General features: G+C 59.2%; 59 protein-coding genes and 2 pseudogenes (2 of these 61 only partly in view). 23 read left to right on the top strand and 38 right to left on the bottom strand.

All coding sequences use genetic code 11. The annotated features are described in order from the left end of the window. The 3 genes in view from K5Q35_RS18610 to K5Q35_RS18600 are tightly spaced (each overlapping or abutting the next) and all read right to left on the bottom strand, a layout consistent with a single transcriptional unit that may run on beyond the window. Nucleotides 1–435, bottom strand: partial view of a DUF3732 domain-containing protein gene (locus tag K5Q35_RS18610; protein WP_220800899.1) — the start only. Its footprint begins 1,512 nt before the window's first position; the window shows 435 of its 1,947 coding nt (coding positions 1–435); the start codon lies at nt 433–435; its stop codon lies off the left edge, out of view. Next, nucleotides 432–920 carry a three component ABC system middle component gene (locus K5Q35_RS18605; RefSeq protein ID WP_220800898.1) on the bottom strand — a complete coding sequence of 163 codons (489 nt, stop codon included), beginning with the start codon at nt 918–920 and terminating at the stop codon, nt 432–434. Before K5Q35_RS18605 ends, K5Q35_RS18610 begins: the two co-directional genes overlap by 4 nt. After that, nucleotides 917–2,125: an ABC-three component system protein gene (locus K5Q35_RS18600; RefSeq protein ID WP_220800897.1), complete on the bottom strand. Its 1,209-nt coding sequence runs from the start codon at nt 2,123–2,125 to the stop codon at nt 917–919. The genes K5Q35_RS18605 and K5Q35_RS18600 overlap by 4 nt, the downstream gene beginning before the upstream one ends. Nucleotides 2,126–2,790: 665 nt before the next feature. On the opposite strand from K5Q35_RS18600, the gene K5Q35_RS18595 reads away from it, so the two are divergent. The 8 genes and pseudogenes from K5Q35_RS18595 to K5Q35_RS18560 all read left to right on the top strand — a co-directional run. Then, complete coding sequence (locus K5Q35_RS18595; protein ID WP_220800896.1) at nt 2,791–3,720, top strand: DUF2493 domain-containing protein; 930 nt, start codon at nt 2,791–2,793, stop codon at nt 3,718–3,720. Nucleotides 3,721–4,254: 534 nt separating this feature from the next. Beyond that, entirely contained in the window at nt 4,255–4,461 is a 207-nt protein-coding gene (locus K5Q35_RS18590) for a hypothetical protein (RefSeq protein ID WP_103911512.1), read from the top strand. A 584-nt stretch (nt 4,462–5,045) separates the two neighbouring features. After that, complete coding sequence (locus K5Q35_RS18585) at nt 5,046–5,624, top strand: transposase (RefSeq protein WP_220800895.1); 579 nt, start codon at nt 5,046–5,048, stop codon at nt 5,622–5,624. Beyond that, nucleotides 5,611–8,715 (top strand): relaxase/mobilization nuclease domain-containing protein, encoded by a 3,105-nt coding sequence (locus K5Q35_RS18580; protein ID WP_220800894.1) that lies wholly within the window; start codon nt 5,611–5,613, stop codon nt 8,713–8,715. Before K5Q35_RS18585 ends, K5Q35_RS18580 begins: the two co-directional genes overlap by 14 nt. Nucleotides 8,716–8,723: 8 nt before the next feature. Further along, a complete protein-coding gene (locus tag K5Q35_RS18575) occupies nt 8,724–10,709 on the top strand; it encodes a type IV secretory system conjugative DNA transfer family protein (protein WP_220800914.1) in 1,986 nt (661 codons plus the stop codon). Between the two features lie 198 nt (nt 10,710–10,907). Beyond that, entirely contained in the window at nt 10,908–12,173 is a 1,266-nt protein-coding gene (locus tag K5Q35_RS18570) for a serine hydrolase (RefSeq protein ID WP_220800893.1), read from the top strand. Nucleotides 12,174–12,530: 357 nt separating this feature from the next. After that, nucleotides 12,531–12,662 (top strand): annotated as a pseudogene (locus tag K5Q35_RS18565) (ATP-binding protein); the annotation flags it as partial. A 71-nt stretch (nt 12,663–12,733) separates the two neighbouring features. Next, nucleotides 12,734–12,997: pseudogene (locus K5Q35_RS18560) on the top strand (integrase core domain-containing protein); the annotation flags it as partial. Nucleotides 12,998–13,011: 14 nt separating this feature from the next. Here K5Q35_RS18560 and K5Q35_RS18555 read toward each other — a convergent pair. From K5Q35_RS18555 to K5Q35_RS18485, 15 genes are read right to left on the bottom strand one after another with little or no spacing between them, the layout of a single operon-like run. Beyond that, entirely contained in the window at nt 13,012–14,097 is a 1,086-nt protein-coding gene (locus K5Q35_RS18555; RefSeq protein WP_220800892.1) for a type IV secretion system protein, read from the bottom strand. A 14-nt stretch (nt 14,098–14,111) separates the two neighbouring features. After that, nucleotides 14,112–14,513 (bottom strand): hypothetical protein, encoded by a 402-nt coding sequence (locus tag K5Q35_RS18550; RefSeq protein WP_220800891.1) that lies wholly within the window; start codon nt 14,511–14,513, stop codon nt 14,112–14,114. Beyond that, entirely contained in the window at nt 14,510–14,722 is a 213-nt protein-coding gene (locus K5Q35_RS18545) for a hypothetical protein (protein ID WP_220800890.1), read from the bottom strand. The genes K5Q35_RS18550 and K5Q35_RS18545 overlap by 4 nt, the downstream gene beginning before the upstream one ends. Beyond that, complete coding sequence (locus K5Q35_RS18540; protein ID WP_220800889.1) at nt 14,719–15,708, bottom strand: ATPase, T2SS/T4P/T4SS family; 990 nt, start codon at nt 15,706–15,708, stop codon at nt 14,719–14,721. Before K5Q35_RS18540 ends, K5Q35_RS18545 begins: the two co-directional genes overlap by 4 nt. Before the next feature lie 2 nt (nt 15,709–15,710). Next, entirely contained in the window at nt 15,711–17,105 is a 1,395-nt protein-coding gene (locus tag K5Q35_RS18535) for a TrbI/VirB10 family protein (protein ID WP_220800888.1), read from the bottom strand. After that, nucleotides 17,105–17,797: a TrbG/VirB9 family P-type conjugative transfer protein gene (locus tag K5Q35_RS18530; RefSeq protein WP_220800887.1), complete on the bottom strand. Its 693-nt coding sequence runs from the start codon at nt 17,795–17,797 to the stop codon at nt 17,105–17,107. The genes K5Q35_RS18535 and K5Q35_RS18530 overlap by 1 nt, the downstream gene beginning before the upstream one ends. 1 nt (nt 17,798) lies before the next feature. Next, nucleotides 17,799–18,452, bottom strand: a complete 654-nt coding sequence (locus K5Q35_RS18525; protein ID WP_220800886.1) for a virB8 family protein — start codon at nt 18,450–18,452, stop codon at nt 17,799–17,801. A gap of 18 nt (nt 18,453–18,470) precedes the next feature. Beyond that, a complete protein-coding gene (locus tag K5Q35_RS18520; RefSeq protein ID WP_259650588.1) occupies nt 18,471–19,304 on the bottom strand; it encodes a type IV secretion system protein in 834 nt (277 codons plus the stop codon). After that, nucleotides 19,304–20,392, bottom strand: coding sequence for a lytic transglycosylase domain-containing protein (locus K5Q35_RS18515; RefSeq protein WP_308443353.1), 1,089 nt, complete (start codon nt 20,390–20,392; stop codon nt 19,304–19,306). Before K5Q35_RS18515 ends, K5Q35_RS18520 begins: the two co-directional genes overlap by 1 nt. Nucleotides 20,393–20,450: 58 nt before the next feature. Continuing rightward, nucleotides 20,451–20,618, bottom strand: a complete 168-nt coding sequence (locus K5Q35_RS18510; RefSeq protein WP_220800884.1) for a hypothetical protein — start codon at nt 20,616–20,618, stop codon at nt 20,451–20,453. Continuing rightward, on the bottom strand, nt 20,615–22,945 hold the full coding sequence (locus K5Q35_RS18505) for a type IV secretion system protein B4 (protein WP_374758663.1): 2,331 nt from the start codon (nt 22,943–22,945) through the stop codon (nt 20,615–20,617). Before K5Q35_RS18505 ends, K5Q35_RS18510 begins: the two co-directional genes overlap by 4 nt. A 40-nt stretch (nt 22,946–22,985) precedes the next feature. Further along, complete coding sequence (locus K5Q35_RS18500) at nt 22,986–23,264, bottom strand: type IV secretion system protein VirB3 (RefSeq protein WP_220800882.1); 279 nt, start codon at nt 23,262–23,264, stop codon at nt 22,986–22,988. 11 nt (nt 23,265–23,275) lie between these two features. Then, nucleotides 23,276–23,560 (bottom strand): TrbC/VirB2 family protein, encoded by a 285-nt coding sequence (locus K5Q35_RS18495; protein ID WP_220800881.1) that lies wholly within the window; start codon nt 23,558–23,560, stop codon nt 23,276–23,278. Then, nucleotides 23,557–24,186, bottom strand: a complete 630-nt coding sequence (locus tag K5Q35_RS18490; protein WP_220800880.1) for a lytic transglycosylase domain-containing protein — start codon at nt 24,184–24,186, stop codon at nt 23,557–23,559. The genes K5Q35_RS18495 and K5Q35_RS18490 overlap by 4 nt, the downstream gene beginning before the upstream one ends. A gap of 43 nt (nt 24,187–24,229) precedes the next feature. Continuing rightward, complete coding sequence (locus K5Q35_RS18485) at nt 24,230–24,592, bottom strand: hypothetical protein (protein ID WP_259650587.1); 363 nt, start codon at nt 24,590–24,592, stop codon at nt 24,230–24,232. 238 nt (nt 24,593–24,830) lie between these two features. On the opposite strand from K5Q35_RS18485, the gene K5Q35_RS18480 reads away from it, so the two are divergent. Beyond that, the gene (locus K5Q35_RS18480; RefSeq protein WP_220800911.1) at nt 24,831–25,049 is read left to right on the top strand and encodes a hypothetical protein; all 219 of its coding nucleotides are present in this window, start codon (nt 24,831–24,833) and stop codon (nt 25,047–25,049) included. Nucleotides 25,050–25,197: 148 nt separating this feature from the next. Here K5Q35_RS18480 and K5Q35_RS18475 read toward each other — a convergent pair whose 3' ends face one another. From K5Q35_RS18475 to K5Q35_RS18420, 12 genes are all read right to left on the bottom strand, one after another. Next, nucleotides 25,198–26,022 (bottom strand): hypothetical protein, encoded by an 825-nt coding sequence (locus K5Q35_RS18475; RefSeq protein ID WP_259650586.1) that lies wholly within the window; start codon nt 26,020–26,022, stop codon nt 25,198–25,200. Between the two features lie 220 nt (nt 26,023–26,242). Next, nucleotides 26,243–26,557: a hypothetical protein gene (locus tag K5Q35_RS18470; RefSeq protein WP_220800879.1), complete on the bottom strand. Its 315-nt coding sequence runs from the start codon at nt 26,555–26,557 to the stop codon at nt 26,243–26,245. A 139-nt stretch (nt 26,558–26,696) separates the two neighbouring features. Beyond that, complete coding sequence (locus K5Q35_RS18465; RefSeq protein WP_220800878.1) at nt 26,697–27,041, bottom strand: hypothetical protein; 345 nt, start codon at nt 27,039–27,041, stop codon at nt 26,697–26,699. A 189-nt stretch (nt 27,042–27,230) separates the two neighbouring features. Then, nucleotides 27,231–27,464 carry a hypothetical protein gene (locus K5Q35_RS18460; protein WP_220800877.1) on the bottom strand — a complete coding sequence of 78 codons (234 nt, stop codon included), beginning with the start codon at nt 27,462–27,464 and terminating at the stop codon, nt 27,231–27,233. Between the two features lie 250 nt (nt 27,465–27,714). After that, a complete protein-coding gene (locus tag K5Q35_RS22945) occupies nt 27,715–27,852 on the bottom strand; it encodes a helix-turn-helix domain-containing protein (RefSeq protein ID WP_220800876.1) in 138 nt (45 codons plus the stop codon). Between the two features lie 112 nt (nt 27,853–27,964). Then, nucleotides 27,965–28,957 carry an IS30 family transposase gene (locus K5Q35_RS18450; RefSeq protein ID WP_220800875.1) on the bottom strand — a complete coding sequence of 331 codons (993 nt, stop codon included), beginning with the start codon at nt 28,955–28,957 and terminating at the stop codon, nt 27,965–27,967. Between the two features lie 135 nt (nt 28,958–29,092). Continuing rightward, a complete protein-coding gene (locus K5Q35_RS18445) occupies nt 29,093–29,617 on the bottom strand; it encodes a L,D-transpeptidase (RefSeq protein WP_374758662.1) in 525 nt (174 codons plus the stop codon). Between the two features lie 140 nt (nt 29,618–29,757). Beyond that, the gene (locus tag K5Q35_RS18440; protein ID WP_220800873.1) at nt 29,758–30,315 is read right to left on the bottom strand and encodes an isoprenylcysteine carboxylmethyltransferase family protein; all 558 of its coding nucleotides are present in this window, start codon (nt 30,313–30,315) and stop codon (nt 29,758–29,760) included. Next, complete coding sequence (locus K5Q35_RS18435) at nt 30,312–31,229, bottom strand: cation diffusion facilitator family transporter (RefSeq protein WP_220800872.1); 918 nt, start codon at nt 31,227–31,229, stop codon at nt 30,312–30,314. The genes K5Q35_RS18440 and K5Q35_RS18435 overlap by 4 nt, the downstream gene beginning before the upstream one ends. Continuing rightward, on the bottom strand, nt 31,219–31,974 hold the full coding sequence (locus K5Q35_RS18430) for a transglutaminase family protein (RefSeq protein ID WP_220800871.1): 756 nt from the start codon (nt 31,972–31,974) through the stop codon (nt 31,219–31,221). The genes K5Q35_RS18435 and K5Q35_RS18430 overlap by 11 nt, the downstream gene beginning before the upstream one ends. A 95-nt stretch (nt 31,975–32,069) precedes the next feature. After that, nucleotides 32,070–32,648 (bottom strand): cation transporter, encoded by a 579-nt coding sequence (locus tag K5Q35_RS18425; RefSeq protein WP_220800909.1) that lies wholly within the window; start codon nt 32,646–32,648, stop codon nt 32,070–32,072. 103 nt (nt 32,649–32,751) lie between these two features. After that, nucleotides 32,752–33,180 (bottom strand): helix-turn-helix domain-containing protein, encoded by a 429-nt coding sequence (locus tag K5Q35_RS18420; protein WP_013959865.1) that lies wholly within the window; start codon nt 33,178–33,180, stop codon nt 32,752–32,754. A 171-nt stretch (nt 33,181–33,351) separates the two neighbouring features. On the opposite strand from K5Q35_RS18420, the gene K5Q35_RS18415 reads away from it, so the two are divergent. The 10 genes from K5Q35_RS18415 to lnt are packed head-to-tail and all read left to right on the top strand — an operon-like array spanning nt 33,352 to nt 40,840. Beyond that, a complete protein-coding gene (locus K5Q35_RS18415) occupies nt 33,352–33,954 on the top strand; it encodes an SCO family protein (protein ID WP_259650585.1) in 603 nt (200 codons plus the stop codon). Nucleotides 33,955–33,959: 5 nt separating this feature from the next. After that, complete coding sequence (locus K5Q35_RS18410; RefSeq protein ID WP_220800870.1) at nt 33,960–34,382, top strand: disulfide bond formation protein B; 423 nt, start codon at nt 33,960–33,962, stop codon at nt 34,380–34,382. Further along, entirely contained in the window at nt 34,379–35,038 is a 660-nt protein-coding gene (locus K5Q35_RS18405) for a thioredoxin domain-containing protein (RefSeq protein ID WP_013959868.1), read from the top strand. Before K5Q35_RS18410 ends, K5Q35_RS18405 begins: the two co-directional genes overlap by 4 nt. A 23-nt stretch (nt 35,039–35,061) precedes the next feature. Further along, the gene (locus K5Q35_RS18400) at nt 35,062–35,529 is read left to right on the top strand and encodes a copper chaperone PCu(A)C (protein ID WP_013959869.1); all 468 of its coding nucleotides are present in this window, start codon (nt 35,062–35,064) and stop codon (nt 35,527–35,529) included. After that, a complete protein-coding gene (locus K5Q35_RS18395) occupies nt 35,529–36,155 on the top strand; it encodes an SCO family protein (protein ID WP_013959870.1) in 627 nt (208 codons plus the stop codon). Before K5Q35_RS18400 ends, K5Q35_RS18395 begins: the two co-directional genes overlap by 1 nt. Beyond that, nucleotides 36,152–37,525, top strand: coding sequence for a M23 family metallopeptidase (locus K5Q35_RS18390; RefSeq protein ID WP_013959871.1), 1,374 nt, complete (start codon nt 36,152–36,154; stop codon nt 37,523–37,525). Before K5Q35_RS18395 ends, K5Q35_RS18390 begins: the two co-directional genes overlap by 4 nt. 3 nt (nt 37,526–37,528) lie before the next feature. Next, nucleotides 37,529–37,984: a DUF411 domain-containing protein gene (locus K5Q35_RS18385; protein ID WP_013959872.1), complete on the top strand. Its 456-nt coding sequence runs from the start codon at nt 37,529–37,531 to the stop codon at nt 37,982–37,984. 12 nt (nt 37,985–37,996) lie between these two features. Further along, nucleotides 37,997–38,779, top strand: a complete 783-nt coding sequence (locus tag K5Q35_RS18380; RefSeq protein ID WP_220800869.1) for a ZIP family metal transporter — start codon at nt 37,997–37,999, stop codon at nt 38,777–38,779. Continuing rightward, the gene (gene lspA / locus K5Q35_RS18375; RefSeq protein WP_220800868.1) at nt 38,763–39,266 is read left to right on the top strand and encodes a signal peptidase II; all 504 of its coding nucleotides are present in this window, start codon (nt 38,763–38,765) and stop codon (nt 39,264–39,266) included. Before K5Q35_RS18380 ends, lspA begins: the two co-directional genes overlap by 17 nt. After that, complete coding sequence (lnt, locus tag K5Q35_RS18370) at nt 39,233–40,840, top strand: apolipoprotein N-acyltransferase (protein ID WP_220800867.1); 1,608 nt, start codon at nt 39,233–39,235, stop codon at nt 40,838–40,840. The genes lspA and lnt overlap by 34 nt, the downstream gene beginning before the upstream one ends. Here lnt and K5Q35_RS18365 read toward each other — a convergent pair. Further along, complete coding sequence (locus tag K5Q35_RS18365; protein ID WP_220800866.1) at nt 40,821–41,333, bottom strand: murein L,D-transpeptidase family protein; 513 nt, start codon at nt 41,331–41,333, stop codon at nt 40,821–40,823. The genes lnt and K5Q35_RS18365 overlap by 20 nt on opposite strands. 63 nt (nt 41,334–41,396) lie before the next feature. After that, a complete protein-coding gene (locus K5Q35_RS18360) occupies nt 41,397–43,763 on the bottom strand; it encodes a cation-translocating P-type ATPase (protein ID WP_259650583.1) in 2,367 nt (788 codons plus the stop codon). Between the two features lie 219 nt (nt 43,764–43,982). Here K5Q35_RS18360 and K5Q35_RS22730 point away from each other — a divergent pair, with 219 nt between their 5' ends. Further along, nucleotides 43,983–44,213, top strand: a complete 231-nt coding sequence (locus K5Q35_RS22730) for a hypothetical protein (protein WP_245538201.1) — start codon at nt 43,983–43,985, stop codon at nt 44,211–44,213. A 19-nt stretch (nt 44,214–44,232) separates the two neighbouring features. Here K5Q35_RS22730 and K5Q35_RS18355 read toward each other — a convergent pair whose 3' ends face one another. The 5 genes from K5Q35_RS18355 to K5Q35_RS18335 all read right to left on the bottom strand — a co-directional run bounded on the left by K5Q35_RS18355 (nt 44,233) and on the right by K5Q35_RS18335 (nt 51,676). Then, complete coding sequence (locus tag K5Q35_RS18355) at nt 44,233–44,874, bottom strand: L,D-transpeptidase (RefSeq protein ID WP_013959879.1); 642 nt, start codon at nt 44,872–44,874, stop codon at nt 44,233–44,235. Nucleotides 44,875–45,081: 207 nt separating this feature from the next. Then, on the bottom strand, nt 45,082–45,597 hold the full coding sequence (locus tag K5Q35_RS18350) for a disulfide bond formation protein B (RefSeq protein ID WP_013959880.1): 516 nt from the start codon (nt 45,595–45,597) through the stop codon (nt 45,082–45,084). A gap of 101 nt (nt 45,598–45,698) precedes the next feature. Then, nucleotides 45,699–46,040 carry a copper-binding protein gene (locus tag K5Q35_RS18345; RefSeq protein WP_013959881.1) on the bottom strand — a complete coding sequence of 114 codons (342 nt, stop codon included), beginning with the start codon at nt 46,038–46,040 and terminating at the stop codon, nt 45,699–45,701. Nucleotides 46,041–46,073: 33 nt separating this feature from the next. Further along, a complete protein-coding gene (locus K5Q35_RS18340; RefSeq protein ID WP_013959882.1) occupies nt 46,074–49,256 on the bottom strand; it encodes an efflux RND transporter permease subunit in 3,183 nt (1,060 codons plus the stop codon). Then, nucleotides 49,253–51,676, bottom strand: a complete 2,424-nt coding sequence (locus K5Q35_RS18335; RefSeq protein ID WP_220800865.1) for an efflux RND transporter periplasmic adaptor subunit — start codon at nt 51,674–51,676, stop codon at nt 49,253–49,255. Before K5Q35_RS18335 ends, K5Q35_RS18340 begins: the two co-directional genes overlap by 4 nt. Before the next feature lie 604 nt (nt 51,677–52,280). On the opposite strand from K5Q35_RS18335, the gene K5Q35_RS18330 reads away from it, so the two are divergent. The 3 genes from K5Q35_RS18330 to K5Q35_RS18320 are packed head-to-tail and all read left to right on the top strand — an operon-like array spanning nt 52,281 to nt 55,709. Beyond that, the gene (locus K5Q35_RS18330; protein ID WP_013959885.1) at nt 52,281–53,063 is read left to right on the top strand and encodes a DsbA family protein; all 783 of its coding nucleotides are present in this window, start codon (nt 52,281–52,283) and stop codon (nt 53,061–53,063) included. Nucleotides 53,064–53,122: 59 nt separating this feature from the next. Beyond that, a complete protein-coding gene (locus tag K5Q35_RS18325; RefSeq protein ID WP_013959886.1) occupies nt 53,123–53,578 on the top strand; it encodes a rhodanese-like domain-containing protein in 456 nt (151 codons plus the stop codon). Between the two features lie 16 nt (nt 53,579–53,594). Continuing rightward, on the top strand, nt 53,595–55,709 hold the full coding sequence (locus K5Q35_RS18320) for a protein-disulfide reductase DsbD (protein ID WP_220800864.1): 2,115 nt from the start codon (nt 53,595–53,597) through the stop codon (nt 55,707–55,709). A gap of 110 nt (nt 55,710–55,819) precedes the next feature. On the opposite strand, the gene K5Q35_RS18315 is transcribed toward K5Q35_RS18320, so the two are convergent. Further along, a protein-coding gene (locus K5Q35_RS18315; RefSeq protein WP_220800863.1) for an APC family permease crosses the window boundary here: on the bottom strand, nt 55,820–56,524 show its 3' portion. The gene runs 621 nt beyond the window's last position; only the last 705 of its 1,326 coding nucleotides appear in the window; its start codon lies off the right edge, out of view; its stop codon occupies nt 55,820–55,822.

Below are 56,524 nucleotides of genomic sequence, written 5' to 3'. Positions count from 1 at the left end.
AACCGTCGACTTCTCGTCTGCGTCCGCATCGTCTATGTCGGAGATCCGGAATGCTCGTTCGATTAGTTTTCTGGCAGTCGCGCGAGGGGCGGGCCCTTCAATTTGTTCGAACGAAGTAGGCAACTGTAAATTGCGCCCCGTCTTAACGAACATTTTTTCTGTTCCCACGCCACTGTCGGGAACGACGCGTCCAACTATCAAGTCGGTTTGATCGTTTTTCCAGTGAACTGCGACACCGATAGTACGTCGCCGCACATAATCAGGGAGCTCACAGCTTCTGGAGCCAAGGCAATAATCAATTCCTGAGATGATGGCCGATTTGCCTGTTCCGGAGCGGCCAGTAAGTATTGCTACTTCATTTGGGCGCAACTGGATTGTTCTTCTCCGGCCTTCCAGACCAAAGAACGCGATCTCAGAGGTATTCCAACGTGTCATGGTCGCACCTCTAAGGCAGAAAAGATAGTAGCCGGGCCGCCGATACCAGACATCCATGTCCCAAGTCGCTCAGCCCTCGAGACAGCCTGCTTTGGCATATTAGACAGCTTGCTTTTGGTGTTTTCTGGGGGCTTCTTCGCGCCGCCCAACTGCATGGTTCCATTGTTCCCTAACTCTAACAATTGGCTGAAGAGGGCGGCACGAATTCCCTGATCAGTAGTATTTCTTGCTACCTCAATGTCTTGTTGAAGTCCGATACGGACTTCGGGAAAACGGTTGAGCCAAGAAAGAAAACCTGTTGCAGAATTTGTTGAAGAAAAACTGGCTTCTAAGCGTTGTGACACGGCCAAGGGCACAACAAGATACGCTAGACTTATGTGTGGGGCCTCATCACTATCGCCTGAATAGCTTTTTACAAATCGATAGAGGAGAAATGACACGAAGGCCGGGTTTGTTTCAGCAAAAAGGTCATAAGTCGTTCTCATTCTGAAAACCCCAGACGTTTGCGATAGTCAGGGTGCCATCCGACCCGACCCTCAATTGACAAAACCTGATAACTTCCTCGCACGTAGAAGGGCGATGTCACTGTGCTTTCAATAGTTCCTACCTCTTGAGCAGCTTCTTCCAAGACCCATCGCAGTACTGATTGCCCGTTAGTGACCAATTCAGTTTCATTTCCGGCCTCGGTGTTTTCGCATGCACTTTCGTGCCTGTAGGTCCACTCGGAGACAAGTCTTTCGTCGTATTCCACGATTTTGCTATGTTTGGATGGGGCTTCAATTGACCAAGCCGCTCTTTGATTTCTAGCTTGCCATTCTGAAATACGAGCCAGCTTCACCATTGCTGGCTTGGCTTCCACTAGCTCACATTGTTTCGCCAACATCTCATGAGTATCAAAAACAGGAGGCGGTTGTTTGCTGCTAAAGCTATCCAATAGAGCTTCTGATGTAAGCATTGCGCTAATCTCGGAGAGTTGCTCGAGCAGTTCATACCTTTTAATGAAGCGATCTCGCTTACCGTCAAAAGACAACAACATCTGCCGATCCCACCACTCACCGAGTTTCGCCGCGAGCGTCGCCCGTTGAGTTTTCGGGTAGGTGTCAAGACGCTGAGCAAGTTTGCCTTCCAAGCTACTGATCGTCCCTACTTCTGACTGTATCGAAACCCTTTGAAGCAAGCTTGCCCTCTGACTTTCAGACAATGCAAGAAATGCCGCAGCCCCAGAAGCCTTCTTCTTATGAGGCTTTGTTCTGCCTTCAGGTTCTGCTGTTTCGACGTCTTCAATGACGCGCTTCGCCTCTGCTTGTAACTCAGACGACAAAGAAGCGCGGTCTGAGCCTTCCGTTTCTAAGCAACGAAGAGTGGAATTAGAGGCAATCGGAGCAACTGCAATCAACGCAAACTTGGTACATTCTAGATCTAGGTTTGGAAGTAGCTCACACCAGATCCTGAAGGTTGTCCAAAGGTTCACCGATTTAGTTGTCAGTGGCTTGGGGTTTGGAACAAGCGAATGCTTTAGTTGCTCAAGAATATCTACGCCGTTGGCCTTAAGCTGAACGTCATCAAGAGCCTCAACTGCTACTGCGGCCTCATCATCGTTTGTCTCGAGTAGCTGGAGAAGGGCAAAGCGTTCCTGGTAGCGGAACCCTAGTGCCGAAGCTGTTGCGTCGTGTTGCGATTGTGAAGTCATTCTTCTGCTTAAATACCGGTGCACACCTTTTGCGAGAGTAGCCGTAAATCAATGAAACACAAAGGCTTATCGAGGCAAACCTATTCCTCCTCAGTGATGGTATCTTGCGCGTTGGTAGTTTACTGGCTTCTGCCCCCCAGCTCGGCTTCGCGTGTCGCAGGGGAGAACGGCCCTTCGGTCCGTCGCGCATTCGGCCATGCGGCCTCACCGCGGCGTCGCGCCTGGCATCCCGGTTTGCCCGCCTCGCGAGCACGTCTCTCCCTGGCCGCTCCGCCGGATTGCGCTCTGGTCTGTTTTGGCCCGAGGCCAAAACGATCCCGCCACTTCATCCGTCTCCCGCGTCCGGTCGGTCCGTTTGCCTGCTCGGGTCGGGCAAACCTACCCTCAAAACACACACACATGAGTGCGGAAGCATATCCTCCGGATGGCCCCCAAATCAGCCCGCGTCAAGGATCGCAAAACTTTTCGGCGAGGACGGGGCCTGTGGCTTGGGGCGGTCCCGTGCGTGAGGGCGCGCATGTGTCAGTTGCTGCACGCGGAAAACTTTCGCGCCCGGCAAGCCGGCGGCTGCGCCGTCCCTGACCCGGGCAGATTCGGAAACCAGACATTCGGCCATGCCCCCGCACTCACGTGGTGGCTCCTCAACCGAATACTGGAGACCAGACATGGCTTACGACACTGCGAACACCTACGAGACCATCGAGCTTTTTGGGCTGACCGAGAAGGACGCACAGCTGCCGATCCCCGAGGATCACGTCTTGACCGACCGCATCATCCGCGAATGCTTCGATGCATTGCTCGGGCCGCTGCGCGGGACCGGGCTTGAAGCGGAAATCGAACCGCTGGCCCATGGGCTCGCCACGATCCTGCAGCGGCGCAAGGTGGCACTTGGCAAGGAGATCGACCGCACCGCCGACAAAATCGGCGCGCTGGCAAAATCCCACGACGGATCGGAGATCGCCGAGACCGCGCTCGAAGAGGCGCAGGCGCGCTTCCTGCAGCTGCGCGAGATTGTCGGCGCCATCGAGGTGATGAGCGAGGCGGCGGCGGAATGCTATGAGATCGAGACCGGCCACGCCTTCATCCCGGCCGCTGGGTCGCGCGCAAGCGTCCGGGCGCAAGAGACCGGGGCGGTCTTCGAGGCGCGGCAGCTGCTGGAGCAGCATGACCGCGAAACCGCCGAGAAGTCGAAAGTCGAGGGGGTGCCCCTGATCGTCTCGGGCGCCACCGACTGGACCGATGTCGATGTGATCTTCAACACGCTCGACAAGGTTCGCGAACGGATCAAGCAGAACCGCAATCAGGAGATCTTCCTCTGTCACAAGGGTGGCAAGCACGGGGCGGAGATGATTGCGGCGCGGTGGGCCCGGGCACGCGGAGTGGCGCAGGCGCGCTTCGATCCGCGCTGGTCCGCACACGGGCGGGCAGCACCGTTCAAGTGCAACGACGAGATACTGGACGACAAATTCGCGGCGACAGGGGTTGTGCTCTTCGGCGGCAACGGAGTCGCGCTGAACCTAGGGCAGAAGGCGGAAGCGAAAGGCCTGACGGTCATGCGGGTTGCGGACCCGGCGAAGAAGACTGCACAAGATTGAAGAGAGGGGGTCGCGCTTGGCGCGGCCCTTTCGTCATGTCTCATGGCGCGTGCGGTCGGTGTATCAAGATCGACAGGCTGCGCCGTCCAGCACCGTCATCCCTCTACCCGGTCCGTCAGCGTTCGGTCCATCCGCATCGGGGTCTGGCTGGAGGCTATGCGCGCCTCATGGGTATCCTCGACAGTTCAAGACGCGAGGGGTCGAGACGTCGCACTTTAGGCGGAAGACTTGCGCGTTCCTCGGGTTGCGTTGCGGAACATCGCACCCACGCGGGCGCGCTTCGTCAGCACCCCGGCCAGGTTCGGTGGGACGCGGATGGTGGCGTCGGCGTGATGGCAGGGGTCATCCGGGTCTCTCCTTTTTGCTCATAGATGTGGATCGCACGGGGTCGGCCCGTTCGTGCCCTCAGCTCACGCTTCGGCAAGCACAAATACGGCTTCCACGGCGGAGCCGCGGACCCTCCGCATTTGCGCTTGCGACCGGGCCTCTTGCCCCCGTGCTGGCAGATCCCCATCGCAACAAGGAGTAACCCAAATGACCAACCACTACGTCGCCACCGTCCCCGTCAAGTTCACCGACACCGATGGCCAGGAGCGCACCCGTTTTCAGCGCGTGGGTGCGATGTTCCGCAACACCCGCAACGGGGACGGCTCGGAGTTCTTCAGCCTCAAGCTCGACTTCCCGGTCGCGGTCTCGGAGCTGGTGATGTTCCCGCCGAGCGCAAAGGAGCCGCAGGACTGAATCCTCCGACGAGGATGGGTCGCCCCCCGGGCGGCCCTGGCCTGTTGCCGGGACCGCTGCGCGAGGGAAGGAGAGCCGGGCCGGTGGCCCGGCTCAAGTCATGGTTGGCGGGACCGCAAGCGGTCCCGGTGGAAGAATAGAGATGGTTCGTGATGGGGCGGTCCAACGGCCTCAAGGGTGCCATCCGGAATAACCCGTCGGCTACGCCTACCGGGTTTTTCCGGCAGAGATTTGGGGGCCAAATCTGGCCACCCTTGACGCCGTTGGACCGCCCCATCCGAGGGGATTTGCGCCGCCCCCTCGCTTCCGTCCGAACACATGCGTGTTCGGTCAAAAGCTCTGGCGCGGGCATAAGTGAAGCCGGGCGGAAGTCTTGACGTGAGGTTAGCCGCGAGGCGCACATCAGGCGGCATGAAACTTGGCGTTTCGATGGCCGCCCCTCCCCACGGGTGCTCGGCAAAAAGCGGCCCAGAAACAGAAATCCTGTCGGGTTGCAATAATGCAGTATTGACACAAACCGTTTGCTTTGTGATTGTGGAGAGGTCGCTGCTGAAGGTGGCAGGAAATAGGGGGGCTTTCTTCGCGTGTCCCAGATGAAACGACTGACCGCACCCCAGAAGATGGAGATCGTGCGTGAGGCCGCAGAAGGCGTCTCGACGGCGGTTCTCTCCGACCGGTTTGGGGTATCCCAGAGAGCCATTCAGTACACGCTCAAAGCCGATGCGGAGCGGCAGAAGGACACCGCCGTGGCGACGGCAGCGGTGACCGTGAAGCTGACACCCGATGAGCTCGAGGCGCTGGATGCGGTATTTTTTGCGGCGGGAATCGAGACCCGCACAGAGGGGCTGAGACGGCTCATCCAGGCCGCCGGCGGAACCTTCGTTCCGGATGTGGCGCTGGCAGCCGAGATGGCGCGCTACCGGACTTCCTTGCACGAGGTCGGCAATAGCGTTGTGCAGCTCTCCAAATGTATGGCGGAGGCCAACCGGACAGGGCAGGGGGCGGCCGCGTTCTCCGATCTGCGGCTCGCCCAGATGCGGGGGCTGGCGCGTTTCATTCTCGATGCCGCCGACGAAATCGACCTGTTGGTTCGGCGGCGTCGCGACGCGATGCAACTGGAGGCCACAGCCGCCTTGAGGGAGTTCGCCCATGCCGCTGAATGATGCCATACGGGCCGCCGCTGCGGTCCATGACGTGACCGGCGAGGTCTTCCGGGAGGGCTGGAGCCGGATCCGCGGGTCTATGCAGGGGCTCCATGTCAAGAAGCAGAGGCAGCTCATTCGGGCCGCGGCAGGGCATCGTGCGGCGGTCTTCAAGGCCATCCGGGGCGGGGGTACCCATTCCAAATCCGAGCTCTCGAACCAGCTTGGTTATCTCACCACAAAGTCCACCCATATTGTCGACAGTTCCGGATTCCTTGATGGCAAGGCAAAGCTCAACAACAAGGAGATCAAGGAGCTGACAGAACGCTTCGCGAAGCGTTGGAGCGCGGGCTTCAAACCAAAGCTCGGACAGACGACCCATATGCTTCTGTCCTACCCGATCGGCACACGGGGCGAGGACGTCCGCGACATCACGGCGAATGTCGCCGAGCGCTTCTTCCAGACCGATGAGGCGCATTTCGATTACATCATCGCGGTGCATGAGGACCGCGCGCACCCGCACGCGCACATTGTCCTGAACCGCCGGTCCCAGGAAGGAGAGTTCTTCTTCCTCGGCCGCGACCACCGATTCAACTACGACGACTTCCGCCTCGCCATGGTGGAGGAGGCCGAGAGGTTCGGGGTGCGTCTGGAAGCGACCCGACGCTTGGACCGGGGGGTGGTGCATTACCCCGCCAGAACGCGCGAGGTCTATGCGGCGAAAGAGGAGAGCCGGGTGGCGGCGCCGCGGCCGCGCGTGGGCGCCGATCTGGAGCGTGCGCTGGCTGAGATCGCCAATACCCGGACCGTCTATCATGCGCTCGCGGTGGAGGCCTCGCGCGACGCCCGTGAAGATATCTCCGCCGCGCTCTTCCGGGCCGGTGAGCTTCTCGCGAGGGGTGGCAGACTTAATTTGGAGGGAGGGGTCTACATGGCTGAGGAGCAGAGCTTTGACGATCTGAGGATCCGCTACGCCGATCAGGTCGCGCGCGTCCAGGGCATGATCGCCGCGAAGCAAGAGACGGAGCGCCCGCAGCTGGAACGGAAGCTCAACGAGATCCAGGCGCGGCTCGCCCATATGCAACCGCTGGGGCTTCGGTCGGGGACGCTGACCGAAAGTCCGTCGGATGGTGGGATCTATTCCGAGGCAAAGATCGACAGGGACCAATTGGTGCGGTTGCAGGAATCCGACGTCCGGGCGCAGATCGACACCGCGCTCAGAGGCACGGGGATCCGGTCCTCTGTCGTCATCGCGCGGGTGGAGACGGGGGCGCAGAACGCCGCGCTCGAGCGGCAATGGATCGCCGATGATCTGGCGCGGGTGGCAGAGACGGGCGGTCTCAACCTCGAGCGGCGCGCCGATCTTGAGACCGCGCGCGAGGCGCTGAACCGCGCGCATGTCCAGGTTGGTATCACGCTTGAGAGGGCAGCTGTCCTGAGGGAGGACCGTGTAATGGAAGGGGAAACCATCTTGGAGCGGATCCATTACCATCGCGAGGCCGCTGAGGCGATGGAACAGACGATCCGGCGAGCGATGCGCGCGGAGGGCCTGACCGAGCAGCAGATCGAAGACCGTGAAGGGCGGATTGCCTTCCGGGCCCAACGGCAGATCGAGACGGAGCAGCGCGCCTATATCGACGCGCACCCGCAGCTGCTCGCACGGCCCGGCGATGTGATCGACAGATCCGAACCCTTCCGGGAACACATTACCGACGAGGATCGCGCGGAGGAGATTGCGCGCGATGTTGATAGAATTATGGCAGAGCGTGACTTCAGGACGCCTGTTGCCGAAGCCGTCACGGATGAGTTCCGGGCGCGCTATCCGGACATGCCAGTTCATCTCGCGCGCGGTCTTGGCGCGACCTATGCGGCTGTTGTTGAGGCGCACAATACCGCGGCCATCAATCAGTTTCGGCGGGAGACCGAGATGCGCGAAAGACTGCGGGACGGCGTAAGCGATACGGCGCAGGGCGCGCGCCTCGCGCGGTCCACGAGACCGGAGGTCGTCAGCCAGCCTGTCGACGACGCTGAATTGCGGCGGGTCATCGAGCACGAACGGTCCGGCGAGATGACCGCGCCCTTTACAGATACACAACAGCGGCTGGCCTATCGGGAGACCGTCGAGCGGGAACTCGATGCGGAGCAGATCGAACGGCTGCAAGACGGCGACAGGGACGTCCTGAGGGAGCAGATCTCGGATCGTCTCGACCGGCTCTACGCCGCCAAGGTCTACCTTCAGTCTGATGAGGCAACGGCCAACAGTGAGGCGGCGCGGGCCGTGGTGGAGCGAGATGAGGTGCAAATGGCAGAATTTTCAAATTCTGACGCCCAAATAATCCGAGATGTCGAACGCGGCGTCGAGAAGCAGATTGATAGAACAGCTGATGAGTATTCGTATTTCGAAAAGGTCGTTTTCGAACGTGGTCGCTTGACCAATGACCGGCCGCATGACGGAAGCGGCGTCGAGCTCAGCGCAGCTGTTCTTGATCTCAACATGGATCGGACGCAAGGACATTTGGACGCTAGGTCGGCGCATCGCGCGGAAGTTCTGATTCGGGATACCCTGCAACAGTTTGGGGAACGGATGGAGCGGGATGTCGAACAAGACTACAACCTCAGGCTGAGCCTCTACGAAGATGCCCTGCAAATGGGGAGCGATGGCGACAGAATCGTCACTGAACAAGAGTTTCAAGACATCAAGTCGGATCGGGATGGCTTGCGGGACCTCTTCCGGCAGCATGGATTTGTCGGTCCAATACGTCTCTCAGAGAGAAAGGAAATCCAGCGAGTCATTGATCATGAGCGCGCGGGCAGTCTCTCATCGCTCTTCGAGGATTCGTGGCATCGTTCCGACTATCGCGTGGCGGTGGAACGGGATCTCAATGCGGATCAAATCAATCGGCTCAGCGACGGCGACGTAGACGTCCTGAAAGAACAAATCTCGGATCGTCTCGACCGGCTCTACGCTGCAAAGGTCTACCTTCAGTCCGATGAGGCAACGGCCAACAGTGAGGCGGCGCGGGCCGTTGTCGAGGAAATAGCTGACCGGGAATACGAACTTCAGCGCGCCGATCTCATCGACGGCGAGAAAGAACGCGGGGAGACTCACTGATGGACGGCATGGGGAGAGGAAGGCTCGCTGTCGGCGTGGTGCTGGTGACCCTCGTCGCCATGGCGATGGGCTACGCGATCGCCTCCGCCGTTCTGACTTTCCGCGATCTGGGGTTTCAGGCTGATATTGACTTCTTTTACATCGCTGAGAATTACCTTGCGTTCCGACATACCCGGCCGGATGACTTCCGACTGGTCAACCTGATCATGGGTGGGGCAGGGATGCTGGGCTTGCTCATGAGCCTCGCGATGTCCGGCTCGGCCCTCACCCGCTTCGGCACCACCCATTGGCAGACCCGCCGGGAAATGAAACAGAACGGGTTTTTCGGTGACCCCGGGACGGGCTTTGTGATTGGCAAGCTTGGCAAGCCCGCCTCCCGCGCGCCATTTCTCTGCTCTAAGACCTTCCCGCACGCGCTCATCGTGGCGCCCACCGGGCGCGGCAAAACAACTGGCTTCGTCATTCCGAACCTGCTTGTCTGGCAGGGTTCGGCTGTTGTCCTCGACGTGAAGGGCGAATGCTATGAGGCCTCAGCCCGTCACCGCGCCGCGGTGGGCGACGAGGTCTACCGCTTCGCGCCGACGGATTGGGAGACCAAGCGCACCCATCGCTACAACCCGCTTCTGCGCATCTATCAATTGAAAGACCCGGCACGCCAGCAGATGGAACTATTGCTCCTCGCGACGCTCTTTTTGCAGAACGACAACGACCGTGTGCAGGGGCTTCTCAAGGGCGGGATCGATCTCTTTGTTGCTGCGGGGCTCTTGGCCTTTCAGCGGCAACGACCAACGCTGGGCGAGATTTACCGCATTGCCGCTTCCGGCGGGCACAAGCAGAAGGAATATCTCGCGCGCGCTCACGAGGTCCGAAACCCGGCCGCGCGACTGATCTTCACCCGGCTCGCGTCGACCAATAACGACACGCTGACCTCCTATGTCTCGCTCCTGATGACGTCCGGGCTCGATCAATGGCAGAACCCGGCGATCGATGAGGCCACGTCGGTCTCAGACTTCGACTTCCGGACGATCCGCAAGCAGCCGTTCAGTGTCTATCTCGTGGTCCAGCCGCTCATGGTAAAATCCCTGGCGCCGCTGATCCGGCTGTTCTTCTCCGATCTGCTCTCGGCACTCCAGGACAAGGAACCGGGCCCGGATGAGCCCTGGCCCGTGATGATCCTGCTCGACGAGTTCAATCGCCTCGGCAAGATGCCCATCGTGGCCGAGAGCATCGAGATCCTGCGCCAGTACCGCGGGCATCTCGCGATCGTCACCCAGACCATCCCCGCCATTGACGAGATCTACGGCGAGAACACGCGGCGCGCGCTGCAGGGCAATGCTGGAATAAAGCTCTATCTCACGCCTTCGGATGAAAAGACCGTCGAGGAGCTGAGCAAGGCCGTGGGCAAGACCACGAAGACCGTAGTCACGCGATCTCGCGCCATCGGCAAGAATCCCTTCGAAGGTCGGAGCCAGTCCGAACGGACCGAGGAGGTCTCGCTCCTGCCCGAGGACGAGGCGCGCCGGTTGCCGCTGGATGAGATCATTATGGTCGTCGATGCGCAGATGCCGGTCCGGGCCAAGCGCGTGGTGTATTACGAGGACCCATTCTTCAGGAAGATCCATGCCGCGCAAGAGGGGGATCTGCCGTTTCCGGAAGGACCCGTAGCGCCGATGGGAGAGTTACCCTTGAGCGTAAGGGCGACGCCCACGGCCCCGCGGGGATCAGGCCTGTCGGAACGAGATCTCGAGGCCAGGATGGGGTTTGGCGAACCCGGTGGAAATTCGCGTGTCAACCTTGGCTCTGCTCCGGATGCGCGGCGGGCGCGCGCCGCAGTCATCGCGGATGATCAGGGCCAGTTCGAGATGGATTTCGAGGCGCGAACGGAACTTGATGTCGAGGCTGCTAACGAAGATGACGTGGCCACTGTCCAGGAGGCGCTGAATGAATTAGAGCAACTAGAGAGTGAGCTTTCGGGTCTCGCGCATCGGTCTTAAGCGACTGTTGCGCTCAGAACGGACATTGGAATCAGGTGTGATGAAGGGCAGCTCCGAGCCCCAAGCGGACATGTGCGGTGTCGAGAGTCGTCATGCCTACAACGCAATGCTAACCTGTTAGTCAGACCCGCGCGAGCCTAGCCGTTCACCTCTGGTGTGGGAGCTAAGAAAGACAGTTTTGGAAAGGCGACTACTGCCATGGCGATCCCCGAACCCTTCGATACCGCAACTCATCTGGAGCTTGGCCTTATGCAGGGGTTTCCGCCGCCTGCGGATAAGCGGGTGGATCGCTTCAATGGTATGTGGGAGCCGCCATTCAATCGGTGGGCTTACCAAAATATGCGGCGGATCTGGCCGACAGCACGTGTGCGGCCCAGCGATGACGGTAAAGCGATGAGGCGCGAGATCGACGCTGACATCGGCAGCCTGTCGGTTCGACGCAAGGATGGCACTCTCGCTGATTTCGATTGCTTCCTGCGGCAGACATTCACCGACAGCCTGATCGTAGTTCACAAGGACAGGGTCGTCTACGAGCGTTACCTCAATGGCATGACGCCCCACACGCCGCACATCATGTTCAGCTGCACCAAGTCCTTCATCGGCCTCTTCGCATTGACCGCGATCGAAGAGGGGCTGGTCACGCGGGACACCCCGATCGTGGATATCATACCGGAACTCGACAACGGATCGGGGTTTTCCGACGCCACCTTCGGTCAGGTCCTCGACATGACGGCATCGCTGAAATTCAGTGAGGACTATGAAGACCCCGACGCAGAGTTCCACGATTACGTTGCGGTTCTTGGGGCCGGCAGCAAGGCGGTCGATTGGGACGGACCAAAGAGCCTCTATGACTATGCCACCACACTGACCAAGCTCGAGGGACGCGCGCATGGTTCGGTGTTCGAGTACCAGACGCCGCAGACCGATGTCCTGAACTGGGCGGTCAGTCGACTGTTCGGTCAGAATTTTGTGACCCTGCTGGAAACCCGCCTTTGGTCAAGACTCGGCATGACCGGTGAGGCATATGTCCTTCTGGATGCCACGGGCAATCTCGTCGCCGGGGGTGGGCTGAACGCCACGGCAGAGGACATGGCGCGCTTTGCCGCGGCAATGCTCCGCAATGGCCGTGTGGACGGTGACCAGATCATCCCCGGAGCGGTGATCGACACCCTTTCGCAAGGGGGGTCCACCGAAGCCTTCCTGAGGGGCCCGAGTGCGGAAGAAGACATGGCAAATGGCCATTGGAGCTATTGCGCACAATGGTGGATCAGAAACACGCCCGGGTCGGAAGCGATTATGGCGCTCGGAGTGAACGGCCAATGGATCTACATTGACCGAAACAGGGAGGTTGCGGTCATCAAGCAATCAAGCCAGCCGGAAGCGGACAGTTGGTACTTCCATGACTATACGTGCAACGCGATGGACGCTCTGGTCCGGCATGTAGCAGGCGAAAACGTGACATAGCGAGCAGGAAGACGTTGTATGCGAGCGTCCGCTCCGTCCGCTTGTGAGACATATGTCGCCCGCGCGGCGAACGACCACTTTGGGAAATACCGTTACATTGCCGTTCCGCAAAGCCACTGTTCATGTTGCGCAGAACAGCGGTCAGTTTTTGGGTTCGCACCCTCTACGCACCTTACGTTTCTTGAAGTTTCTGGAATTCTGGCACCGACGTTTAAGAGGGCCTAGGCTACTCAGCGGTGGCCTAGGTGTTTGATCCCACGGTTTGATGGTGCGATCCTTCTCAGGAATGGAAAGAAGCCCTATGGGACAAGTTTGTCACGGGAGCGCCACGACAACGCACGCCGTCAGAGCAGCAATACAGCACTGCTCGATCGTCTCACCCATCGCTGCCACATCCTCGAGACCGGCAATGACAGCTACCGCTTCAAGGCCAGCTCCGAAATAGCAAAGAAAAAGCGAAAGGAGGCAACAGCATTGACGCCATCATAATCAGCAGATCATAACGACTGGGTGGGTCAGATCTCGATGAAAATGCCGGGTCAGTTCTCAGTGACAATCAACAGCCTAACCATTCTTGGACCAACGGCTAGGTCGAGCGGATGAACCGCACGATCAAGGACGCGACCGTCAAGCGCTTCCACTATGACAGCCCCGACCAGCTCCGCACCCATCTTGCGGACTTCATGGCAGCTTACAACTTCGCCCGCAGACACAAGACACTAAACGGGCTCAAGCCCTACGAATACATCTGCAAAATCCGGACATCAAAGCCGGACCGATTCAGCCTAGACCCAATCCACCAGATGCCGGGACTGAACACCTAGGCAGGTTAGTTCAGCTACCGACCTATGCGCAGATTGCGGTCTATTTGCGCTTGATAGTCTGGTGCTGTGCCGGCATTTGGGTTGCGTGTACCTGCTTGGGAGTTTGATGGTGGTCTTGTTCCGTAGCTGCGCTCGGGCATGCCTGACACTCCAAGAGCGGCGCGCAAGCGCAAGGCTGCCACTTCCGACCCGCTTGCGTTGCCCACTAGATAACGGTTGATTGCTTGCTGCGATCCCAGGGCAGCCCGGCTAAACGCATAGCTACCTCCAAGCCCACCTGAAATCGCCGGCATCATGATGTTACCTGATACAGCCCGAACGATGAACGGCGTTGCGATAATGAATCCCTTTGCCATCAAGACCATCATGAAGAACGGGACAAGCGCGCCAATGTTGGGAGCAGCTGTTGGATCACCCAGTTCCCCCAATAGCGACGCGGAGACGCCAGTTATGGTGGAGAACACTCCGGCAATGATGATGGGATACATCGCAAACGAAACCACGGCTGAGAGCCATCGCGCGAAGTAGTCCTTTGTCACATCGAAGAGCGTGAGGAAGATCATGATCGGCGCCAAACCGAGAAGTAGCGCAATCATCAAGCGCGACGCGACCATTAAAAACGCGGCAAGTGCCCCGAGTAATGAAAGAAGTAAGACTCCGAGGTTGGATAGGATCGCACCGGCCATCCAGTTCAGTTCTTCACCTGCGGCGTTAAGATAGTTGCCGAAGTCAGCAATCATCTCGTCAAACTGCTCTGCATAGGTACCAGACGGACCGGGTGTGCCTCCGCCAACAGCGGCGATGAGTGATCCGGCTATGCTGTCGATGCCGTTCAAAATAGCTGAAGTGAGCGCATTAAACTGGGTCCAGTTCTGTGCAAATATCCCTATCAAAATTATTTTGACACCAAGCCAAAATGCCGTCCGTCCATCCATGGCGCGATATTGGAATACCATGTTAATGCAAACGAGGATGACGACGAGACTGACGGCCACAGTCGTTATCGTTCCAACTGTTGCGGCCACCGCTCCAAATTGTGTCTCTGCTGAGTCATCCAAGAAGCCTTGGGCGGTATCAACAAGGTATGAAACGACGCTCATGACTTTCTCCTAAATTACCAGTTGCCTTCTGCTTCACAGAGTTTCTGGACGGAGCGACGCACGGCGGAGCCTTGATCTTGAAAAGCACGGCGGGTTTGCATCGCCTCGAACTGTTCGAGATGGAGGAAGTTGTCGTTGTATTGCTGGACAGCACTGGACCATGGCGGAAACAAGGTGTCGCACCTGCAATCACCAAAAGCAGCGACACGCTGGTACCCTTCAAGACGGTAGATCGACTGGATAAGAAGCCGTTTGTAGCTCTCTCGCACGTGCAGATTTTGTACCCACTCAGGCTCGGGCGGGCGCTTCTGACAGAACTCATACTCGCTGTCCATTGCGGGCACCAAGCCCTGCGCAAAGGCGGTCGCCGAGGAAAGACTAATCGCCGCGAATAGGAGTAGGTTGCAGATCTTCATGCCCGCTTCTCCACTTTTGGCTGCATTTCCTCTTCGGAGAATTCATACTGCAAGAGAACTGTATACATCGGCTGATGGCTCTGAAATTGCGTCATTGAAACAATTTTCCAACCGTTCAGCGTGTATTTCGCGATCTCGTCTTCCATCTGCTGGTAGCTGAATTTTTTACCACCGGTGAACGTCAGGATCTTTGGCGTGTAGCTTTTCATGTATAGGCCTCCTTTTCCAATTCGATTCCGGGCAAATAGAACTCCGTGATCCCCCGTTTTCCGTCTTCACGTCCGGCTTGAATAATCACATCGATGGATCTTTCGATGTAGTCTATCATGTCGCGATAAGGGATCGGGACCTCGGTCTTGAGGGCTGCGATCGCTAGGCGTTGAACCGCCAATTGGGGGGTTTCGGCGTGGAGCGTTGTCATTGAGCCGCCATGGCCTGTGTTGATGGCTTCCAGAAAGGTCATCGCCTCTTTCCCGCGGACCTCGCCCAGAATGATGCGGTCAGGGCGCATGCGGAGGGTGGCGGTGAGCAACACGTCAGCCGTCTGGTTCATGGCGTCCCTGTTCGAGATCAATGTCACGGCATTCGGTTGTTTCGGCAGAAGCTCGGCGGCTTCTTCGATCGTCACGATCCGCTCGTCATCATCAACATAAGACAGGATCTTCCGCGCAGCGACGGTTTTGCCGGTGGATGTGCCGCCCGAGACGATCATGTTGAGCTTGTTCTCGACGCAATGCCGGATCGCCGCATCGATATTACCGCTGACGACCACCTCGCGGAGTTGGCGGTTCTTCTCCTGACGCAGCTCCTCCAACTTCCGCTCTTTGCCGTAAAGGAACCCCAGTTCGATGGTCTCAAGCGGCAGACTCGAGAAAAATCGCAAGCTGATCGACATGCCGCGGCTGACCGCTGGCGGTGTGATAACCTGGGCGCGGATCGGGCGGTCGCGATAGCTGATCGAGACTGAGACGATAGGCCGGTCCTTGGAGAGGGGCGTGGCAGCATCCGACGCGATCTGGTTTCCGAGGTCTTTCACCGCATCCTCGTCCAGCGTCTGTTTCAGGCAATGCATGAAATGATCGCCCTGGAACTCGCCCCAGCAGGACCCATCCGGGTTGATGCAGATCTCGATGACATCCTCGCGTTTGGCATCTTCCAGCTTGTCGATGGAGGCCTGGAGATAGCTGAGTGACATCGTCAGAAGATCTCCAGATCCCGGTCCACCATGACGGTGATCCGCGCGCCCTGATCGACATAGATGACAGGGCCGATCGAGAGGTATTCACCGATCACGCTGTCGGTGGCGTCGGCGAGATCGTCGCCAATGTCTTCGAGCACGTCTTCGGCGAGTTCATCTTCCGTTTCGTTTGCCGCCACGGTGGGTGCGGCAGTTATCAGCGAAATCAGCGCGGCCGAGCCGAAGCGTTCGGCGAAGCGGGTGTCAACAAAGCCTGTGGTACCCGAGCGACCGAGCTCGTCTGCCCCGAAGGCGCTGATCCGAATGGTTTGATCGCTCGGCAGGATGATCCGGTCCCAGGCGATTGTGAGCCGCCTTTGGGCGATATCGGCCCCCGAGCGATACCGCCCGATCAGCCGGGATCCGGCGGGGATCAGAAGGCGGGTTCCGTCATAGCTGTAGACATGCTCGGAGGTGATGGCGCGGACCTGCCCGGCCAATTCACTTGTGATCGCGGTTTCCAGAGCGGCCTGGATCACCGTTCCCTGGATGACGGTGTTGGCGGGGTTCGCGATGATTTCAGATTGGGTGACAGGGCTCGGGAAGGCCCCGTTCAGGACGAAGTCGGTGGCTTCGCCGAAGGTACGTTCTGCCAGTTCGGTATTATCTGTGCCGCCGGTCGCGCCGCCAAAGGCGATGACGGGCGACAGGATCCGGCGCTCCTGGAAAGCGCGCTCTTTCTCGGATCGGCGTTGGAGCTCGGCAAGACGGCGCGCTTCTTCCTCTTGCCGCAACCGCTGCTCTTCGCGAAGCCTGAGTTCTTCCTCCGTGGGACCAGACGGGGCAGGGGTCGGCTGTTGCGCTTCAAGGCGGGCGAGATCGAGGTCCATGCGCAGTTGTTGCAACTCGCGGTCGCGGGCTTGCAGTTCTTCGGCAAATTGCTGTTGCGCGGCTTCGGAGGCCGCTTGCAACTCGGTGAGCTGGGCGGTCAACGCGTTAATAGCCTCCGCCGCCGCCGTGTCTTCTTCGACCACCGGGTCCGGGGCGTTCTGAATGGCTTCGATTTGCGCTTGGAGCGCCGCGATCTGGGAGAGCAGTTCGGCATTCGGTTCCGGTGCCGGGGCGGGGACCTCCACCACTTCCGGTTCCGGCGGGGCAGGGGGCACAAGTGTCTCGATGGTCCCGAAGCCATCGCCTTCCGGCTGGAACTCGTCTGGTGTGGCCGTGGGCAGGGCTACTTCCTCTTCGGACTGGTTCAGCAGGTAAAGGACGGTCCCGCCGAGACCGACGAGCGCGACGACAAGAAGGGCCGTCAGAGGCGAGCGGCGGGTTGTCGTCCTTGGGCTGCCCGAGGCGCTCGCCTCGAGCCGGGCGAGGCGTTCGGACATGTCAGGTTGGTTCGGCTTGTCACTCATCACGTGCCTCCCGTCAGCGCATTGGACTGAATACAGACGACGGTATCGCCGAGGCGTAACACCCACTGGGTATTCACGCCCGAGACGCGGATCACCCCCGGTTCAGTGGCTTGCGTATTGACGGTGCGCTCGCGCCCGTTTGAATAGCGGAAGATCGCCGGGACAGGTGCGTTGCGCGCAAACTGGAAGTAGGTGAATGTGCCGTCATCCCAAACGCGCGCGGGCGTGATTTCCGTGCGGTCGCTGGCCCCATAGTTGTAGTTTGGGGCCTGAGCCGCGACGGCATTTTTCGGGCGCCGGTCTTCATTCGGATAGTGGAACTGCACCACGTAGAATGTGGGTGTCGAGACCTCCTGGACGTTGAAATAGTAGCTGCGCCGGTTGGTATAGACGGTGACGTTGGTATGGACGCCGCGGGCCAGCGGCTTGATCGCGAAGGCCTGGCCGCCGGGGACGCCGTCGAGCTCGAAGCCTTCGGTGTCGCCCGCAAGAATCGAGCGGATGGTTTCCCCCTCGCCGAACTCGATGGTGGTCACATGGGTGAGCGAGACGTTCAGGCGAAAGACCTGGCCTTCCTGATAGGTGGCGATCCGGACCCGTGCGTCATTGGGGCCGCGCCGCGGAGTCGCCTCGGCAAGTGCGGTGGAGGCAGTGAAGATCAATGTCAAGATGCCAAGTCCAACGCGTGCCATGTCAGTTCTCCAATCTGTCGGACCGGATGGCGTACTCGATCACCGTGAAGCCGAAGGGGTTGGTCCAGACGTGATCGATCGTGCGTGCGGTCTCGGGTCGGAATTCGAAGAGGAGCGTTGCGGTGAAGAGCCCTGCCTGGATGCCTTGTATTGAGGTAAGCCGTTTGCGCAGACGCACGGTCGCGCGGTTCTCCCCGATCAGGTTGATGCTCAGAACTTCGACATCGAGGGTGGAATCCTCGCCGTAGACCGTAGGTGGATATTGCTGGTTTGTGCTGTTCCATTGCGCCCGGACAGAGGCTTCTGCCCGGCCATCGGAGCGCTGCAGAACACTGCGGATCCGCAGATCATTGTCGAGCTGGTTGTAGGCCTCCCGGTCGGTCACATAGCGGAAGATCTCCGCCTCGATCACCGCCTGGTTGCCAGTCACTTGGGTGGCCCCGACCGAGGCCTCAGGCAGGGCAAAGCCCGTCTCGGGATCATAGGGCACAACAACCGGGGGCGGATCGACATCCAAAGCAGCGACCAACACGGCCCCCATGCAGCCGATGATCCCGAAGATGATCCCAAGCAGGCCAAGGCGCTGCCAGAGCCGTTCCCGGCGCAGGGCACCGTAAACCAGTTCTTCTTCGATGATCTCGCGTTCGCTGTTCAACGTCTCGTGCCTCGATGGTTAGTCGCCCAAATCCGGAATGGTGAATTCCATGAAATTCTGCTCTTCGGCGATGGTGGCGGCATCGATGACGCCGCCCGTACCGTCGCCCACGGTCTGCACGGCCTCGAGCTGCCACATGGCGACAAGCGCTATGGCGAGTTCGGCAGTGACGCGGGTGTTGAGATCGACGCTTTCCTTGAGTTCGTCCATGTCATCGATCAGGCCGACGAGACGCTCCACACGTTCGAGCGATTGGCCTGCGTCGTCATAGCTGTTTTGGGCCGCGGCGGAGACGAGCGCGCCTGTGGTGGCTTGCGTCGCGATGCGCTCTGCGCCTGCGTTGCCGCTGGTGGCCATCTCCCGGAGCGTATCGTCGTCGAAACCAAGCTCGGACAGCACGCGGTCCATCTGGGTTTCGATCTCGGCCGCGCCTGAGCCACTGAGCCCCGAGAAGTCGCCTGTGCGAATTGCCTGGATCGTTGCCTGGATATCGCCGAACTCCTGATCGAGGATGCCATTGAGCTCAGCTTCCATTTCAGTGGCGATGACTTCGGGGAGTTCTGCGAGGCGGGTCAGCGCCTCATAGGTCCGCTGCAACTCTGCGAGCTGGTCCGTGAGCGTGGTGAGTTGTTCGCGCAGCTGCAGGAGCTGCTCGTTCTGCAAGAGTTCGTCCTCGATCATCTGGCGCAGTTGCTGGATATTCTGGGCGATGTTTTGGGTGTCGACGACCGGGACGCCTTGGGCGGTAGCAGAAACCGGGAGAAAGATCGCCGGAAGGGCGATGACGCTGAGCGGCAGAAGGGCCGTCAAGGTGAGGGTGCGAAGTGTTTTGCGAAGTGGTCGGGCGGGCATCAGTCCAGCTCCTCTATGATGAAGGTCATGAAGTCTTGTTCCTGCATCCGGGCGGCGGCGAGGCGCATCTGCTCGGCGCTAAACGGTTGCGTGCGCGCGGCCTGAAGGCGTGTCATGGCGGCGATCAGCCGGACCAGTTCGGCGCGCGCGTATGTGTTGAGCGCCATCGATTCCTGCACGTCTGCCGTTGTGCCGATGCGGGTCACGATATCGCGTATGCGGAGGGCCGCTTGCCGGATGGCGGTCGGAGAATTGCTGCCGTAGAAGGCGGCACCTGCACCGGTCAGGGAGAGGTTCGAGTTGGCGAGCAGGGCCGGGTCGATGGTTCCGAGCGCCTCGATCCCCCCGATGCGAGCCAGATAGGCGTTGTATTGCTGCGGGATGACGGTAACGTAGTGCTGGGTTTCCCGGAACGGTGGCACGCCGCCATATTCGATCACGCGACCCGGGCCTGCATTATAGGCCGCTAGCCCGAAGATGATGTTACCATCGAAGCGCGCGAGCTGGTCTGAGAGATACCGCGCACCGCCGTCGACCTGCAGATAGGGGCTCGTGCGATATTCCGGGTTGATCCCGAGATCGCTGGCGGTCCCGGGCATGATTTGTGTGAGCCCGTATGCGCCGACGGGGCTTTCAGCGCGGATCACGAAGCGGCTCTCCTGCCAGATCAGGGCCTGGAGAAGCGCCCGCCATTGCACGACCGAGAGACCAGCGGCAGAGACCCCGGGCCGCCCGTGGGTTTCCTGGGCAACGCGGATGATCAACTCTTCGATGTTTTCGGCGGCGTCGCCGAACATCTGATCACCGGCGGGATTGGGGTCGATCTCGGACGTCCCGTAGACAGCTGCGGCCGAGCGGTCGGCATCTCCACTTCCGCTTTCGAGGTCCGTGACCATGCCCGTGATTGAGGCGCTATCGAAACTCGTTTGCGCGTCGAGGATGGCATCGAGCACCGCAAGCTGTTCGCGTTCGATCGCCGTGATCTGTTCCTGGACCGTCAGCGTCTCGCGCTGCACCGCCAGATCAGCTTCGCGGTCCGCCGTCTCAACTAGATCGCGTGCGGTTAAGCCGCTGTCATTGACCGGCACACCCTGGGCCAGCGCTGCAGACGCCGCGCCGATCAGCAGGAGCGTGGCAACGGCGCGCTTACTCATTGGCAATGTACTCAAGTTCGGCACCGCCAAGCGCTTCGAAGTTACAGTCGAGCGGGGCAGGGCCACGTGAGACGAAGCTGAAGCAGTTCGCCTCCGGTTCACGGTAGTTGGAACAGGCAGCCAGTGTGCAAATGAGCAGGACAAGGGAGAATGTCTTCATGGCTGGAGCCTCCAAAAATCAGGTCGGTCGCGGTAATCGGTGCCGACGAGTTTTTCGCCGGCTTCCATGCCGCCAAGGATCGTGAGGTTGGGCCCGAGGGCGCTCAAATCAGCATCGACGACGACCGAGCCCTGATCATCGCGGATGAGCGCAAGACGGGAATGCGTGCCGGTGTTCAGCAGCGTATCGAGCTCTTTCTGGTAGAGATTGAGCATCTGATAGTCCGACGCATTGGCCCGTATGTTCGGCAGCAGCACTTGGGTTGGCACGGCCTCGACAATGGTCTTGCCCGTGCGCGTGCGTTCGAGCTGGCTGGCATATTGGGTCATCATCACGGCGACGGTGTTCTGTTTTCGCGCGGTGACGAGCCACTGCGATAGCCGCTCGGCGAAATACGTGTTGTCGAGGGCCTTCCAGGCCTCATCGATGATGATGAGCGTCGGGCGGCGGTCTTCGATCTTCCGTTCGATCCGGCGGAAGAGATAGCTCAAGACTGCCATCCGTTCCTTGTCGCTTTCACTGTCGAGGATGCCCGTGAGATCGAAGCCGACCATGTCGCCATCGAGCGAGAAGGTGTCTTCGAGACTATGGCCGAAGATCCAGCCGAAGCGGCCTTTCTCGGCCCATTCGAGGACGCGCTGGTTCAGATCCCCCTCATCATCCATGGACATGAAGAGCGAGGCGAAGTTCTGCCAGTCGCGAAGCCCGGGATCGGTGGCCTGTGCGTTTTGGCGTACGCATTCCATGATCCGGTTGGTCTGCGCCGGTGTCAGCGGCTTGTCTTCGCGGTGGAGGAGCGTGCCGAACCAGTCCGTGAGCCAGGCAATCCCACGGTTGTCGGTCTCGGTCCAGAGCGGATTAAGCCCCGTCGGCATGCCGCCCTGGATGGCGGTGTAGCGCCCGCCGTTGGCGCGCACCGCCATCTCCATGCCTAGGCGATAGTCGAAGACGAAGACCCGCGCCCCGGCGCGCTTGGCTTGTGTCATCAGGAAGGCGGCTAAGACAGACTTGCCTGAACCCGGGCGGCCCATGATCAGAGTATGGCCGCTGGTGGGTTCTTTCTCCGGTGACCCGGCCTCGTGAAAAGAGAAGCGGTAGGCGCTCTTTTCCGGGGTAGGGAAGAGGGAGATCACCTTGCCCCACGGCACCTCATCGCTTTGCTTTCCAAGTTGCGTCCGGTGGAAGGCTGCAAAATCCGCGAAGTTGCGATTGGTGATCGTGCTGGGGCGGAGCCGTTTCGGTTGATTGCCCGGATGTTGGCTGAAGTAATGTGTGTTGGCCCCGAAGCGGTCACTCACCATCGTGACGCCTTCGGCAGCCGCAGCATTCACGATCTCGGCGCCGAGGGTTTCCAGCGCGTCGAGCGACTCAGTAAAGACCGTGACCACCATATGGTGATCGCCCATGCTGGCACGTTTGGCTTCGAGATCATCAGCGAGAAAGGAGAGGTTGTCGTGGAGCGAGACAGCGGCATCATCGGCGGCCTGCATCTGTTTCATCTGCCGCTTGATCCGCGAGATCGTCATGTTCGTGTTCACGGGTGTGAAGGAATGCGTAACGATCATGTCGACCGGCAGGTTGAGCGTGTCGAACATCGTGCAGCGGGTCTGCTCGGAGTAATCCTTGATGGAGTAGCTCTTGCCATACCGACGGCCTGCCACGCCCTCGCTTAACTCGAAATGATCCCCATGAAATGTAACGCGGGTGTTCGCGGCGGAGGAGGCCAGGAAGCCGAACTGCGAGCTATGGTAGAGCGGGCGTTCCTGGCCGGTGTTCAGCGCACCCAGGAAGCCGACCAGGTCCCCGGTCTCGGCCGAGAGCACGGACGGCTTCAGCTCCGATAGACCAGAGGTGAAGATCCCGACGGCTTCATTCAACCGCCGCAGCCGCTTCGCCGTCTCGTCTTTGAGCCGTCCAGGGGAGCGGCTTCGCATGAAGCTGAGGAAGCTTTTGTTCGGCGGGCGGTGGATGACGGTCAGCGTGAGGGTCTTATCCCGAAGCCCGCTGTCTTCCATCTTTTTGCGCCACTGCGCATCGACGATCGCGGAGAATGTGTCGCCCTCAAGCGGCTCAAGATCGACATGAATGCCCTTCGAGACCTTGTGGACGTAATAGGAAAACTCTTCGCCGAGCTGTGCCACGATCCGGGCGAAGAGCGCGCGGACCTTGTCGAGATAGTCGTCGTCTGTGGTGTAGCTGTTGACGCCTGTGATCCGGACGCATTGGAAGAGCTCGTTCATCCGCGTGCGGACCGTGCGATCATCGACCAGACTGACATAGGGCAGCATGTGGGCCAGGTGCTTCTCATGCTGAAACCATTTCGGCATCAGCGTGCGCTCATCACGTTCGCTGAGTCCGCTGACGTCATCACGGGGCATAGCTATCTCCCCCATGGATTTTGCGGTTTCGGGTGGGCGGGGTTTCCTGCAGCGTGGTTATCGCGACATCGATGAAGCGCGGATCCCAGTCCGCGGCCTTCCAGAGGAGGGGATAGAGAACGGCCGCGATGCCGAGAACGACGAAGCTCTGAATCCAGACGAAGAGCAGGACGGAACCGAAGAGCCAGACCACGGCATAGATGATCGGCAGACCGAAGAGTTTCGGCGGGCGCACAAGGCCAAGGAAGAGGGGGGACCGTTCCGCCACGCCAACCTCCCTCAGCTGAAGACCGCTGCCACGATCGTGGGCGCAGCGGCGACACCGGCGATGCCGACCAGAACCCAAAGGGCCTGGCGCAGATCGATGATGTTAAAGAACCAGCTCAGGAACACGCCGATCACAGCGAGCGTGGCGATGACGACGCCGAGCGGGCCGGTGAGTGCATCGACAATACCTTGCAGAAGATCCTGGATCGGCGACAGGTCAATCGATTGCGCCATGGCGGGCTCAGCCGGCACGACGAAGACTATCAGCACGGTCAGAAGTAGGGGTAACGGCCTCATGGGGTTTCTCCTTCCAGCCTGTTGAACACGGCCAGCACCCGCTGAACGTGGTTTTGCGTTTCTCGGTAGGGGGGAATGCCATCATGCGCGCGGACAGCGTCGGGTCCGGCGTTATAGGCCGCCAGCGCCAGTCGCGTGTTCCGGAAGGTCTCGAGCTGTGCGGCGAGATAGCGTGCCGAGCCATCGAGGTTGGCCCGCCAGTCAGAGGGATCTACGCCGAGCATCTCTGCGGTTTCCGGTATGAGTTGGCCCAGGCCGATAGCGCCGACCCGAGACCGGGCGTTCAGATTGTAGGCACTTTCGATTTCGATGTTGGCGCGGAAAAGCAGCCGCCACTCAGTTACGGTGAGACCCGCCGCGCGCAAACCCCGGTGGCTGGCATAGCGAAGCGCCGTCTTGTCTATGGCGGCGAGGATGTCCGGGCGCGGGACCGCGATACGCGGGGCGATCGCTGCGATGCGGAAGGTGCCGTTGTCCGGCTCAAGCTTGGTCTCGGCGCTGTCTCCAAAGATATGCAGCGGCGCGTCGGGATCGCCTTGGCCGACGCCGTCGTTGTAATTGCGGGCAAAACTGTCTTGGGAGTTTGACGGGGAAAGCGAGCCGTCGCTTTCCATCGTGAAGATCATTTGCGCCGATACGGCATGTGCCGCGAGCAGCAGAAGGACGGCGCTAGCCGTCGCTGTCGTCGTCGGGCATGTCCGCCAGGGTATATGTCCAGCGCTGTCCTTCGTAGACCGGGAAGGCCACCACCGAGAATCCGAGATCGATGAGGAAGGAGGTGAGGCCAGTGACGGTCTTGAAGACCCTGAGCTGGATGAAATCGCCATTGGGGCGCGCCCGGGCGGTGACGAGTTCCTTCTCGACCCCATCTTCGTTGACGGCGCGCAAGAGCCAGACGCCATGCCAGACGGAGTTCTTCCGGTAGGCATCCTGCTTGCACACGACTTCGACTCTGTATCCGGATTCAACGAGCATCTTGAATCCCGCTTCTGTAACCACATTCGGCGCTTCTTTTTGTAAATCTATCGCCACGGCGCGCTCTTCCTGTCCTTGGGCGCACCGGAGCAATTGGTTCCGATGAGCCATGATAACAATCATACTGTTTCGTATGCAAGATGCTGTTTTGTCTTGCGCAAGCTTTCGCTCGATGCCAGTATTACGCATGGCGAGCCGCTTTCCTCAAGCATCGAGGGCCAAACCCATGCGCAAACAGATCACCAGTATCGGCTATACCACTGTATTATTGTCTTTCTGGCTTCCCGAGGTTGCGATGGCACAGACTTGCTACGCGCCAGAACGGCCCTTCGTGCCGTCCGATCCACAGGACATTCGCGCGTATGCGGACCTGATTCGGTCTGACTTTGAGCTCTATATCGAGGATATTCAGGCGTATTTTCGCTGCCTTGAGCAAGAACGTACACGGACTTTTGAGGAAGCGCGCGCGGTCAGCGCAGACTATGGACGGTTCTTGCAGGTTGTGGGTGAGTGACGGCCAGACGCCCGCATGAAACGACGGACTGCGACCCTATCAAACACGCACCAATAAAGGTCCCCGTCTATCTTCCTGTTTACAGCGTACCGCGTTTGATTTGAGACATCAGGCAGCGTTGGACGATCCAAGTTAAAAGCAAACTTCTCTAGTAGTTCACTTGCTCGTATCCGTAGTTCCCTTCGTAGTCGCGCCATTCCACGAACACGGACCGATGCCAGATCCTCGGGCAATGATCGCCATATTGTTCAAGGCCAACATGTGCCTTCGGCAGAGCGCCGACGCCGCTTTGTCTCCACCGAAAATCGCCTTGCGTGCCGTAGATTCCCAATCTGACGCTGGCGTGGCTGTTGCATTCGCCTTCCCGTCCGGATTCCCATTGGCGGGCCTCGGTCTGGAAGACGCGGATGGAGCGTACGAAGTTGAACTCGGGGCCGCTAATGTCGATGTCGGCCCGACCCTGAGCAAGCAGCAATGTGAATCCCTCCGGCAAAGGAGCCGCATCATCGCCCCTCAGGCGAAGCACGTCAGGTTGCGACTTGGAAGGGGCCGCGTGTGGTGACGTTTGCAAAATGGGGGGAAGGGCGCTCGGCGGCGTTCCGTCGACACTTGTGACGGGTTTGCCGGCCTCATCACCAGGAAAAGACTGATGCGGCGCTGTCTGATCGAACTCGAAGAGAATTTCGTATACCCGCTCGCCGGTCTGAGATTCCGGATCGACCGTATAGGCCGCGCCCATCGGACACCGCCAGATTTGCAGGGGTGGCTCGACGGGCCAGGGCGTGATCCGCCGGATAAACTCGGCGCGCGCGCGCGCGCAGGGGCCCGAGGTCGGCCAGCCTCCTGAGAGACACAAAAGGATGGCGCAGTCGATCTGGTAGCTTTGGGAGTAAGCAGATTGCGGCGATCCAGCCGCCGTTACGGCCAACAGCCCGCCGATCCAAAGGGAAGTGTTTTGCAGCAGTTTCAGCATGAATACTCCTTCGCCTCCGCGCTACGGATTGAGGAATCAAAACGGTATTCGTGTATCATATAATAGTGTTTTGATGCATCTCTTCTTGTGGAGATATGCGGGTTCCCGCTGAATGGCTGCGAAAGAGATCGCGCTCAGGCGGGTTGTCGCCCCTCATTTGCCGGATGTCGAATATGATGGTCCCTCGCGATACAAACGGCGCGACGGACTGAAATGTCGCCTAGGCTGTTTGCGAGGGCAGCGGCCTGGTGGATGCAAGCCGCGCGTGGACACTCTTGTTGGCCTGAAACCTAGGGGAATACCGGTCGAGATCGATCGGCGGATCGACAAAACGAAATACTATGCTCTCGTCGCTGCATCTGATGGCGAGTTCTTGGGTGTTCCAGACATAGAGCCAGCCGACGACCACCGCCGGATCTTCGCCATAAAGCCTCGCCACGGCGGAGGCTTCGATTCTGAAAGTATGCACAGCCTCGACCTCCAGTCGAAGTTCAATAGACTTGATCGTCTCAGCAGGCCCGAACGACCGCTTCACCTGTTCCGCTTCGGACTGCGCTTTCACGAAGCGGATAGGTGAGTTTCAGGGACTCCAACATGTCAGGTCGCGGCGGTGTCCGGGCTTACGGAGCCCGCGGGACGCAGGTCGTAAGTCGCTAGAAAGAAGACCCGAGTGCTCAATCCTTCGCAGCTCTTCGCCGACCCGTTTCGCGCGCTTCAGTTTTTGGCGCATGGCGAACGTCAAGGTCGATCCTGACCGGCTGGCCGTCCCCATAGGCCACATGATGGTTGACGAGGCCCGGCCAGAGGGCGAACAGCTTAATCTCAGGCCCGTGTTTGCGCACCTTTGACACCACCAGGACAAGCTCCTCGTCACCCACGGAATAAATACACCTATAGCGTGGTTTCCCGTCACCGGTGCCTCCAACCAACTCGTACCGACAGCGAAACGCGACATTCCGTGCGATGAGGTCCTTTACGCCATCCAGCGTGATCAGACTGAGATGTCTCGCAATCGGCACGGCCTGTCCCCCTGACAGGCCTTCTACAGAATCTACTTTCCAGAAAACATAAGCATAGTGCCGATATGTACGAAAACAGAGAAATATATAAAACGGATCTTCCGGCAAATTCTAGCCTAGCGGGAATATTTCCGAACTGCTCGAGCTATGGTTGCCCCAGTATCCTCAACGGAATCGCTGGACCAGCCGTCACAAACCCGTATCGTCACTTCCCGGGTGGGTCGCGATCTCCACGATGTCGATCATCCTGTGGTCGAGATCGGTGGCGTCCAGGAACCAGATCCGGGATATCTCTCCTGTATTCCAACGGTACTCGCGCCAGGCGATCACGCGCGCCCCATCGACATATCCAACACCTTCGCGCACCGGAACCGCGCGCTTCCACGTCTGAGGAGAATTTGCCACAGGAACCAACCAACTCACGACAAGCTACCGACCGGCTCTCCGATCTGATTACAGAACGGATCTCAGTGTATCCCAATGTATTGTTGGATTTGACGAGAACTTTGCCGGATGGTTAACGCTGCTCCGGACGTCACTGCCCAGAAACATCAACGACCGTCGCGCCCGGATGCCAGATCAGCTTGCGCTGCACAGATCGACGCTTGTCCGTCTGCTATTGAGCCGGATGATTGAAGTAGACTGCGTATTTCTTTGGAAACCTGTCGTCGGCCTAGAAATTGCGTTGGATCTCGGGAGAGATCGCCGATTTGTGGCGCTTCAGAACCCGCGCCATCTCTCGGACGGGCACTCTTGCGTGCCACCAGTTCGCGATCTTACGGCGTTCATGAAGGGATAGTTGCGAGTACACGGCTCCCCATACGATGTTCTCCTGTAAGGTAACTCATTGTTTTATAGTGTTATTCGTAATTCAGGGTAGAATGTGCCCCGTGGAGTCTCAAGGGTCGTTGCGACAGTTTCCGCTATCTCAGTTTCATCAATTCTTCCCTGAATGCTTCAGTTGGTGTTCTCCATCCGAGGCACTTTCTAGGTGTCCCGTTCAAGCGATCACAAATCGACTTCATATCTCGATTTGAGAGCGCGGCCACAGGCGCGTCTCTTGGCAAGTATCGGCGCGCCCGTTTGTTCAGGTTTTCAACCGATCCCTTTTGCCAGGGAGCCTGCGGATCACAGAACCAGGCCTCAGTACCGATCCCAGGCTTCAACTTGCGCCATTCACGGAACTCAAAACCCCGATCAAATGTGATCGATCGACGTGCGGGTTGGGGCAGGGGTTCGATCACATCCATCAGCTTGCTCATGAAGTGCGTCGAACTGCGGTCGTTGTTGCGGAACAAGACGGCAAAGCGGGTCTTGCGCTCGACCAGCGAAGCCACGTTCATCTTGCCTTGGGCCCGTTCAAAGATCATCAGATCGCCTTCCCATTCTCCGAATGTCTCTCGGGTCTTCACATGTTCAGGGCGCTGATGAATGGACCGATCTGGCGGAAACACCTGACCTCTGGGCCTCCTAGCATATCGTGGCCTGCGGTTTTTGCGGCGGCTCGGAAGGTGGCGTGCCAATTCTTTGGATCGGCCATCCGGGCCGTAAACATAGGCGTAGATCGTCTCGTGGCTGACACGGGTGGTCTGGCCTTCGAACTGCAATCGACCTGCGATCTGTTCTGGCGACCAACCTTCTTTGAGCTGCTTGATCACAGCCTTTCGCAGACCAACAAGACGCACCAGCTTGCGCCGCCGCGCGCGTCTTTGGGTAGCCGCTTTTTGAGCGACTACGCCATAGTAACCATTCAGCTCTGGCAGTTCTTCGTCGCTGTAGCCATTGCGTTTGATCTCCCGATAGACCGTCGAAACATGCCTGCCGATCTCCGCTGCAATCTCTCGCACTGGTACCTTGGCATTCAACATATCTTCAATCGCACGCCGTTCACGCAGGTTTAGCTCTGTATGCGCCATCTTTCATTCTCCTTGCTTTCCAGCAAGATAGGGGAAAATTCGCAACCCAGTATAGAATGTGCCCCGGGCCGCAGATTTTAACTCGTAATGAAGTTTATGTTAAGAATGGAGGTATTAGCCAGCTTTCCTTGGCTTTCAGAAAATCCTGACCTGGGTTCCCACTTCTGCCAGAGCAAAAAGTTCAGCAATGTGCTCGTTGTACAGTCCAATACAGCCGTTTGATGATTGCCGACCGATTTTGCGCGTGTCACCGGTTCCGTGCACCCGGTAATACTGCCACGACAGATAAAGTGCGTGTGTTCCAAGCGGGTTGTCAGGACCCGGCGGCCAATAGTCAGGCCATTCGGGGTTACGCTCTTTCATTGATGGAGTGGGCCGCCAACTCGGCCCCTCCACCTTCCTTATAACCTTTGTATATCCCCTGCGGGTCAACTCTTCCGAGGCAGGGACACTCGACGGGTAGAGTTTGTAGACACTTTCGTCTTCCGACCAATACTGGACTGCACGCGAGTCGATGTCGCACAAAATTGCACCGTGCTGAAGGTTATCGAAGTGGTCTTGCCAGGGATCCGCACTAAAGGACGAAATATTTCTGCGTACCGCCGAGGGCTCCTGCTCCTGAGCACGGAGAAGGGAAGGTGCTACCAGAAGTCCGATCATAGTTGTCGAAACGAACTGGCGTCGTGTTTTCAGTGTTTTTGTCATATGCCTCGCCTCATTCTTTTGTTGGCTGACGGATACGACCTCTAGTAGCTAGAGGTTCAACTGAAAAACGATGACGTTCTCGTGAGGTCGCGAGTTTACAGGTAACGACGCGTTTCAGCGCAATAATCGCGATACTTGGAGCCGTATTGTTCATTCAGCCACGGCTCTTCTGCGAGCGGGGCAAGGGCCAGCGCGGCAACTCCAACGATGACGATAGCCCAAACCCAAGGTGACGCGAAGAGAAGACCAAAGCCTATCAGGATGGCCATGTCGGCAAGGTATTGCGGATGCCGAGAGAAACGGTAGAGACCCGAAGTGATCAGCTCGTCTTTCGCACCGCTGGTGGCTTTCAGTCCAATGCTGAATGCCCCCCACCAGACAATCAGATTTCCGGTTGCGATCAAGAACGGCCCGACCGCCCAACGGAGCGCGTTGGTCATAGAAGCGGATTTCCAATCCAAAATGCCCAAACCGATCACCGCCCCAAACACGGCCAATGTGAGTCCCCATGCAATGTTTGGTATGACTGAATGCTCTCTGTTTGGAGGCCAGATGCGCTTGGACGGGCGGGCGATCGACCAAAGGAGCGCACCAATCAAAACCAGACCGGACAGCAGGCCAACGACCACTAGTATGCCTTGGGCAATCGTCATGAGCGGTGTCCGAACACCTGCGCCTCCTGATGCGCATTGTCGCTCGCTTCGAATTCAAGCGTGGAATGCTCGATTGAGAAACGTTCATGCAGCACCGATTTGACGTTTTCTTTAATCTTGTCGGCCTCACCCATCCGTTCGCGTTCGACGACAATATGGCAGTCCAATGCCGCAGCGTGCTCCTGCATTTGCCACAGGTGGACATGATGCACGTCCACAACGCCATCGACACTCTGGATCGCTCTGACCACGTCATTTCCATCAATATCTGGCGGGCTTCCGAGCATCAGGGTTCGAATTGGGCCCCCTATTTCGGTGAAGGACAGATACAGGATGTAGAGCGCGATGCCGATGGTGATGGCCGGATCAACCCAACGCATATCATAAAGTATAATGAGCGTCCCGCCGACTATGACGGCCACTGAAGCCAACGCATCCGAAAGGTTGTGGAGAAAAAGCGCACGGATGTTCACGCTCCCCTTCTGCATCGAATAGGTCAGCATTGCGGTCAGCGTGTCGACCACAAGCGCGATTCCACCGAGAATGACGACGGTCCACCCCATGACTTCGGGCGGATCGATCATGCGCATGCTACCCTCGTAGATCAGGTAGAAGCCGATCACGATCAGGGTGGTGTAGTTAATCAGGGCTGCGACGATTTCGACCCGGCCATATCCGAAGGTCATGCGCTCATCGGCCGGGCGGCGCGCGATCCTGCGCGCGGCAAAGGCAATGACAAGCGAAGCCATATCGGAAAAGTTGTGCAGCGCATCGGCGATCAGTGCCAGACTACCCGAGAATATGCCCCCGACGATCTGCGCAACGGTAAGAAGCCCGTTCGCCCAGATCGCGATGGCAACCCGCCGATCGCCAGTATCCGGATCAATATGCGCGTGCCCATGATCATGCGGCATTGGCAGGCTCCTTATGCGCGTGTGTCGCGCGTCCGTCAGTCTTGAGGCGGCCGCTGCGGAAACCACGTACGCGCGCATTCATCCAGTGGCGGATGATATGACGGTAAAGGGCACCACGCAGCCATCCAAAGGATTGCTCATGGGACAAATAGAAGGCGTCCGGCGTATCAAACACGCCGAAATCTTGCACGATGCCGGTTTTCTGAATGTAGGTATCTTCTCCGTTCCAGGCGACGGGAGGCGCGCCAAGACAATCCGTGCCCGCGCCATAACCGCAGAGACTGTCCGTGTCCGAGAAAGACGTTTGCAGGACTTTGAGGAAAGCGTCATCCAGGATGAAGCCTTCGAAATTGATCCAAGCACCTTGATATTCGATCTCAACCCATGAGTGGAGAATTTCCTGAGGAGCAAGCGGATACACCAACTCTGGGACAACACCGCGCTGCAAGCCTTTGTGGATCGTAAACCCATGCAACCGGCAACGAATGCCGACACCACGCAGCAGCGCCATCAAGAGCGTCCCTTTGGTATTGCACTGCCCATAGCCGTCGGAAAGCACATCCGAGGCGGGGATGTCGTCGGCTCGATTGTATCCGAACGCGATTTCATTCCGAACGAAATCATAGGTAGCTCCGATCCGATCGTATTCGGATAAGCCGCGCCAGCCGCGGGTCTCAATTAGATGCGCAAGAGGCGCGGCATCAAAATCCAGTAGTTTGGTGGGTACAAGTAGGGGGTCGGTCATATGCAACGGGTCGCTCCTCGAATCGTCTTGGAACAAGACTAATTGCTATAGTCACTGTAGCTTCAATCCTTTCTTTCAGAAAGAATCTCCCGCAACTATTTGCCCGTATGAACTGCTTTGTGGTGTTCGCCGTGTGCGTCGCGCAGAATGTCGATACCTCCCCAGGCCGCGATCCCGGCGACAATCACGCCGACGACGAGGTCCGGCCAGTTTGTTCCCAGCCAGGCGACGAGGCCGCCAGCCACGACGATTCCGAGGTTCGCGGCGAAATCGTTGTAACTGAAGGTGTTGGCCGCGCGGATGTTGACGTCCGGATCTTTAAGCTTAGCGAGCAGCCAGACGCAGACTGCGTTGATGGCCGCCGCCATCAGGGCCATGGCGATCATGATCGTCCCGAGCGGATCTGACCCGCCGATGTAGCGGCGCCACGCATCGTAGAGGATGCCTGCAGCGAACAGGATCAGCAGCCCACCGGAGATGTTCGCCGCCCCGCGTTTCCATTTGTCGGATCGGGACAAAGCGAAAAGGCTGATCGCGTAGACGAAGCTGTCGGAGAGGTTATCGAGCCCGTTGGCGATCAGGGCACTTGAGTCGCCGAAGGCGCCTGTTGCGAAAAAGGCCACGGCCAAGCCGATATTAAGCGCCAGAACGATCCAAAGCGTCCGTCTCTCCATTGAATCTTGTCTAGCGGCCATTTTGTGGTTCCAGCTTGTGTTGTACGACACATTAACTTCTGCGGCTGATCTGCGTTCCAGCCGGAATGTTGGCTGACTTCCTTCAGGCCCCGATTTCCTCGTGCTCGGTCAGGCATTCCGAATGGTCCCGCAACACCTCAAGCACCTTGCAGTCTCCGGTCCGCCCGCCGCTGCATTCGTGAACCATGCGTTTCAGTTCCGTGCGCAGCGCCTTCAGGCGGGCCATGCGCTGCTCCACCTGTTTGAGCTGGCGACGCGCGATGGCATCTGCCTCGTCGCAGGGGCGGTTGGGATGGTCGCTGAGGTCGAGCAGCTCGCGGATCGCATCGAGCGAGAAACCGAGTTGCCGCGAATGGCGGATGAAGGACAGTCGGTCGAGCTGTGCATTGTCGTAGCGCCTCTGTCCGCCTTCGGTCCTGCCAGGTTCGGGCATGAGTCCGATCTGTTCGTAGTACCGGATAGTCTGCACTTTTGTGCCAGTCTTCTTTGACAGAGTACCGATCGTGAGCATTTTCGCCTCCATGAAAAAGATACAGTTTGTGTAGGTTTTGCCGTCGGAATAAACAAGTGTCGGATTCACAGACGCGTGAGTTCAAGCTATACCATGATTTCGTGCTTGAACCTCTAGCGGCTAGAGGATGTATCCGCACATGCAATAAGAATCAAAAACAGGCGAACAGGATTGTCCTTTACATCGGCACAGAAGTTTCTTTGGGTTTTGGCAGGCGTGGCAGCGCTTGCCTTCGTATGGCTCTTGCTATGGTCCGATTATCGTGCCGATAGCGCCCGAACTGACGCCGAGCCGCCTTTTTTCGCTGAGTTCGAACTGACGGACCACCAGGGTATGGTTCAAACCGAGGAGGACTTTGCGGGGCGCTGGATGCTTGTTTTTTTCGGCTTTACCAACTGCCCCGACGTCTGCCCGACGACCCTATCTGAGGTCGCGGCGGTGATGGAGGGTCTGGGCGACGATGCCGCCAAGGTCCAGCCGATTTTCATAACAATCGACCCTGAACGAGACACGCCCGCAGCACTCGCCGAATACGTCCCGCTGTTCGATGCGGGCATCATCGGGCTGACGGGCACGCCGGAACAGATCGCCGCCACGTCCGAGACGTTTCCAATCTTCTTTGAGCGCGTCGAAGAGGCCGCAGCGCCGGATGGTTACACGATGGGCCACACGTCGCATCTGTTCCTCTTCGATCCCGACGCGGGCTTCGCCGACTCGTGGCCCTACGGCACCTCCGCCGAAAAGATCCTCGCCGATCTGGAAGAGAGGATCTGACCGAAATGAACCGCATATCCGGAGAAACAGCCCTCGGGCTGGCGTGGATCATCGCACTCGTCGCCTCGCTTGCCGTGCTTTTCATCGGCGAGGTGCTGGGGCAGACGCCCTGTTTGCTGTGCTGGTTCCAGCGCGCCTTCATGTTTCCCTTGGCCATTGTCCTCGGGCTCGGCCTTTGGTGGCGGGACGGCCGCGTGGGGCGCTACGGCATCGCATTGGCGCTTGGCGGCGGCGCAATCGCCCTCTGGCACATGGGGCTGTACGTCGGTCTTGTTCCCGAACGCATCCAGCCCTGCACGGCCACCGGCCCCTCTTGCACCGATGACAACCAACTGGTCTTCGGCATCCCGATCCCGCTGATGGCGCTCGCCGCCTTCGCGCTGATCGGGGCGCTGTCGGCCCTTTCAATGAAGGACACACGAACATGAACCGACGCGGCCTGATCCTGTCCGTTCTCGCCCTCGGCGTCGCCGGCTTCGGCGGAGCCACCTGGTTTGCAACCCGCCCCGGCCCGGTGGCCGAAGCGGAGCCTGTTGCGCCGGAACTCGCGGACGCGATGATCCGCCCCTACTCGCCCATCCTCGGGCCTGCGGAAGCGCCCGTCACGATCGTCGAATTCTTCGATCCGGCCTGCGAGGCCTGTCGCGCCTTTCATCCCATCGTGAAGGACATCATGGCCGAGCATGGGGATGCTGTCCGCGTCGTGATCCGCTACACGCCCTTCCACGGCGCGGCATCCGAGGAAGCGATCCGCGTGCTCGAGGCGGCGCGCATGCAGGACGTTTACGTGCCGGTGCTTGAGGCCGTTCTGCGGGAACAGCCGAGATGGGCGTCGCACGGTGCCCCGGCGCCTGGCCTGATCCTTCAGATCGCCGCCACGGCCGGACTCGATGCCGAGGCCGCGCGCACGCAAATGCTGGCACCCGATGTCGTGGCGATCCTGAACCAGGATCGTGCTGACGTCGAGACCGTGGGAATTCGCCAGACGCCCACATTCTTCGTGAACGGCAAGCCGCTCGATCCATTCGGAGAGGCAGAATTGCGTCGTCTGGTGGCTGCCGAAGTCGCTGCTGCGCAAAGCTGAATGGAAAGGGCAGGATCAGAACGATGAAAAAGTATATTTTGACCAGCACACTGGCGGCGCTTTTGACCCTTGGAGGGTTCTCAGCGCCCGCGCTGGCCGGACTCGAGTATGTTGTCGTCGAGAACGCGTGGTCCCGCGCCTCCATCGGGATGAACCGTCCCGGGGCCGCTTACATGACGATCCGCAACACTGGCGACGAGCCAGTGACGCTGATCGGCCTTACAACACCGCTCGCGATGATGCCCGAAATTCACGAGACGAAGACAAATGCCGAAGGTGTGAGTTCCATGAGCCCGGCGGGGGAGATCGCGATCGCCCCGGGCGAGAGCGTCGCGCTCGAACCGGGGGGCCTGCACGCAATGCTGATGCGGCTACAAGAACCGATGACGGAAGGGGACACCTTTCCGCTGACCCTGCTTTTCGACGACGGAGGCGAAGTGACGGTCGAGGTGCCGATCCTTGGAATCGCCGCGCGGGGGCCAGAGGACTGATGCGGCGACGGGCGATCCTGGGGTACGGGGCGGCTGGTGTCGGGGCGGTCGCCCTGATGCTCTTCGTCGGTTGGTGGCAGGTCGATGGACCCGGTGGACCCGAACCTGTCGGGCAGCGGCCTGTGGCCCTGACCGAGATGGATTTCCGTCTGACGGATCATGAGGGCAACGCGGTCGGGCCAGAAACCCTTATCGGTCGCCCGACGATGGCGTTCTTCGGCTTTACCTACTGTCCCGATGTCTGCCCGACCACGCTCTCGGACATTTCGGGATGGCTCGACGATCTGGGAGACGAGGCCGACGAAATGAACGTGGTTTTCATCACGGTCGATCCCGAGCGCGACACTGTCGAAACGATGGCCGAATATGTCGGCTACTTCCATCCTGGGATACGTGGCTGGACGGGACCGGAAGAGCAGATCGCGCGCGTCGCGGACGGCTTCCGCGCCACCTACGAGCGGGTGCCGACGGAAAGCGGCGATTACACGATGAACCACACCGCGAGCGTCTTCCTGTTCGCAGCCTCTGGGCGGTTCGTCACCATGATCGACTATCACGAACCCAGAGAATTCGCGGTGCCGAAAATTCGCCGCGCGCTAGCAGAAGAAATGGAGGGGGCGACATGAGGCTCAGAACTTTGGCGGCGGGTGTCGCAATTGCGGGGACGGTTTCGGGAGCGGCTATCGCCATCTCTGATTTCATGTCGAAAGAACCCGTGCCGCCGGAACTTGCCCAGGCAGGTAGCTGGATGCCCCAAGGTCCTGAAGCCCCTAGAAACGTTGAAATCCTCGTGACGCTGCCCGCGACGGCATGGGCAGAGGATGCACCCGACCTCGGCCCCCTACCCCTTCTGCAGGTCGCGTTTGCCGACAGGCCGGTAAGGGCGATCGAGCCACCGCTGTCGACGTGGTCGCGCGACATTGCACCTGGCGAGACGCTCGATTTCTTGCTGTCCGAAGCTGGACTTGCGGCACCTGACAGAGCCGAAGTTGCCCTCGCGCTTGGCGCGGAATACGATCTGCGACGGCTGCGGCCGGGGCACTCGGTCACTGTCGCTTCGACCGTGGACGGCAGCCCCCGCACCGTCTCACTCGCCGTCGAGGACGGGGTTCGGATCGAGGTGGTTTTCGGCGAGAAGTTGTCCACGCAGGTCGTGGCTCCGGATCCGGAGATCGTAACCCTTGCCGGCGAAGCGGTGATCTACAGCTCGATCTTCGCGGCACTCGACGAAGCCGGCATACCCGCCCGTTTTTCCGTGGACCTTGCGCAGATGCTGGGTGGGACCGTGGACTTCCGCCGCGAGTTGGCCGGTGGCGAGACACTAAGGCTTCTCTGGCGCGAGGCGCGTGTGGGCGAGGACAGGATCGGACAGCCCGAGCTCGCCTTCGCCGCATTGGAGATCGGCGGTTCGCTTTACGAGATCGTATGGCCAAACGACGGCAGCGGTCAGGCGACGATCTACGTCGATGGCGAGGTGCTGCGCGTCTTCGCACAGCCGGTCGAGGGTGCGCGCCTAAGCTCGGTGTTCGGACGCCGTACGCATCCGGTCTTTGGCAACGTCCGGATGCACACCGGCGTCGATTTCGCAGCGGCACGTGGGACACCGGTTCAATCGACGGCACCGGGGCGGGTCAGTTTCATCGGCTGGCGGGGCGGCTATGGTCGAGTGGTCGAAATCGCCCACGGCTCCGACACCATGACGCGCTACGCGCATCTGAGCGCCGTGCCGGAAGACCTGGCACAAGGCCAACGCGTTGCGGCGGGAGATGTGATCGGCCGCGTCGGCGCGACTGGTACGGCGACAGGTCCGAACCTGCACTACGAAGTCCTCGTGGATGGGCGCCCGACTGACCCCCTCGCTGACGACCGGCTCGCCGAAGCAGCCGAGAGCGAAGCGGATGATACCGCCGCGCTCTCGCGTCTGGCCGAGGCGCGCGCACTTCTGAATCAAAACCTCGGCAGCGAGATTGCCGAAACGACAACCGAAAGGCTCTGACCCATGAAACGTATGACCCAAGCTCTTGCCATCACGCTCGCCCTGTTCCCGGCGGCACAGGCCCTCGCAGAGGCAACGGCGATCGACGTCCGCAAGACGAACGGTTGCGGCTGCTGCCTCTCGTGGATGAACCATCTCGAAGAAAACGGGTTTGCGCCGACGGGCGAGAACATGTTCGGTGGGTCGTTGGTTCGCTTCAAGCTCGACAACGGCGTGCCGCAGCGCATGGTCTCCTGCCACACCGCGCTCATTGATGGCTACGTGATCGAAGGCCATGTCCCAGCCGCTGACATCCGCCGCCTTCTCGAGGAGCGCCCGGACGCCGTCGGCCTCGCCGTTCCGGGGATGCCCTATGGCTCGCCCGGCATGGGGCCAGAAGACGACCGCGAGGCCTATGATGTCTTCCTCATCCGCAAGGACGGGTCGACGGAAGTCTTTTCGAGCTACGCCGAAGGATAATCTGGCCCGCCCATGGAAAATCTGTCTCCGATAATGCTCGGCTTTCTCGGAAGTCTCGCTGCCGGTTCGCTCACGGCAGTCGGGGCAGCTCCCGTGCTGTTCGGGCGCATCCCGTCCCGGGCCACGCGCGATCTGTCGCTCGGCTTCGCTGCCGGTGTCATGCTGTCAGCCTCGTTCTTTTCGCTGATCATCCCGGCATTGGATGCGGCAGAGCCAATGTTCGAAAACGACGCGATGCCTGCGGCCATCGTATGCGTCTCGATCCTTCTGGGCATGGGGGCTGTCGCGCTGATGAACGAGAAGCTGCCGCACGAGCACTTCAAGACGGGACGCGAAGGGCCCGAAGCGGCGTCTTTGCGGCGGGTCTGGCTGTTCATCATCGCGATCACGATCCACAACTTCCCCGAAGGCCTCGCGGTCGGGGTCGGCTTCGGATCCGGAGGTATGGAGGGCGGTCTGCCGCTCGCCATCGGCATCGGGCTTCAGAATGCGCCCGAAGGATTGGCCGTCGCTGTATCTCTGCTGGGCGAGGGATATCCGAAGCTGCGCGCCTGGGGCATCGCGGCGCTGACGGGCATGGTCGAGCCGATTGGCGGCCTGCTCGGGGCCGGGATCATCACACTGTCGGAACCGCTGCTGCCTTGGGGTCTGGCCTTTGCCGCGGGAGCGATGCTCTACGTCATCAGCCACGAAATCATCCCTGAAACCCATCGCAGCGGCCATCAGAACAGGGCAACGCTCGGGCTGGCAGTCGGGCTCGTTCTGATGCTGTTCCTTGATGTCTGGTTGGGATGAGGCAATGTCACTAAACAAGGTATCTCCGGTTATCGGCGTCTTCGCGGCGCTTGCTGCGTTCGCGATTGATCAGATCACCAAAGCCATTGTCGTTGCGAATGCCGCCACTTTAAGCGCCGGGATTTCCGTGTTTCCGCGATTCAACCTCGTCTTTTATCGTAATGACGGCGTGACTTTCGGGATGCTGGGCGGCGCGCCGTGGTGGAGCCTCATCGCTCTCGCTCTTGTCATCTGTGTTTGGCTGGGGATTATGCTGTTTCGCGCCGACAATGCGGTCGAAACGCTTGCCTATGGCGCGATGATTGGCGGAGCCCTGGGCAATGTCATCGATCGTGTGCGGTATCGGGCTGTAACAGACTTTCTCGATTTCTACATTGGCACAACACATTGGCCTGCCTTCAACTTGGCCGATGTATTTGTCGTCAGTGGCGTGGGGCTCTTGCTCGCCGCGCCATGGATCAGCGCGCGGCGTTCGATCAAGTCGTGAAGCCGGAAATTCTGAACCGCATCGCTCTGCGCCACCGTTTTCTTTCGCGGATGACGCTTGGTTTCGTCGCCGGGGCGCTGACCGTTCTGACTTTCCCGCCTTTCTCGCTTCTCTTGCTTGTTCCCATTGCCTATTCCGCGTTGTTTGTCGGTCTTCGCGATCTCTCCTTCGGGCGCGCTTTCCTCGTCGGCTGGGCGTTTGGTCTTGGCCAGTTCGGTTTCGGGATTTCGTGGATTGCAGAGAGTTTCTACGTCGAGGCCGAGCGGTTTGGGACGATGGCGATCCCGGCGGTCGCGGGATTGTCCGCAGGTCTCGCGATTTTCCCAGCCATTGCCGCCGCGCTTTTTGCCGAAATCGCGCGGCGCGGAGCCATGGGCAGTCTCTTGGCCTGCCTCCTGTTCGCGACCTCCTGGACCGCTGCCGAGTGGTTGCGAGGTCACGTTTTGACAGGATTTCCGTGGAACCTCGCCAGCTACGCTCTGGTCGATTACGCCGCTTTTCGCCAGCCCGCCGCCTGGGTCGGAAGCTATGGGTTAAGCTTTCTCACCGTGTTCGTTGCGGTACTCCCCGGCGCGGCTGCCATGGCGTCCGGGCGGCAACGATTGACCATCTCGCTCATGGCGCTGGCCGGCATAGCGACGATGTGGGCTGTCGGCACGCTTCGCCTCCAGTCGGATGCACAACAGCCATCCGGTGTCGACCTGCGCATTGTCCAAGGCAACATTCCACAAGAGGAGAAATGGGCGCCCGAGAACCGCGAGGCGACATTCGCGCGCTATCTTGAGCTTTCAACCCGGCGCGGCGATTTCGACGTTCTTCTCTGGCCGGAAACCGCCTTTCCGGGTTTCCTCGATGAGGATACGGAGGCGCAGACCCGCATTGCCGCCGCGCTACCAGAAGGCAGCGTGCTGCTCACCGGGGTGCCGGACCGGGTACCGAGCGAGGATGGCACCCGATATTTCAACACGGTCCAGGCTTTTGGCGCGACCGGCGGAATCCTGACCGGATACGCGAAACACCATCTCGTACCCTTCGGCGAATATGTGCCATTCCGTGGCTGGTTGCCCATCGAGCGGCTCACGGCGGGTCTGGGCGATTTTACGCCCGGACCGGGCCCGCGAACGCTTGCGCTTCCGGGTGTGCCGCTGGTCGCCGTGGCGATCTGCTATGAGATCATCTTCCCAAGCCATGTGGTCGACGACCTGTTCAGGCCAGACTGGATCTTCAACGCCACCAACGACGCCTGGTTTGGCACCAGCATCGGACCTGAGCAGCATCTGGCTTCCGCACGTATGCGCGCCATAGAGGAAGGCCTTCCTGTAATTCGAGCCGCGAATACGGGCATCTCTGCGGTCATCGACGCGAGCGGAGAGATCGTTGCGCGGCTCGATACCGGCGAAACGGGCATCATCGACGCTAGCCTGCCCTCCGCGCGACCGCCGACACTCTACGCGAGCTTCGGGGACTGGATGCTGTTGGCGCTCATCTTGGCTTCGTGGAGCTGGGCAATGGCGGCCAATGCGACGGCTCACTACCGCCGCATGAGAAGGACCGTCATGCAAAGATGTGGATAGGTGTTCCGTCCTTCACCATTGCATAGATGTCCTCGATCTGCCGATCTGTGACCGCGATGCAGCCAGCTGTCCAATCGCGGACATTTGTCGGGTCGATGCCCGGGCGTGGACCACCATGGATGAAGATGTCGCCGCCGGGGGAAAGGCCCTGCGCTTCGGCAAAGGCGATGTCGGCCTCGTTCGGATAAGAGATACCAACTGAAAGATGATACGTACTTTCAGGGTTGCGCTTATCTACTATGTAGGTGCCCTCCGGGGTCCGGCCGTCTCCCTCGAATTGCTTGTGACCCACAGGAGCGAAACCCAGCCCGACCGGATAGGTTTGCAATACGCGATCGGCTCCGTCGAGAACAAGCAAGCGCTGCCCCTTATAAAGCCGAACACGGGTCACCTCGGGTCCGCCATAGCTGCGGAACTTGCTAGCACAGCCGGACAAAAACGCTGCCAACCCGCCCAACAGGACGGCGCGGCGGGGAAATCGGATGGTTTTCACTGCTCGATGCCTCTTTCGTGAGGTCTGATATTGACATTACGTTACCTTGCAAATGCTGAGTGATCAATGTCCGTGGGCAAGCGCGGCTTTTGTTATCTGTGGACCAACCTGATCACCGCCGGACGGCGGCGCCTTGGCCTCTTGGCTGTTAAGCAGGCGCAGGGCGTTGGCCACCACCAGCAATGACACTCCTACGTCGGCTGCAATAGCGCCCCACATCGATGCCACTCCGAACGCAGTAGCGACGACGAAAACACCCTTGGTCGCCAAGGAAATACCGATGTTCTGATGGATAATCGACATTGTCCGGCGCGAATGACCGATCAGCCAAGGCACCTTGCCGAGGTCGTCGGTCATCAGGGCAATATCCGCCGTCTCGATTGCCGCGTCCGAACCAACAGCACCCATCGCGATGGCGTAATGCGCACGTGCCATGGCGGGGGCGTCGTTCACCCCGTCGCCGATCATGGCCACCATGTCATGCGTTTCGACCAGTTCTTCGATGGCAGTCACCTTGTCTTCGGGCAGAAGCTCGGCGCGGACCTCGTCGATGCCGACCTCGGCGGCAACGGCGCGCGCTGTCCGCTCGTTGTCGCCCGTCAGCATGACGATGGTCTTCACGCCTTGCGCGTGGAGCCGTGCCACGATGCCCTTGGCGTCGGGGCGGATACGGTCGCGCAATTCCAGAATGCCCGTCACGCCGGTGTCGTCGCCCACGGCAACAAGGGTGCTGCCGGCGCCTTCGATGCGGTCGCGCAAATCCTTCGGAATGGCGTCGCCGAAACCCTTATCCTCGGCAAACCGGTCGGACCCTAGCCAGATCGACCGGCCGTCTGTGCGTCCTTCAAGTCCCCTACCGGGAACGGTTCGGGTATCTTGCGCGGCGGACACATTGATCCCGTCGGCTTCTGCCCGCGCGAGAATGGCGCGCGCCAAGGGATGCGAGGAACGTGCCTCCAGTCCAGCGGCGAGGGTCATCAGATCTTGCGCCGATGCTTTGCCCAGCAGATGCACCGCCGCCACCTCGGGCTCGCCCATGGTGATCGTGCCGGTCTTGTCCATGGCCAGTGCAGTCGTCTTGCCCGGTGCCTCAACATATGCGCCGCCCTTGATCAGCACCCCGGCCCGCGCTGAGGCGGTGAGTGCAGCGACGATGGAGACCGGTGTCGAGATGACCAGAGCGCATGGGCAAGCGATCACCAGCAGCACGAGTGCATTGTAGAACCAATAATCCCAGGCCCCCCCGAAAATGAGCGGCGGCAGCAGGGCAATTGCGATGGCGAGAGCCATGACGATAGGCGTGTAGATGCGGGCGAACTTCGCCACCCACTGCTCCACCGGCGCGCGGCGGGCATGGGCGTCACCGACCATGCGGATGATCTTGGCCAACACGGTATCCGAGGCGGCCTTCGTGGCGCGCACCGTCAGTGTGCCTTCGCCGTTGATCGTACCGGCGTAGACTTCGTCGCCCCGTTCCTTCGGGACCAGCGCACTCTCTCCGGTGATTGGCGCCTGATCGACGGCCCCTGCCCCATCGACAACCTCACCATCCAATGGGATGCGGTCGCCGCCCCGCACGATGAAACGTGCGTTGATAGCAACCGCGGAAGCCGGAACGTCCGCTTCCGTGCCGTCATCATTAAGAACTCTTGCCGTCGGCGGCGCGAGGTCGAGCAGAGCTGAAATCGCATTCCTCGCACGCCCGACGCTCCAGCTTTCGAGGAAAAGCGAGAGCGAGAAGAAGAACGCGACCGTTGCCGCCTCGAAAAATTCGCCAAGGCCAATTGCACCCGCGACTGCGACGACCATCAGCAGATTCATGTCGGGCGACAGCCGCCGTGCGGACGACCATGCCTTGGGTGCCACGAGCCAGACACCGAACAGGATCGCAACCGCGAATAGCCCTGCCTCGACCAGTGGCATCGGCGCTTCGCCGTGCCCCGCGAAGAGGCCGAGTGCCCCCCCCATGCCGGTCTCGATGATGTGCCACAGAAATCCCGCGGCCCAGAAGCCGCCGCTCAGAATCGTGAACCATTTCTGTTTGGCGAGATGCGACGCCTGATCGGCGCTGGCATTGTCCGCGTCCCACGCACGGGCCGTCATCCCCGTGCTGGCAACCAAGTCCAAGATCTGGCTGTCCGAAATCTGGTCAGCGCTTTCCAGCACGGTCATCCGACCGTTGATCACATCAAAAGCCAGGTGCTCTGCCCCGCCGAGTTTCGGACCGACGACTTTGGAGAGGATGGAGACCTCTTCGGCGCAGTCGAGGCCACTCACCTGAAAGCTTCGGCCATGCTCGGGCGGCGTTGAAGGGATTGCGCCCGCAGATCCCGTGCCGCCACCGCAGCAGGTTGCCTCACCAGAACCATTCGTTGAATGGTCATGTGCGTGAGAGACGTCGTGTTGCTCGGTCTCGGAATTTGCCGCCATTTGATCTCTCCAGAATCATATGTTGAAACGACTCTAATGTCTCCAGTGGCTTTAGGTTCAAGACCTAACTCCAATGTCGTTGTAGATTTCCAAACGGCACAACTGAGGTCGTTGCAACATGGCGCAGAGAATGCGATTGATATCCGTAGAAATGCAAATTGTGTGAACTGGCAGGGGGTTGTCGTGCGAATTGGATCAGGAACACTATTGGTAGGCGCTATTTTATTGAGCGCGTGTTCAGCTACGACGCCTCCAAACGGGCCATCCGATATCGGGAACGTCCCGGAAGCCGTGGTTGAGTTGGCCGGGCCTGGTCAGAATCTGGCTACAGCCCGCCTTCGCCCAGAAGACGGTTGCTACTGGTACGAACACAGTGGCCCTGTCGAAACCACGCTGTTGCCGTTGCGCACGGCGCGCGGCAACCCGATTTGCGTGGCCAAAGAAGCCTGACCGTTGCTCGTGGAAGAGGTCATTCGGCAGCGTAAAGGTGTGCTGTCGAGCCAATCTGTACATTTGGGTAGAGATCGTTGATATGCGCCATCACCATACGGACGCAGCCTGAACTGGCCCGACCACCGATAGATCGCGCCTCAGGCGATCCGTGTATTCTTAGATAGGTGTCTCGATTGCCAACAAAGAGGTAAAGCGCACGGGATCCAAGCGGATTACTCGGCCCCGGTTCCTGCCCATCTGCCCATTGAGCGTATTCGGGGTTCCGCTCGATCATGGAGGCCGTTGGCGTCCAATGCGGCCATTCAACCTTGCGCTTTATTGTGTAGGTTCCCGGCTCGTAGAGATTACCCCTCGCAATGGCCACACCATAGCGCATCGCTGTGCCGCCATCCTCGATGTGGTAGAGATAGCGCGCAACTGCATCGACGTGAATGTCCCCCGGTTTCAGCCCATCGTTCGCAGTCACTCGCTGCGGTAGAAACCGAGACTGCAGCCCCCATGGGTTTGACGTCGCCGGATCGTACCCTACCGGAGTAACTTGCGCATCCCAGGCGGCCTTCTCGCTATTTGTCGGCCAGCTTTTTGCCAACACGGGGCTTGCCAACGGTGCCGAGAACAATGCAGCGCTCGTTGAAATGAAATGACGTCGTGTCAGCATTAATCGTACTCCGGCTTCTAATTCCAACAGTCTTGTGGCGTTTGTCATCGGGTTTTATCGTGGTGATACAACCTCAAGCAACTATAGGTTCAAGTGTCCATCTCAGTTTTCTGGTCAAGTTTTCTTGAGTAATGGGGCTGATGAAACAGCCGAATTTGGCCATTCACATGTCATATCCCACCGAATTCCCTGAATGCGAGTAACGCGTCACAACGGTTCCTGTTGCGCGATTTTGGGTTGCGTGAATGAATGCTTGTAAGCGGCGTAGGCCCAAACCACTGCAAGCATAAGACTAAGCACGGCGTTCCAACTCGCCATAGACAGGCTGAGGAACTCCCAGGCGACTTCGTCGCACATGACCAAGGCCGATGCTGTGGATGATGCAGAGGGCAGAAGGTCCGCAGCTGACAAGTTTGACATATCAAGACCAGAGCCTGTGCAAGATGTCGGACCTTCCCACCAACCTCGTTCGACGCCGGTATGAAACATCCCGATGCCTGCTGTCACGGACGCAGCGACAGCGCCTGCCATCAGTAGCAGTAAGATGGGCAAACCAACCATGAGGAGCGCGCCAATAGCGATGGCGATCGCGTGAGGGTATCGCTGCCAAATGCACATCGCGCATGGTGCGTAGCCCGCTGCCTGAAACAAGAAGGCAGCCAGCAAAAGAACGGCCGATCCGCCGGCAGCGATCAAACCAAGTTGTTTCGAAGACAGCGGCATTCACTTTCCTTTCGCCTACATGCAGCTCGGCGGTCGAATTCGGTGTACCTCTCCAAGCACGCGCCGCAGTTGCCGATTTCTCGGCAACTGCGCATTCGTGATCAGTTCGGCATTATGGCCCCGATTGCGTACATGCCATCCTCGCCCTTGACGAGCATCAGGGTCACCTCGTCACCATCGGTCACCTCTCCCATCATCTGCGCGTTTTCCAGAACCGTCATATCCATCGTCATTGCAGGCCAGCCGATCTCGGGAATTGGGTCATGGCTCACATTTGCAGTGCCGTCGCCGATCGAATTGATCACGGCCTTCGCGTGAACTGCGCCCTCCATTTGTTCGGCGGACATCGGCATGTCCGAATGATCCATATTGTGGTTCATTTGTGCGATAGCCCCTGTCGCGGACAGGGTCAGAAGTGCGAGACTTGCAGTCAGTATCTTCATGAGAAGCTCCATTCTTGAGGTTTGTGCGTTCGATTATTCGGCAGGCAGTGCTGCATCGACGGGCTGCTGAATTGGGGACGTGATTTCGCGGTTTACGCGTTTCAGCGCGAGCCGTTTCCAAATCACGAATGTGGAAGGAATGACAAAAAGCGTCAGCAGGGTCGCTGTCACCATACCGCCGATCATCGGTGCAGCGATGCGTTGCATGATCTCCGAGCCGGTGCCGGTGCCATACATGATCGGGATCAGCGCCGCGAAGATGGTGGCCACGGTCATGACTTTGGGTCTCACCCGAAGAACAGCTCCCTCAAAGACGGCCTCCTCGATATCGTCTTGTGTCAGCTTGCGGCCTTCGGATTGACCGAGTTTGCGTCGCTTTTCCCATGCGAGATTGAGATAAAGCAGCATGACGATGGCTGTTTCGACGGCCACGCCGGCCAGGGCAATGAAGCCGACAAGGACGGCGATCGAAATGTCGAAGCTGAGATACCACAGAAACCAGACACCGCCTGCCAACGCGACAGGAAGCGCGGCGAGAATGATGCCAACTTCGATCACCCTATTGAACGCCATGAACAACATCAGCGTGATGATCATAAGCGTGGCGGGGGCGACGATCGCCAGCCGGTCCTGCATCCGCTCGATGTACTCATACTGCCCGGACCATGTCAGAGAATATCCGGGCGGCAGGCGCACCTGATCGGCCACGACCCTCTGCGCCTCGGCGACATATCCGCCGAGGTCTCGTCCTGCGATATCGATAAACACGAACCCCGTGCGCCGAGCGTTCTCTGATCGGATCATGCCCGGACCATCCACAATTCGGACATCGGCCAAGGCGGTCAGCGGCACATGAGCCCCCGATGGGGTGACAACGGGCAAGTTTTCGAGGCGTTCGGGGCTATCGCGCCACGCCTGCGGATAGCGCAGGTTAATCGGAAAGCGCTCCAGCCCTTCAACGGATTCCGACACTTGCATCCCACCGATGGCAGTTTGCACCACATCCTGAACATCCCGCACGCTCATCATGTATCGCGCTGCGGCGTCGCGCTTGACGTCGATTTCTATGAAGCGCCCGCCTACCGGGCGCTCCGCATAGGCGGAGGCAGTTCCCTCGATATCCGACACGGCTCGTTCCACTTCGATCCCGATGTCTGTGATGACGTTCAGATCAGCACCCGAGATCTTGACACCAACCGGCGTTCGTATCCCGGTGGCAAGCATGTCGATCCGGTTCTTGATCGGCTGGATCCAGACATTGGTCACGCCTGGGATCTGCACAGTCCGATCAAGCTCATCGCGAATTTTTCCCATGGTCATGCCAGGGCGCCACTCAGCTTCTGGTTTGAGTTGGATCGTAGTTTCCACCATCGTGAGTGGTGCAGGATCGGTCGCTGTCTCTGCGCGCCCCACTTTGCCGTGCACAGTTTCAACCTCTGGGATTGTAGCGATCAGACGATTGGTCTGCTGCAGGACCTCGCGCGCCTTACCGATCGACACTCCCGGGTAGAAGCTTGGCATATAGAGGAAGTCGCCCTCATTCAGCTCGGGCATGAACTCGGACCCGAGCCGTTGGTACGGATACCACATTGAAGCCACGAGGGCGCCGGCAAGCAAGGTTGTCGCCCACGGCCAAGCGATGGCTGCATCCAGAAAGGGACGATACAGGAAGACCACCAATCGGTTCAGTGGGTTTTTGCGCTCGGGCAAAATCCGGCCCCGGACAAAGTATCCCATCAAGACCGGAACCAGTGTGATTGATAGGATCGCGGCGGCGGCCATCGCATAGGTCTTTGTATAGGCCAGCGGGGCAAAAAGCCTGCCCTCCTGATTTTCCAGCACAAAGACAGGCAGAAAGCTGACCGTGATGATTGCCAAGGAGTAAAAGAGGGCCGGACCGACCTCAGAGGCGCATTCCTGCACGATCCTCCACCTGTTTTCTGCGGTCAGCTTTTCCTTCTCCAGCCGCCTGTGCATCGCCTCGATCATCACGATCGACGCATCGACCATGGCCCCAATGGCAATCGCGATGCCACCAAGCGACATGATGTTCGCATTCACACCCTGCGCTTTCATCAGAATGAAGGCAGCGAAGATGCCGAGGGGCAACGACAGCAGGATCACCAGTGATGAGCGCAGATGCAGCAGAAAGGCCGCACAGACGAGGACGACGACAACGAATTCCTGAGTCAGCTTCTTCTTGAGATTGTCGATTGCGCGTTCGATCACGCCGGACCGGTCATAGGTCGTGATAATCTCGACACCTTCCGGCAGGTTCGGCCGCAACTCTTCGATGCGGGCCTCCACCGCTTTGATGGTCGCAAGGGCATTGCCACCCCATCGCATGATGACCACGCCGCCAACGGCATCGCCCTGCCCGTCAAACTCTCCGACTCCGCGGCGCAATTCCGGTCCTAGGCGAATGTCAGCAACGTCGCCGAGGGTCAGAGCGGCTCCACGCTCGTTGATCATTAGGGGGGCGCTGGATAGATCAGAAAGCTCATCGATGTATCCGGACGAGCGGATCATGAATTCTGCTTCGCCCATCTCGATCACGCTTCCGCCGGTCTCTCGATTGGCCGCCTGTATCGCGTTCCTGAGTTGTGTCAGTGTGATATCGTAGGCCCGCAATTTGTTCGGATCGACGACGACCTGATACTGTTTGACCATGCCGCCAATCGTTGCGACTTCAGACACACCGTCGACAGCCTGCAGTTCGTATTTCAGAAACCAGTCCTGCAGCGTTCTCAGTTGCGCGAGATCGTGTGTGCCGGTTCTGTCGATCAACGCATATTGGTAGATCCATCCGACCCCGGTGGCATCCGGGCCAAGCTGAGGGGACACTCCGTCCGGCAGGCTCCCGGTGATCTGCCCAAGATATTCGAGGACGCGGGATCTTGCCCAATACAGGTCCGTGCCATCTTCGAAAACGACATAGACAAAACTGTCACCAAAGAAGGAAAAGCCGCGTACATCCTGTGCGCCAGGTACCGCCAGCAACGATGTGGCGAGCGGATAAGTGATCTGGTTTTCGACCACTTGCGGCGCCTGCCCCGGATAAGGGGTGCGGACGATCACCTGCACATCGGACAGGTCCGGTATCGCATCGACCGGTGTCTCGCGGATGGCCCAGATGCCTGCGACACCCATCATGACGGCAAGGACCAGAATAACAAACCTATTGGCCAGCGAGGCGCGGATGATCGCCGGGATCACTGGGTAACCCTCCCGTCACGGACAACATCGATCAATGTCATCGAGAAATCCGGGTTGCGCCGCAGGATGAGCGTGACGTCCGTTCCCACTGTGAGTTGGGAAATCTCGAGTTCCTCAGCCAAGGGAAAATCCATTGTCATTCCGGGCATGCCGATATCGGTCATCGGCCCATGGGTGATGTTCGCCGTCCGTGATTGAGCATCGATGGAGTTGATTTGACCTGAAACCTGCATGGGCGGTGCCACAGGTTCGGCCGCCGCCAGCACCATATTCATGCCGTCCGGGCGCGCGAAAGTGAGCACCATCTCCACATCTGTCATCAAAGCGGCAGCGTCGAGTGACGGATCAATATCAAAGGCCATGGTCATGCCAGGCATGCCGATATCGGTCATCGGTCCATGGGTGATCGTGGCCTTTGAGGCGTTTGTATCGACACTATCGATCGTGCCTGAGACCACGATGGGCGGTGCCGCAGCTGCCTCAAGCTCGACATCAGACAAGATCATGTTTAAGCCATCCGGCCGTGCAAATTTGAGGGTCATTTGGACGCCGGTTTTCAGCGATGCCATGTCCAAGCCCGGATCGATAGGGAAATCCATGGTCATGCCTGGCATTCCGATCTCAGCCATGGGCCCGTGGGTGATCGTTGCGGTTTCGGAATTCAGATCCAGGTCGTCGATGGTGCCGGACACCATGATCGGCGCTGCGGCATTTGTTTCAGCCGCTTCCACCTCTTCGGGATCGGTGCCCTCGGCGCGGACCGCGACTACGGAGAAAAGGCCGCCATCACCTGCCGTGAGATCGAATTCGATCGGCGCATCGAGAGGCACGGCCTCAAGATCAACCCCCAACACCGGCAGGTCCATCGTCATTGCGGGCCAGCCAAGCTCTGGGATCGGGCCATGCTCCAGCGTTAGCTTGCCATCCGACGTCACCGCGCGTGCAATCCCAGTGCCGGTACCGGCAATTCCATCATCTGGCGCAAGTTCGGTGAGGCTCAGGAGTCCATCTGCGCCACGGGCCACGAGAAACGCGACTGCCTCCCCCTCCTTTAGCCGATCCAGGGGAACATCGGCTCTCACCGGGAAGTCGGATGTCATCGCTGGCCAGTCCAGGCTTTCCAGGGCGTCATGCTGCACGGTTGCCACCCGACTCTCAGGATCGAGAGCAACGAGAACACCGCTGCCCCGCGCCGGGTCGGCATCCGTTGGCGCCATGCGCGTGAAGCCTGCGCTCAAAGCGCTTTCGCTGTCGATCAGGAACTGTGCGGAGGCAACGACCTCTTCACCCGGACCCAGGCCCTGAAGAATTTCTGTCCGCCCGCCTTCTCCGAAACTGTCCCGGAGACCGGCAGTCACCAATCTCGGTCGGAAGGTCCCCTCCCCTGTTTTCAGGATGACGCGCTCAGCCGACCCTGTGCGTATTACGGCCTCAGATGGCACTGTCAGGACCGTCCGGCTTTCGTTGGGTGTGAGACTGACACTTCCGAACATTCCGGGGCGGAGCACGCCATCGGAATTGTCAAACCTCAGTCGAACAGGAAGCGTTCGTGTTTGGGGATCGAGTTCGGGATAGATGTAGTCGATGTCGCCTTCAAACACGCGCCCTGGCAAGTGTTCGAACCGAGCGATGGCCCGCATATCCTCAGACAGCCGGGCAATATCACGTTCAAAGACATCTACAATGAGCCAGACCTTCGACAAGTCAGCGACGGAGAAGGCAAGCGTTCCAGGTTGCAGATACATGCCATCGGCCGCATTCAGGGCGATGACCACGCCGTTCTGTGGTGCTTCGATCTCGATGTTGCGAACCATTTCGCCGCCCGCCTCGATCTCCGCAATCTGGCGGGCGGACATGCCATGGCTCATCAGCTTGCTGCGCGCCGCATCCAGAATGCGGGGGTCACCAGCCTCGACTGCGCGCACAAGGTCCCCGGTCGCCGTCGCGATGAGCGGCGAAAAAAGCTCAAAAAGTACCTGTTCTTGGCTGACCCGATCGCCGACTGCTCGTACTTCGAGCTTCTCGATCCATCCCTCAGCTCGCGTATGCACATGACTGGTCAGATGCTCGTCATACCCCACGAAACCCACAGTCTCGATCTGGGGTCGCACTTCACTCATGCGGGCGACCGCCGTGCGTACGCCGATTGCGTTGATTTCGGCCGCGTTCAGTGTGACCTCGGCAGGGTCACCAGATGGCTCCTGTCCGGCATAGACGGCAATAAGATCCATCCCCATGGGCGACTTTCCGGGTCCTGGTTGACGGAAATTCGGATCCATGGGCGCAACCCAATAGAGAATCTCGGGGCCTTCAGATCCGCCTTGCACCGCTGGGTTCAGGTACAACCGCTCAACGTAAACCCCACCGCCAAGGCCGGCTGCCAAGGCAAGAACTGAAAGTGCCGCGTATCTTCCACGCATAAACATCGTCTCCTGACGGCTGAATTGGATGCAGCGATCGATTGGTCAAACAGCCCGCATATGCGGGCACCGAAATGTCAGGAGTGTCGGGGCGGGCGATCGGGCACTAGGGGCTCACGGGATACATGAGCCCTGGAGAATGCGGCCCGTGTTGGCGCCGTACACGCGGTTTCTTCAGACCGATGATCTAGATGTTGCTGGTAGTCCATGACACAGCAAAGACCGTTGTGACACCCGTCGCCGTGTCCTGCGTGAGCGTCCGCTTGCCGCTCGCCATTGTTTTCGGGGTGGTGCGCGTGGACGTGGTTGGGCACTTCTCCCGCAGAAGCGACAGCGGGGATTTGCGGACCGCACTCCGCGCTGCTCATCTCTCCTTCAAACGGCATTGCCTGCGTTCCGACGACGGTAATCGTCAGACACACAAAGGCAAGACATGCCGATCGCAGGAAAGAGAACGCATTCCAAACCATACGCGTGAAGTAGCGCTCTTCAGAAGTTGCAGCAATTGAAGCGGGGCTGAAAGATTGTATCATTTTGTAAAGTTGACCTTTTCCAAGTTGTGCCAGTACGACTCCAACGGTGGCATAATCAGATCAGGCGTCAGATGGATTCCAAGAAACGATCAACACTCTTGACGATCGGTGCGGTCATTGCAGGCTATGCGGCGCTTCGAACCGTGCCCTCTTTGCTGCCGGAAAAACTTGAACTTGAAGCACTCGATCGTCCGAAAGGCTTCCGGAGATTTATCGCTGGTGAGACATCCGGATCGTTTGACGCGTTCGTCGGCTTGGACAGTCCGGACAGTGTGGATGTGGCAGCACGGAAGGCGGCGGCTATCGAGCGAGTCTCAGCAGATATTTGCGGCGCTCTCTACGGAGACCTCGACATGAGCAATGCACGTATCCCTCTGGCATCATTTTCTGACTATTATTGTCCTTTTTGCAGAGTACAAACCAAGAGCTTCGCCGATATGACAAGCAAAATGCCAGATCAGGTTGCAATAGCATGGCACGAGCTTCCTCTGCTGGGCGACAGCTCTAATCTGGCAGCAAAGGCGGCCTTGGCCGCCAAGCGTCAAGGTGCCTACGTCGCATTCCAGGAACGTTTGATGACCTCGCCATTTCAAGCCACACCGGAATACCTTGCCCGTCTCTCTGAAGATCTGGGCGTTGATGGCGAACAATTGGTCGCTGACATGGAGAGCCCCGAAGTCGCGCGCGAGCTGGAAAATAGCGCGGCTCTCGCGCAGGTTTTTGCCTTTGTTGGCACGCCTGCCCTCGTCATCGGTCGTACAGTTGTCCAAGGTCAGGTCAGCGACAGAATGATACGAAAGATCATTGACCTTGAGCGTGAGGAGGGCTGGGACCTTGCCTGTGTGTCGGCCTGACAAACCTATGCTGTCTGCTGTTCTCTCCGCCTTACTCTTCTATCGAAATTGGAGACGGAATGGATAGACGGCACTTCATCCTACTAGCTTCTGCGTTGGTCATGGTCCCCTATTCTGTGACGGCCGCCACGCGCAAAGTCTGGTCAGCCGTCGAAGCCTCGGCCGCGTTGGCGCAGGGCGAGATTTCTCTGATTGATATTCGTTCACGCGTTGAGTGGAGGGACACAGCCGTGGCGAAAGACGCCTGGCCGATCAGTATGCATGAACCGAGGTTTGAGCAGAGGTTGTTCGCTGCACGCGATCTGTCTGGCGAAAAACCAATCGCCTTGATCTGTGCCACCGGAGGGCGGAGTGGCCGTCTCTTGAGCGCTCTAAATCGAGCGGGATACCCGGGCTTCATCGATGTCTCAGAAGGCATGTTGGGATCACTGAAAGGGCCAGGCTGGATCGCACACGGTTTGCCTGTGATGGATCTGGAGGCGGCCTTGGCCAATCTGCCGGACGTTCTCCGTTGATCGTGGGTCCGCGTCCATGAAGGGAGCGGTTTCTCAAATCTGGGCTGGGTTGCTGTCGATTGTTTTGGGTTGCGTAATCATCCTTGCCGCCGCTGGCGCCGATGCCGCGGAATCCGAGTCTGTTTCAAATCCTGCGGTCACGGCACGTCTGATCTCGGCCGAAAACGGGATTGCGCCGGATGCCGCCTCCGTTTCCCTTGGATTGGCCTTGGAGTACGGCGAGGGCTGGAAAGGATACTGGCGTACGCCCGGCGAGGTTGGCTTGGCACCCGAGATCAACTGGTCGGGTTCAACCAATCTGAAATCCGCCGAGCTCCTCTGGCCCGCGCCGGAACGGTTCGAGGCCTTCGGGATCGAGAACTTCGGCTATTCAGGTCAGGTTGTCTTGCCGATCCGCGCGAGACTTGAGGACGCCGGCCAGCCTCTGGAACTGCGTGCCCGCGTGTCCTTGCTGACATGTTCGACTGTCTGTGTGCCCCATGACTTCGAACTTTCACTCGCCCTGCCACAAGGCGTCGGGATCGATACAAACTCGGCTCGCCAGATTGCCACTTATGCCGATCGCGTTCCCGCGGTACCCGAGAACAGCGACATCAGAATATCGGTCACGGCCCTCGATGCGCGCGACTCGGCTCTCATCGTTGTGGCAACGAGCGACACACCGTTCGATGAGGTCGACGTGTTCCCGGAATTCGGACCCCTTGTGACCTTTGGCAAACCAGATATCCGATTGGATCGGGATAAAACGGAACTCTGGGCACAAATACCGATCAACGCCTGGACCGAAGAGCACGCAGAGCCTTCGGTGACGATCGCAGACACCGCACGTGCAATCACGGCGCCGATCACGCTTACCTCAGATCCCCCTGCCCCACCGTTTTCAAGCGCAAACCCTCGAACGAGTCTGCTGAAGGTCGTGGCGGTGGCCGCCATCGCCTTTCTCGGTGGTCTGATCCTCAATGTCATGCCCTGCGTGTTACCCGTTCTATCGATCAAGCTCACATCTGTTTTGAAGGCAACCGGTCAAACCCGGCAGATGACGCGCAACGGATTCCTGTTTTCAGCTTTGGGGGTACTGGCTTTTGTCTGGGCGCTTGCGGCTGTTTTGCTGTTTCTCCAATGGATCGGTGTATCCGTCGGCTGGGGCATGCAGTTCCAAAACCCGGTCTTCGTGACGCTGATGTTCATGGTCATCACTGTCTTTGCGGCCAATCTCTTTGGGGCATTCGAGATAACCCTGCCCGCGGCCCTTCAAGACCGCCTGGGTGCCAGCAATGCCAGAGCCGGGTACATCTCAGACTTTGGCACCGGATTGCTTGCGGCCATCCTCGCTACACCGTGTTCCGCCCCGTTCCTCGGCACCGCGATCACCTTTGCGCTCGCTGGTACATCACTGGACGTGATAGTGATATTCACGGCACTCGGTCTTGGACTGGCCCTCCCCTACCTCGTCATTGCCGCACGTCCCGAGTTGGTCACGCGACTGCCCCGGCCCGGGCGATGGATGCTTCTGGTCAGGATCCTTCTTGGCGGTCTGTTGCTGGCAACGGCCGCATGGCTCTTGTTCGTTCTTGTCGGCGTGGCGGGTGGGCGGGCAGCTGCCTTTATCACGTCACTCACAGCTGTGTTCATCGTCGCCGCATCAATCCCACAGGCAAACCAATGGGTACGGCGTGCGGTTCTCAGCGCCTGTGTTTTTCTGGCGATTTTCGGGGCAGGTCTCACCTCAACCCCTGACCGCACCACTCCGGGGGTTGATGCGACGTCCCATTGGCAGGATTTCGAACCCCTCGGCATCGCGCGCCGCGTCTCTGAAGGCGAGACGGTGTTCGTCGATGTGACTGCGGATTGGTGTCTGACCTGCAAAGCCAACAAGTCTCTCGTGCTCGACAGGGATCCAGTGCGTGCGCGGTTGCGCGGCGGTTCCGTAATCGCAATGCAAGCGGATTGGACCCGCCCGGATGATAACATCGCGCGGTTTCTCGAGCGATATGACCGCTACGGCATTCCGTTCAATATTGTCTTTGGGCCAGGGTCGCCTTCCGGCATCGCTCTCCCGGAGATTCTAACGCCACAGGCAGTGCTCGACGCGCTCGACACCGCTTCTGTGCGCAGTCTCGTGTCAGAGTGATACGCCAACTTGCGCGTGTTTGATCGAGTTGACTACTTCCACATATGATTTCCCCGTTGTCTGATACCTTTGCGTCGTATCCCATGCGAAAGTCCGAATAAACTCTAGCATCAGTTTTCGTGAGCACCCTGCGGTGCGAGCCAGCGCGATAGATACAGTCGTTCAAGTATAAAGACCGCGGCAATTCCGACGGCGGCATAAAGCACGATGGCCGGGTCACTTTGCAGTTTCATCGCAGTGAAGGCTGCCAGCACAACCGCATCTAATGCGAGTGTCAGGAGCAACACAGAAGCCGCCGCTCCGATCTCCTTCCGGCGGAAGCGGAAGACGCCCCAATGCACGACCATATCCATGATGAGATAAAAAAACGCGCCCAATGAGGCGATCCGGCCCAGATCGAAGAACACAGCCAGTGTCGAGGCAATCACCACCGTGTAGATCAGCATGTGGCGCTGGATCGTGCCAGACATGCCAAAGTGACTGTGGGGGATCATCTTCATGTCGGTCAGCATTGCGAGCATCCGAGACACGGCGAACACACTGGCAAGAACGCCTGATGCGGTAGCCACGGCCGCCAGCAAGATAGTAAGATAGAACCCGACCTTCCCTAGCGCGGGGGCTGCCGCTTCTGCCAGAGAATAATCACGTGCGGCAATGATCTCGTCGAGTGTCAGGCTGGCGCCCACGCCGAACGCCACAAGCAGGTAGACAACCACGCAGATCGCGATGGAGATCATGATCGTGCGGCCCACGTTGCGATGGGGATCAGTGATCTCTCCGCCGCTGTTGGTAATGGTTGTGAAACCCTTGAACGC

It is taken from the genome of Roseobacter sp. OBYS 0001 (assembly GCF_019654895.1).
GTDB lineage: Bacteria > Pseudomonadota > Alphaproteobacteria > Rhodobacterales > Rhodobacteraceae > Roseobacter > Roseobacter litoralis.
Note: the sequence above shows the minus strand (reverse complement) of the source record. Positions and strands in the feature narration are given on the sequence as shown.

Coding starts and splice junctions, on each gene's coding strand:
- K5Q35_RS18530 (WP_220800887.1), bottom strand. CDS start 17,797: ATGGCACGCGTTGGACTTGGCATCTTGACATTGATCTTCACTGCCTCC.
- K5Q35_RS18520 (WP_259650588.1), bottom strand. CDS start 19,304: ATGCCCGCCCGACCACTTCGCAAAACACTTCGCACCCTCACCTTGACG.
- K5Q35_RS18540 (WP_220800889.1), bottom strand. CDS start 15,708: ATGTCACTCAGCTATCTCCAGGCCTCCATCGACAAGCTGGAAGATGCC.
- K5Q35_RS18435 (WP_220800872.1), bottom strand. CDS start 31,229: ATGCCGCATGATCATGGGCACGCGCATATTGATCCGGATACTGGCGAT.
- K5Q35_RS18450 (WP_220800875.1), bottom strand. CDS start 28,957: ATGGCGCATACAGAGCTAAACCTGCGTGAACGGCGTGCGATTGAAGAT.
- K5Q35_RS18425 (WP_220800909.1), bottom strand. CDS start 32,648: ATGGAGAGACGGACGCTTTGGATCGTTCTGGCGCTTAATATCGGCTTG.
- K5Q35_RS18390 (WP_013959871.1), top strand. CDS start 36,152: ATGAGGCTCAGAACTTTGGCGGCGGGTGTCGCAATTGCGGGGACGGTT.
- K5Q35_RS18380 (WP_220800869.1), top strand. CDS start 37,997: ATGGAAAATCTGTCTCCGATAATGCTCGGCTTTCTCGGAAGTCTCGCT.
- K5Q35_RS18510 (WP_220800884.1), bottom strand. CDS start 20,618: ATGAAGACATTCTCCCTTGTCCTGCTCATTTGCACACTGGCTGCCTGT.
- K5Q35_RS18400 (WP_013959869.1), top strand. CDS start 35,062: ATGAAAAAGTATATTTTGACCAGCACACTGGCGGCGCTTTTGACCCTT.
- lnt (WP_220800867.1), top strand. CDS start 39,233: ATGGATCAGCGCGCGGCGTTCGATCAAGTCGTGAAGCCGGAAATTCTG.
- K5Q35_RS18505 (WP_374758663.1), bottom strand. CDS start 22,945: ATGCCGAAATGGTTTCAGCATGAGAAGCACCTGGCCCACATGCTGCCC.
- K5Q35_RS18570 (WP_220800893.1), top strand. CDS start 10,908: ATGGCGATCCCCGAACCCTTCGATACCGCAACTCATCTGGAGCTTGGC.
- K5Q35_RS18345 (WP_013959881.1), bottom strand. CDS start 46,040: ATGAAGATACTGACTGCAAGTCTCGCACTTCTGACCCTGTCCGCGACA.
- K5Q35_RS18335 (WP_220800865.1), bottom strand. CDS start 51,676: ATGCGTGGAAGATACGCGGCACTTTCAGTTCTTGCCTTGGCAGCCGGC.
- K5Q35_RS18325 (WP_013959886.1), top strand. CDS start 53,123: ATGGATAGACGGCACTTCATCCTACTAGCTTCTGCGTTGGTCATGGTC.
- K5Q35_RS18385 (WP_013959872.1), top strand. CDS start 37,529: ATGAAACGTATGACCCAAGCTCTTGCCATCACGCTCGCCCTGTTCCCG.
- K5Q35_RS18605 (WP_220800898.1), bottom strand. CDS start 920: ATGAGAACGACTTATGACCTTTTTGCTGAAACAAACCCGGCCTTCGTG.
- K5Q35_RS18590 (WP_103911512.1), top strand. CDS start 4,255: ATGACCAACCACTACGTCGCCACCGTCCCCGTCAAGTTCACCGACACC.
- K5Q35_RS18595 (WP_220800896.1), top strand. CDS start 2,791: ATGGCTTACGACACTGCGAACACCTACGAGACCATCGAGCTTTTTGGG.
- K5Q35_RS18545 (WP_220800890.1), bottom strand. CDS start 14,722: ATGAAAAGCTACACGCCAAAGATCCTGACGTTCACCGGTGGTAAAAAA.
- K5Q35_RS18445 (WP_374758662.1), bottom strand. CDS start 29,617: ATGATCGGACTTCTGGTAGCACCTTCCCTTCTCCGTGCTCAGGAGCAG.
- K5Q35_RS18350 (WP_013959880.1), bottom strand. CDS start 45,597: ATGCCGCTGTCTTCGAAACAACTTGGTTTGATCGCTGCCGGCGGATCG.
- K5Q35_RS18430 (WP_220800871.1), bottom strand. CDS start 31,974: ATGACCGACCCCCTACTTGTACCCACCAAACTACTGGATTTTGATGCC.
- K5Q35_RS18410 (WP_220800870.1), top strand. CDS start 33,960: ATGAACCGCATATCCGGAGAAACAGCCCTCGGGCTGGCGTGGATCATC.
- lspA (WP_220800868.1), top strand. CDS start 38,763: ATGTCTGGTTGGGATGAGGCAATGTCACTAAACAAGGTATCTCCGGTT.
- K5Q35_RS18395 (WP_013959870.1), top strand. CDS start 35,529: ATGCGGCGACGGGCGATCCTGGGGTACGGGGCGGCTGGTGTCGGGGCG.
- K5Q35_RS18355 (WP_013959879.1), bottom strand. CDS start 44,874: ATGCTGACACGACGTCATTTCATTTCAACGAGCGCTGCATTGTTCTCG.
- K5Q35_RS18330 (WP_013959885.1), top strand. CDS start 52,281: ATGGATTCCAAGAAACGATCAACACTCTTGACGATCGGTGCGGTCATT.
- K5Q35_RS18480 (WP_220800911.1), top strand. CDS start 24,831: ATGGCACAGACTTGCTACGCGCCAGAACGGCCCTTCGTGCCGTCCGAT.
- K5Q35_RS18580 (WP_220800894.1), top strand. CDS start 5,611: ATGCCGCTGAATGATGCCATACGGGCCGCCGCTGCGGTCCATGACGTG.
- K5Q35_RS18490 (WP_220800880.1), bottom strand. CDS start 24,186: ATGATCTTCACGATGGAAAGCGACGGCTCGCTTTCCCCGTCAAACTCC.
- K5Q35_RS18575 (WP_220800914.1), top strand. CDS start 8,724: ATGGGGAGAGGAAGGCTCGCTGTCGGCGTGGTGCTGGTGACCCTCGTC.
- K5Q35_RS18405 (WP_013959868.1), top strand. CDS start 34,379: ATGAACCGACGCGGCCTGATCCTGTCCGTTCTCGCCCTCGGCGTCGCC.
- K5Q35_RS18495 (WP_220800881.1), bottom strand. CDS start 23,560: ATGAGGCCGTTACCCCTACTTCTGACCGTGCTGATAGTCTTCGTCGTG.
- K5Q35_RS18535 (WP_220800888.1), bottom strand. CDS start 17,105: ATGAGTGACAAGCCGAACCAACCTGACATGTCCGAACGCCTCGCCCGG.
- K5Q35_RS18600 (WP_220800897.1), bottom strand. CDS start 2,125: ATGACTTCACAATCGCAACACGACGCAACAGCTTCGGCACTAGGGTTC.
- K5Q35_RS18360 (WP_259650583.1), bottom strand. CDS start 43,763: ATGGCGGCAAATTCCGAGACCGAGCAACACGACGTCTCTCACGCACAT.
- K5Q35_RS18440 (WP_220800873.1), bottom strand. CDS start 30,315: ATGACGATTGCCCAAGGCATACTAGTGGTCGTTGGCCTGCTGTCCGGT.
- K5Q35_RS18320 (WP_220800864.1), top strand. CDS start 53,595: ATGAAGGGAGCGGTTTCTCAAATCTGGGCTGGGTTGCTGTCGATTGTT.
- K5Q35_RS18475 (WP_259650586.1), bottom strand. CDS start 26,022: ATGCTGAAACTGCTGCAAAACACTTCCCTTTGGATCGGCGGGCTGTTG.
- K5Q35_RS18550 (WP_220800891.1), bottom strand. CDS start 14,513: ATGAAGATCTGCAACCTACTCCTATTCGCGGCGATTAGTCTTTCCTCG.
- K5Q35_RS18555 (WP_220800892.1), bottom strand. CDS start 14,097: ATGAGCGTCGTTTCATACCTTGTTGATACCGCCCAAGGCTTCTTGGAT.
- K5Q35_RS18420 (WP_013959865.1), bottom strand. CDS start 33,180: ATGCTCACGATCGGTACTCTGTCAAAGAAGACTGGCACAAAAGTGCAG.